The 51008-nt window shown below is 70.9% G+C and carries 45 protein-coding genes and 5 pseudogenes (1 of these 50 running past the window's edge); 17 read left to right on the top strand and 33 right to left on the bottom strand.

Annotated elements, in window-relative coordinates:
* From C6Y14_RS38710 to C6Y14_RS38700, 3 genes and pseudogenes are all read left to right on the top strand, one after another.
* A pseudogene (locus tag C6Y14_RS38710) lies at nucleotides 1–117 on the top strand (sulfate adenylyltransferase subunit CysD); the annotation flags it as partial.
* A 2-nt stretch (nucleotides 118–119) separates the two neighbouring features.
* Nucleotides 120–1376 carry a sulfate adenylyltransferase subunit 1 gene (locus C6Y14_RS38705; protein ID WP_107021582.1) on the top strand — a complete coding sequence of 419 codons (1257 nt, stop codon included), beginning with the start codon at nucleotides 120–122 and terminating at the stop codon, nucleotides 1374–1376.
* Nucleotides 1377–1658: 282 nt separating this feature from the next.
* Nucleotides 1659–2111: an ATP-binding protein gene (locus C6Y14_RS38700; protein WP_107021581.1), complete on the top strand. Its 453-nt coding sequence runs from the start codon at nucleotides 1659–1661 to the stop codon at nucleotides 2109–2111.
* 30 nt (nucleotides 2112–2141) lie between these two features.
* On the opposite strand, the gene argF is transcribed toward C6Y14_RS38700, so the two are convergent.
* Both argF and C6Y14_RS38690 read right to left on the bottom strand, forming a co-directional pair.
* A complete protein-coding gene (gene argF, locus C6Y14_RS38695; protein WP_107021580.1) occupies nucleotides 2142–3149 on the bottom strand; it encodes an ornithine carbamoyltransferase in 1008 nt (335 codons plus the stop codon).
* A 92-nt stretch (nucleotides 3150–3241) separates the two neighbouring features.
* Nucleotides 3242–4474, bottom strand: a complete 1233-nt coding sequence (locus C6Y14_RS38690) for an arginine deiminase (RefSeq protein ID WP_107021579.1) — start codon at nucleotides 4472–4474, stop codon at nucleotides 3242–3244.
* A gap of 176 nt (nucleotides 4475–4650) precedes the next feature.
* Here C6Y14_RS38690 and C6Y14_RS38685 point away from each other — a divergent pair, with 176 nt between their 5' ends.
* Together C6Y14_RS38685 and C6Y14_RS38680 are read left to right on the top strand one after the other, a co-directional pair.
* Nucleotides 4651–5787, top strand: coding sequence for an SPFH domain-containing protein (locus tag C6Y14_RS38685; protein ID WP_107021578.1), 1137 nt, complete (start codon nucleotides 4651–4653; stop codon nucleotides 5785–5787).
* Complete coding sequence (locus C6Y14_RS38680; RefSeq protein ID WP_107021577.1) at nucleotides 5784–6701, top strand: hypothetical protein; 918 nt, start codon at nucleotides 5784–5786, stop codon at nucleotides 6699–6701. Before C6Y14_RS38685 ends, C6Y14_RS38680 begins: the two co-directional genes overlap by 4 nt.
* An 8-nt stretch (nucleotides 6702–6709) precedes the next feature.
* Here C6Y14_RS38680 and C6Y14_RS38675 read toward each other — a convergent pair whose 3' ends face one another.
* The 7 genes from C6Y14_RS38675 to C6Y14_RS38645 all read right to left on the bottom strand — a co-directional run bounded on the left by C6Y14_RS38675 (nucleotide 6710) and on the right by C6Y14_RS38645 (nucleotide 14881).
* Nucleotides 6710–9289 (bottom strand): polynucleotide kinase-phosphatase, encoded by a 2580-nt coding sequence (locus C6Y14_RS38675; RefSeq protein ID WP_107021576.1) that lies wholly within the window; start codon nucleotides 9287–9289, stop codon nucleotides 6710–6712.
* The gene (locus C6Y14_RS38670; protein WP_107021575.1) at nucleotides 9286–10782 is read right to left on the bottom strand and encodes a 3' terminal RNA ribose 2'-O-methyltransferase Hen1; all 1497 of its coding nucleotides are present in this window, start codon (nucleotides 10780–10782) and stop codon (nucleotides 9286–9288) included. Before C6Y14_RS38670 ends, C6Y14_RS38675 begins: the two co-directional genes overlap by 4 nt.
* A gap of 156 nt (nucleotides 10783–10938) precedes the next feature.
* Nucleotides 10939–11859 carry an LLM class F420-dependent oxidoreductase gene (locus C6Y14_RS38665; protein WP_107021574.1) on the bottom strand — a complete coding sequence of 307 codons (921 nt, stop codon included), beginning with the start codon at nucleotides 11857–11859 and terminating at the stop codon, nucleotides 10939–10941.
* A 247-nt stretch (nucleotides 11860–12106) separates the two neighbouring features.
* A complete protein-coding gene (locus C6Y14_RS38660) occupies nucleotides 12107–12571 on the bottom strand; it encodes a DUF6099 family protein (RefSeq protein ID WP_107021573.1) in 465 nt (154 codons plus the stop codon).
* A gap of 266 nt (nucleotides 12572–12837) precedes the next feature.
* Nucleotides 12838–13164, bottom strand: a complete 327-nt coding sequence (locus C6Y14_RS38655) for a nucleotide pyrophosphohydrolase (protein ID WP_107021572.1) — start codon at nucleotides 13162–13164, stop codon at nucleotides 12838–12840.
* Nucleotides 13161–14384 carry an AAA family ATPase gene (locus tag C6Y14_RS38650; protein ID WP_225891496.1) on the bottom strand — a complete coding sequence of 408 codons (1224 nt, stop codon included), beginning with the start codon at nucleotides 14382–14384 and terminating at the stop codon, nucleotides 13161–13163. Before C6Y14_RS38650 ends, C6Y14_RS38655 begins: the two co-directional genes overlap by 4 nt.
* Before the next feature lie 107 nt (nucleotides 14385–14491).
* Nucleotides 14492–14881: a cell division protein SepF gene (locus C6Y14_RS38645; protein ID WP_107021571.1), complete on the bottom strand. Its 390-nt coding sequence runs from the start codon at nucleotides 14879–14881 to the stop codon at nucleotides 14492–14494.
* A 416-nt stretch (nucleotides 14882–15297) separates the two neighbouring features.
* On the opposite strand from C6Y14_RS38645, the gene C6Y14_RS38640 reads away from it, so the two are divergent.
* The 3 genes from C6Y14_RS38640 (at nucleotide 15298) to katG (ending at nucleotide 22365) form a co-directional block, all read left to right on the top strand.
* Nucleotides 15298–19386 (top strand): molybdopterin-dependent oxidoreductase, encoded by a 4089-nt coding sequence (locus C6Y14_RS38640; protein ID WP_404828894.1) that lies wholly within the window; start codon nucleotides 15298–15300, stop codon nucleotides 19384–19386.
* A 235-nt stretch (nucleotides 19387–19621) separates the two neighbouring features.
* The gene (locus tag C6Y14_RS38635; protein WP_107021569.1) at nucleotides 19622–20077 is read left to right on the top strand and encodes a Fur family transcriptional regulator; all 456 of its coding nucleotides are present in this window, start codon (nucleotides 19622–19624) and stop codon (nucleotides 20075–20077) included.
* Nucleotides 20078–20133: 56 nt separating this feature from the next.
* Entirely contained in the window at nucleotides 20134–22365 is a 2232-nt protein-coding gene (katG, locus tag C6Y14_RS38630) for a catalase/peroxidase HPI (RefSeq protein ID WP_107021568.1), read from the top strand.
* A 90-nt stretch (nucleotides 22366–22455) separates the two neighbouring features.
* Here katG and C6Y14_RS38625 read toward each other — a convergent pair whose 3' ends face one another.
* The 12 genes and pseudogenes from C6Y14_RS38625 to C6Y14_RS38565 all read right to left on the bottom strand — a co-directional run bounded on the left by C6Y14_RS38625 (nucleotide 22456) and on the right by C6Y14_RS38565 (nucleotide 34758).
* On the bottom strand, nucleotides 22456–22800 hold the full coding sequence (locus tag C6Y14_RS38625) for a DUF3140 domain-containing protein (protein ID WP_107021567.1): 345 nt from the start codon (nucleotides 22798–22800) through the stop codon (nucleotides 22456–22458).
* On the bottom strand, nucleotides 22797–23036 hold the full coding sequence (locus C6Y14_RS38620; protein WP_225891494.1) for a hypervirulence associated TUDOR domain-containing protein: 240 nt from the start codon (nucleotides 23034–23036) through the stop codon (nucleotides 22797–22799). Before C6Y14_RS38620 ends, C6Y14_RS38625 begins: the two co-directional genes overlap by 4 nt.
* Before the next feature lie 131 nt (nucleotides 23037–23167).
* Complete coding sequence (locus tag C6Y14_RS38615) at nucleotides 23168–24184, bottom strand: S66 peptidase family protein (protein WP_107021565.1); 1017 nt, start codon at nucleotides 24182–24184, stop codon at nucleotides 23168–23170.
* 100 nt (nucleotides 24185–24284) lie between these two features.
* Entirely contained in the window at nucleotides 24285–25298 is a 1014-nt protein-coding gene (locus tag C6Y14_RS38610) for a DNA topoisomerase IB (protein ID WP_107021564.1), read from the bottom strand.
* A 164-nt stretch (nucleotides 25299–25462) separates the two neighbouring features.
* Nucleotides 25463–26692: a spore photoproduct lyase family protein gene (locus C6Y14_RS38605; RefSeq protein WP_107021563.1), complete on the bottom strand. Its 1230-nt coding sequence runs from the start codon at nucleotides 26690–26692 to the stop codon at nucleotides 25463–25465.
* Between the two features lie 36 nt (nucleotides 26693–26728).
* Nucleotides 26729–28222 (bottom strand): annotated as a pseudogene (locus tag C6Y14_RS38600) (cryptochrome/photolyase family protein); the annotation flags it as partial.
* 492 nt (nucleotides 28223–28714) lie between these two features.
* Complete coding sequence (locus C6Y14_RS38595) at nucleotides 28715–29479, bottom strand: ANTAR domain-containing protein (protein WP_107021562.1); 765 nt, start codon at nucleotides 29477–29479, stop codon at nucleotides 28715–28717.
* Between the two features lie 61 nt (nucleotides 29480–29540).
* Nucleotides 29541–30215 (bottom strand): ANTAR domain-containing protein, encoded by a 675-nt coding sequence (locus tag C6Y14_RS38590; protein WP_159074393.1) that lies wholly within the window; start codon nucleotides 30213–30215, stop codon nucleotides 29541–29543.
* Between the two features lie 109 nt (nucleotides 30216–30324).
* A complete protein-coding gene (locus tag C6Y14_RS38585; RefSeq protein WP_107021560.1) occupies nucleotides 30325–31188 on the bottom strand; it encodes a glycosyltransferase family 2 protein in 864 nt (287 codons plus the stop codon).
* Nucleotides 31188–32573: a glycosyltransferase gene (locus tag C6Y14_RS45400; RefSeq protein WP_225891493.1), complete on the bottom strand. Its 1386-nt coding sequence runs from the start codon at nucleotides 32571–32573 to the stop codon at nucleotides 31188–31190. The genes C6Y14_RS38585 and C6Y14_RS45400 overlap by 1 nt, the downstream gene beginning before the upstream one ends.
* Entirely contained in the window at nucleotides 32570–33751 is a 1182-nt protein-coding gene (locus C6Y14_RS38570; protein ID WP_225891492.1) for a glycosyltransferase family 4 protein, read from the bottom strand. Before C6Y14_RS38570 ends, C6Y14_RS45400 begins: the two co-directional genes overlap by 4 nt.
* On the bottom strand, nucleotides 33748–34758 hold the full coding sequence (locus C6Y14_RS38565) for a glycosyltransferase family protein (protein ID WP_225891491.1): 1011 nt from the start codon (nucleotides 34756–34758) through the stop codon (nucleotides 33748–33750). Before C6Y14_RS38565 ends, C6Y14_RS38570 begins: the two co-directional genes overlap by 4 nt.
* A 464-nt stretch (nucleotides 34759–35222) precedes the next feature.
* Here C6Y14_RS38565 and C6Y14_RS38555 point away from each other — a divergent pair, with 464 nt between their 5' ends.
* A complete protein-coding gene (locus C6Y14_RS38555; protein WP_107021559.1) occupies nucleotides 35223–36755 on the top strand; it encodes an FAD-dependent oxidoreductase in 1533 nt (510 codons plus the stop codon).
* A gap of 168 nt (nucleotides 36756–36923) precedes the next feature.
* Here C6Y14_RS38555 and C6Y14_RS38550 read toward each other — a convergent pair.
* Nucleotides 36924–37124: pseudogene (locus C6Y14_RS38550) on the bottom strand (Orn/Lys/Arg family decarboxylase); the annotation flags it as partial.
* A gap of 1 nt (nucleotide 37125) precedes the next feature.
* Nucleotides 37126–37308, bottom strand: coding sequence for a hypothetical protein (locus tag C6Y14_RS44370; protein ID WP_159074392.1), 183 nt, complete (start codon nucleotides 37306–37308; stop codon nucleotides 37126–37128).
* Between the two features lie 318 nt (nucleotides 37309–37626).
* Here C6Y14_RS44370 and C6Y14_RS38540 point away from each other — a divergent pair, with 318 nt between their 5' ends.
* From C6Y14_RS38540 to C6Y14_RS38525, 4 genes are all read left to right on the top strand, one after another.
* Nucleotides 37627–37953, top strand: a complete 327-nt coding sequence (locus C6Y14_RS38540) for a plasmid stabilization protein (RefSeq protein WP_107021557.1) — start codon at nucleotides 37627–37629, stop codon at nucleotides 37951–37953.
* Nucleotides 37954–38185: 232 nt separating this feature from the next.
* The gene (locus C6Y14_RS38535; protein ID WP_107021556.1) at nucleotides 38186–38449 is read left to right on the top strand and encodes a hypothetical protein; all 264 of its coding nucleotides are present in this window, start codon (nucleotides 38186–38188) and stop codon (nucleotides 38447–38449) included.
* A gap of 68 nt (nucleotides 38450–38517) precedes the next feature.
* Nucleotides 38518–39249: a cytochrome P450 family protein gene (locus tag C6Y14_RS38530; protein WP_107021555.1), complete on the top strand. Its 732-nt coding sequence runs from the start codon at nucleotides 38518–38520 to the stop codon at nucleotides 39247–39249.
* 22 nt (nucleotides 39250–39271) lie between these two features.
* A complete protein-coding gene (locus tag C6Y14_RS38525) occupies nucleotides 39272–39556 on the top strand; it encodes an ANTAR domain-containing protein (protein ID WP_107021554.1) in 285 nt (94 codons plus the stop codon).
* Between the two features lie 209 nt (nucleotides 39557–39765).
* Here the strand turns inward: C6Y14_RS38525 and C6Y14_RS38515 are convergent, their stop codons facing one another.
* Nucleotides 39766–40302, bottom strand: coding sequence for an isochorismatase family cysteine hydrolase (locus tag C6Y14_RS38515; protein WP_107021553.1), 537 nt, complete (start codon nucleotides 40300–40302; stop codon nucleotides 39766–39768).
* A 59-nt stretch (nucleotides 40303–40361) separates the two neighbouring features.
* A complete protein-coding gene (locus C6Y14_RS38510; RefSeq protein ID WP_404828895.1) occupies nucleotides 40362–40496 on the bottom strand; it encodes a hypothetical protein in 135 nt (44 codons plus the stop codon).
* On the opposite strand from C6Y14_RS38510, the gene C6Y14_RS38505 reads away from it, so the two are divergent.
* Nucleotides 40448–40870, top strand: coding sequence for a hypothetical protein (locus C6Y14_RS38505; protein WP_107021597.1), 423 nt, complete (start codon nucleotides 40448–40450; stop codon nucleotides 40868–40870). The two genes, C6Y14_RS38510 and C6Y14_RS38505, sit on opposite strands and share 49 nt — an antisense overlap.
* A gap of 5 nt (nucleotides 40871–40875) precedes the next feature.
* Nucleotides 40876–41455, top strand: a pseudogene (locus tag C6Y14_RS38500) (hypothetical protein).
* Nucleotides 41456–41572: 117 nt separating this feature from the next.
* Here the strand turns inward: C6Y14_RS38500 and C6Y14_RS38495 are convergent.
* Together C6Y14_RS38495 and C6Y14_RS38490 are read right to left on the bottom strand one after the other, a co-directional pair.
* Nucleotides 41573–43159, bottom strand: a complete 1587-nt coding sequence (locus C6Y14_RS38495; RefSeq protein WP_107021552.1) for a hypothetical protein — start codon at nucleotides 43157–43159, stop codon at nucleotides 41573–41575.
* Nucleotides 43160–44448: 1289 nt separating this feature from the next.
* Nucleotides 44449–45054 (bottom strand): hypothetical protein, encoded by a 606-nt coding sequence (locus tag C6Y14_RS38490; protein ID WP_107021551.1) that lies wholly within the window; start codon nucleotides 45052–45054, stop codon nucleotides 44449–44451.
* Between the two features lie 166 nt (nucleotides 45055–45220).
* Between C6Y14_RS38490 and C6Y14_RS38485 the strand changes: the two genes are divergently transcribed.
* Nucleotides 45221–46366 (top strand): transcriptional regulator, encoded by a 1146-nt coding sequence (locus C6Y14_RS38485; RefSeq protein ID WP_107021550.1) that lies wholly within the window; start codon nucleotides 45221–45223, stop codon nucleotides 46364–46366.
* 727 nt (nucleotides 46367–47093) lie between these two features.
* Nucleotides 47094–47468, top strand: a complete 375-nt coding sequence (locus C6Y14_RS45385) for a helix-turn-helix domain-containing protein (protein ID WP_225891490.1) — start codon at nucleotides 47094–47096, stop codon at nucleotides 47466–47468.
* Between the two features lie 243 nt (nucleotides 47469–47711).
* Here C6Y14_RS45385 and C6Y14_RS38475 read toward each other — a convergent pair.
* From C6Y14_RS38475 to C6Y14_RS38445, 6 genes and pseudogenes are all read right to left on the bottom strand, one after another.
* A pseudogene (locus C6Y14_RS38475) lies at nucleotides 47712–47939 on the bottom strand (helix-turn-helix domain-containing protein); the annotation flags it as partial.
* A 42-nt stretch (nucleotides 47940–47981) separates the two neighbouring features.
* Nucleotides 47982–48401 (bottom strand): hypothetical protein, encoded by a 420-nt coding sequence (locus tag C6Y14_RS38470; RefSeq protein WP_225891489.1) that lies wholly within the window; start codon nucleotides 48399–48401, stop codon nucleotides 47982–47984.
* A gap of 219 nt (nucleotides 48402–48620) precedes the next feature.
* Complete coding sequence (locus tag C6Y14_RS38465; RefSeq protein WP_107021549.1) at nucleotides 48621–49013, bottom strand: type II toxin-antitoxin system death-on-curing family toxin; 393 nt, start codon at nucleotides 49011–49013, stop codon at nucleotides 48621–48623.
* Nucleotides 49010–49204: a ribbon-helix-helix protein, CopG family gene (locus C6Y14_RS38460; RefSeq protein ID WP_107021548.1), complete on the bottom strand. Its 195-nt coding sequence runs from the start codon at nucleotides 49202–49204 to the stop codon at nucleotides 49010–49012. Before C6Y14_RS38460 ends, C6Y14_RS38465 begins: the two co-directional genes overlap by 4 nt.
* Nucleotides 49205–49650: 446 nt before the next feature.
* On the bottom strand, nucleotides 49651–50283 hold the full coding sequence (locus C6Y14_RS38450) for a hypothetical protein (protein WP_107021546.1): 633 nt from the start codon (nucleotides 50281–50283) through the stop codon (nucleotides 49651–49653).
* A gap of 22 nt (nucleotides 50284–50305) precedes the next feature.
* Nucleotides 50306–51008: the 3' portion of an RHS repeat domain-containing protein gene (locus tag C6Y14_RS38445; RefSeq protein WP_225891488.1), read on the bottom strand. Its footprint extends 5825 nt past the window's final position; 703 of the gene's 6528 nt are visible here — the last part of the coding sequence; its start codon lies off the right edge, out of view; the stop codon is at nucleotides 50306–50308.

The raw sequence follows: 51008 nt of genomic DNA, 5'->3' as shown, positions 1-51008 counted from the left end.
GAGGCCGTGATCACCGAGATCGCCGCCTCCCGGCTCACCGAGCGGGGCGCCACCCGCGCCGACGACAAGATGTCCGAGGCCGCGATGGAAGACCGCAAGCGCGAGGGGTACTTCTAGCCATGACCAGCACCACCACCTCGGCGATACGCGCAGGCGTCGACACCTTGCGCTTCGCGACCGCGGGATCCGTCGACGACGGCAAGTCCACCCTCGTCGGCCGCCTCCTCCACGACTCCAAGTCGGTCCTCACCGACCAGCTGGAAGCCGTCGAGCACGCCTCCCGCAACCGCGGCCAGGACACCCCCGACCTCGCCCTCCTCACCGACGGCCTGCGCGCCGAACGCGAACAGGGCATCACCATCGACGTCGCCTACCGCTACTTCGCCACCGCGAAAAGGCGCTTCATCCTCGCCGACACCCCCGGCCACGTGCAGTACACCCGCAACATGGTCACCGGCGCCTCCACCGCCGAACTGACCGTGGTCCTGGTCGACGCGCGCAACGGAGTCGTCGAGCAGACCCGCCGCCACGCCGCGATCGCCGCCCTCCTGCGCGTCCCGCACGTCGTGCTCGCCGTCAACAAGATGGACCTCGTCGGATACGAGGCGAAAGGGTTCGACCGGATCGTCGAGGACTTCGCGGGCCACGCGGCCGAGCTGGACCTGCCGGGCTTCACCCCGATCCCCGTATCGGCGCTGGCCGGGGACAACGTGGTGGAGCGTTCCGCGCGCATGGACTGGTACGGGGGCCCCGCGCTGCTGGAGCACCTGGAGTCCGTCCCGGTCGGCGCCGACCCGACGGGCGCACCCGCCCGGTTCCCCGTCCAGTACGTGATCCGGCACGGCGAGGCCCGTCACTACGCGGGCCAGCTGGCCTCCGGCTCGCTGCGCGTCGGCGACCGCGTGACCGTCCACCCCTCCGGCGGAACGTCCACGATCGAGGGCATCGACGTACTCGGGGAGGAGGTACGGGAGGCGTACGCGCCGCAGTCGCTGGCCCTGCGTCTGACGGACCACCTCGACGTCTCGCGCGGCGACATGATCACCAGCGGTCCGGACGTGCCCGCGCTCACCAGGGACGTCCGGGCCGCCGTCTGCCATCTGGCCGACCGTCCGCTGCGCGTCGGCGACCGGGTGCTCGTCAGACATACGACCCGCATGGTGAAGGCGATCGTGACGAACCTGACCGCGAGCGGCTCGGCGGAGCTGCACGCGAACGACCTGGGCCGGATCACCCTGCGCACCGCCGAGCCGCTCGCGCTCGACGACTACGCCGACAGCCGCCGTACCGGCGCGTTCATCCTGATCGACCCGGCGGACGGATCGACGCTGACGGCGGGCATGGTCGATCTGAGCGAGACCGCTGCCGCGATCTGACCGCCGATCCGACCGCCGATCCGACCGCAGGAGCGTACGAGTACGAGTACGAGGCCGGGCACCAGCGACGAGGTGCCCGGCTTCTCGCTGTCGTGACACGCCCGGTCACCGAGTCACGACTCGTCGATAGCTCCGTAACGGCGGGAGCGGTCCGCGGTCGGCGAACCGTTCCTCTGGGTAGACAGCCCGGACCGGGCCGAACGTCCCGAAAAGAGCCCACCGACCGCCTCTGTCGGGATGCGACGTACCATTCCTAAAGTTGAAAGCAGGACATCCTGCTCCATGAACGGATCCGCCTTGCACGAGCCCCACGCCCCAGCCTCCTGGCGCATCGCCCTGCCGCACACCGTCGCGGCGGTGCCGGTCGCCCGCGCACTGGTCCGCACCGCGCTGGCGGAGATCGAGCTGTCCGCCGACTGCGACACCGCGGAGCTGCTCACCGCCGAACTGGTGGCCAACGCCGTGGAGCACACCAGGGGCGACTCACCCATAGAGCTGGTCGTGGAGCTGCTGCCCACCGGATGCCAGGTCGAGGTGCACGACCCGGACCCGTCCCCGCCGGGCGACCTCACGGTCCCCGATCCGTCGTGCGAGCCCGACCCCTGGCAGGAGCACGGCCGCGGGCTGCTGCTGATCCGCACCCTCAGCTCGTCGTGCGGTCACCGCCCGACGGAGTCCGGCAAGGCGGTCTGGTTCCGGCTGCCGGTGGTCCCCCACCAGCGGAGGTCGGCCTGAGAGCACTCCTGGCAGCAGCCGGGACACCGCTCAGGACAGCGTCGCCACCAGGACCGCCTTGATCGTGTGCAGCCGGTTCTCCGCCTCGTCGAAGACGACCGAGTGGGCCGACTCGAAGACCTCGTCGGTGACCTCCAGGCAGTCGAGCCCGTGCCGCTCGTGGATCTCGCGCCCGACCTTGGTGCCCAGGTCGTGGAAGGCGGGCAGGCAGTGCAGGAACTTGACGTCCGCGTTGCCGGTGGCCCGCAGGACGTCCATCGTCACGGCGTACGGGCCGAGGTCGGCGATGCGCTCGTCCCAGACCTCCTTGGGCTCCCCCATCGACACCCACACGTCCGTGGCGACGAAGTCGACGCCGAGGACCCCCTCGCCGACCTCCTCGGTGAGCGTGATCCGCGCCCCGCTGACCACGGCCAGCTCGCGCGCCTGCGCCACGACCTCCTCGACCGGCCAGTAGGCCTTCGGCGCGACGATCCGTACGTCCATGCCGAGCAGCGCGCCGGTGACCAGGTAGGAGTTGCCCATGTTGAGGCGGGCGTCGCCGAGGTAGGCGAAGGAGATCTCGTTCAGGGGCTTGTCGCAGTGCTCGACCATCGTGAGCACGTCCGCCAGCATCTGTGTCGGGTGCCAGTCGTCGGTCAGGCCGTTGTAGACGGGCACCCCGGCGTGGGCCGCCAGCTCCTCGACGCCCTCCTGGCTGTCCCCCCGGTACTCGATCGCGTGGAACATCCGGCCGAGCACCCGGGCGGTGTCCTTCACGGACTCCTTGTGCCCTATCTGCGAGCCGGACGGGTCGAGGTACGTGGTCGACGCGCCCTGGTCCGCGGCGGCGACCTCGAAGGCGCAGCGTGTGCGTGTCGAGGTCTTCTCGAAGATCAGCGCGATGTTCCGGCCCCGTAGCCGCTGGGTCTCCGTCCCGGCCTTCTTCGCCGCCTTCAGCTCGGCGGCGAGCTCGATCAGGCCGCGGAACTCGTCCTGCGTGAAGTCCAGCTCCTTCAGGAAGTGGCGGCCGGCGAGGGCGTACGGGACTGTCGCCATGGGGGCGCTCCAGGGTTACGTAAACAGGGACTCTTGGAATTCTATACGACGACCCACATTTCTATACAGCCCCCTGTTCGCGTCCGGGCCGGTCAGCCCAGGGTCACGGCGTCCCGCTGCACCGGGCAGCTCATGCAGCGCGGGCCGCCGCGCCCCCGGCCCAGTTCGCTGCCCGGGATCTCGATCACTTCGATGCCCTGTTTGCGCAGGTGGGTGTTGGTGGTCTGGTTGCGCTCGTAGGCGACGACGACGCCCGGTTCGACCGCGAGGACGTTGCAGCCGTCGTCCCACTGCTCGCGTTCGGCGGCGTGCACGTCCTGGGTGGCGGTCAGGACGCGGATCCGGCTCAGCCCGAGCGCGGCAGCGATCGCGCGGTGCATGTGCTCCGGCGGATGGTCGGTGACCTTGAGTTCCTTGTCGCCGACGCCCGGTTCGATGGTGTACGAGCGGAGCATGCCGAGGCCCGCGTACTGGGTGAAGGTGTCGCCGTCGACCATCGTCATCACCGTGTCGAGGTGCATGAGGGCCCGCTTCTTGGGCATGTCGAGCGCCACGATGGACTGCGCCGAACCGGTGGCGAAGAGCTTGTGGGCGAGCATCTCCACGGCCTGGGGTGTGGTCCGCTCACTCATGCCGATGAGCACGGCGCCGTTGCCGATGACGAGGACGTCGCCGCCCTCGATGGTGGACGGATAGTCGGCCTGCCCCTCGGACCACACGTTGAAGGTCTCCGCGCGGAACAGCGGGTGGTGCCGGTAGATCGCCTCGAAGTGCACGGTCTCGCGTCTGCGCGCGGGCCAGCGCATGGCGTTGATGGAGACGCCGTCGTAGATCCAGGCGGAGGTGTCGCGGGTGAAGAGGTGGTTGGGCAGCGGGCCGAGGAGGAAGTCGTCCAGGTCCATGACGTGGAAGCGCACGGAGGTCGGCTCGGGGTGCGCTTCGAGGAATTCCCGCTTGGTCATCCCGCCGACCAGCGCCTCGGCCAGCTCTGCGGCCGGCAGACCCTCGAAGGCGGCCCGTAGGTGATCGGTGGCGAGCGGCCCGTACTCCTTCTCGTCGAAGACCCGGTCCAGGACGAGCGACCGGGCCTCCGGGATGGCCATGGCCTCGGTCAGCAGGTCACCGAAGAGGTGGACGGTGACGCCGCGGTCGCGCAGGACGTCCGCGAACCCGTCGTGCTCCGCGCGCGCCCTGCGCACCCACAGCACGTCGTCGAAGAGGAGGGCGTCCTTGTTGCTGGGGGTGAGCCTTTTGAGCTCCAGATCCGGCCGGTGGAGGATGACGCGGCGCAGCCGCCCGGCTTCGGAGTCGACGTGGAATCCCATGACTCCATCCTGACCACCCGAGGGCCGCTTGACCCACCGCTCGGCACTTTCTTCGCCCACGCGTTCGCCTGGGCATCCCCACCCCTCCTCCACCTCTTTAATAGTCTCCTTGACTATTAATAGGAGAACTGGTTATCGTCGGCCAGACGACAAACGAGGGGGAACGAGGGAATCCAATGGCCGACATCACCAGGCGCCTGGGCTGGCGCCACCTGCGCGGCGCTCCGACGGCGCACATCCGGCACCACCGCGGCGCGGAACTGCTGCACGACGGTCCCGGACTCAGCTTCTGGTACCGCGCGCTGAGCGCCGCACTGTCCGAAGTACCGGTGGACGACCGCGAGTTGGCGATGACCTTCCACGCCCGTACGTCCGACTTCCAGGACGTCGCGGTACAGGCGACCGTCACCTACCGGGTCAGCGACCCGGCGCTCGCCTCGGCGCGCCTGGACTTCTCCATCGACCCCGACACCGGGGTGTGGCGGGGCGCGCCGCTGGAGCAACTGGGCACCCTGCTCACCGAGTCGGCCCAGCAGCACGCCCTGGACGTACTGGCCCGTACGACCCTGGCGTCGGCGCTGGTCGACGGCGTGGCGTCGGTACGGGAGCGGGTCGCGGCCGGACTGGCGGCGGAACCGCGGCTGCCCGCGACCGGTATCGAGGTGGTCGCCGTGCGCGTGGTGGCCCTGCGCCCGGAGCCGGAGGTGGAGCGGGCCCTGCGCACCCCGGCCCGCGAGCAGATCCAGCAGGAGGCGGACCGCGCCACGTACGAGCGGCGGGCCGTGGCCGTCGAGCGGGAGCGGGCGATCGCCGAGAACGAACTGGCGAGCCAGATCGAACTCGCGCGGCGCGAGGAGCAGTTGGTCGAGCAGCGCGGTACGAACACCCGCCGCGAGGCGGAGGAGCACGCTGCGGCGGACGCGGTACGCGCCGAGGCCGAGGCGGCCAGGACGGTGAAACTGGCCGGGGCGGAGGCCGAGCGGTCCGTGCGGCTCGCGGACGCCGAGGCCAGGCGGAACGAGCGGCTGGCCAAGGCGGAGGCCGAGCGGACGGTACGGCTCGCGGACGCCGAGGCGACCCGTGCCGTACGGCTGGCGCGGGCGGAGGCGGAGGCGGCGCGCGAGGTCGGGGAGGCGCGGGCACAGGCCCAGGCCGCCTGGCTGCGGGTGCACGCGGACGTCGACAACAGCACCCTGCACGCCCTGACCGGGACGCGGCTCGCCGAGAACCTGCCGAACATCGACAGCGTCACGATCTCGCCGGACGTACTGACCGGCCTGCTGGCCAAACTGGGCGTACGGGACGGCACATGAGCCTCGCCCCGCGGATCGTACTGGTCCACCGCACCACGGAGTACGAGGAGTTGGTGGCCCACCACGGCACGCACGGGCAGGCCGCCTTCTTCCTCTCCTCCCGCGGCCGGGACATCGAGGAGGTCGCGGAACGCCACCGCCGCACGAGGCGCGCGCTGTCGGACGTGACCGCGGCGATTCCCCTGACGTGGCGTCAGAGCCGTGTCGAACGAGCCGACCTGGACCGCTTCCTGTTCGCCCCGGAGGACGTGGTGGTCGTGGTCGGCCAGGACGGCCTGGTGGCGAACGCGGCCAAGTACCTCACCGGGCAGCCGGTGGTGGGCATCGACGCGGACCCCGGCCGCAACGCGGGCGTCCTGGTACGCCACAGCCCGGCGGACGCGGCCCGCCTGCTCCCCGCGGCGCTCGCCGCCGGGACGGGCATGGCGGAACTCACCATGGTGGAGGCCGTGGCCGACGACACCCAGCGGCTGCTCGCCCTGAACGAGATCTACCTGGGCGCGGCGGGCCACCAGACGGCCCGGTACCGCCTGGGCGTCGAGGGAGGCGGCCCCTCCACGGGTGGTGCGGGCGTCGTCGAGGCCCAGGCCTCCTCCGGGGTGCTGGTGGGCACGGGGACGGGCGCGACGGGGTGGATCAGGTCGGTGTGGCAGGAGAGGGGAAACCCCCTGCCCCTCCCCCGCCCCACGGAGGACCGCCTGGTGTGGTGCGTCCGCGAGGCCTGGCCGTCCCCGACGACCGGCACCTCACAGGTGGCGGGCCAGCTCTCCGCCACCTCCCGCCTCACCCTCACCGCCGAATCCGAACGCCTGATCGCGTTCGGCGACGGGATGGAGGGGGACGCGCTGGAACTCACGTGGGGGCAGTCGGTGCGGGTGGGGGTTTGCGGGCGGCGGCTGCGGTTGGTGGGGTGAGGAAAACCCTACAACCGAGGATCCACCGGCTCCGACTCCAGCGCCAGCACCCCGAACACCGCCTCGTGCACCCGCCACAGCGGCTCCCCGTCGGCGAGGCGGTCCAGGGATTCCAGGCCCAGGGCGTACTCGCGCAGGGCGAGGGAGCGCTTGTGGTCGAGGGAGCGTCCACGCAGGCGGTCGAGGTTCTCGGGGCGGGTGTACTCCGGACCGTAGATGATCCGCAGGTACTCCCGGCCCCGGCACTTGATGCCCGGCTGGACCAGTCGGCCCTTGGGCGTGCGTGCCACGGCCCCGACGGGCTTGACGACCATGCCTTCGCCGCCGCGGCCGGTCATCTCCAGCCACCAGTCGACGCCGGCCCGGACCGACGCCGGGTCGTCCGTGTCGACGAACAGGCGCCGGGTGGTGCTCAGGAGCCCGGACGGGTCGGCCGTCACCAGCCGGTCGATCAGGGTCAGCTGCTCGTCGTGCGGTACGGCCGCCAGGCTGCGGCCCCGGGTGGCGAGGATCTGGAAGGGGGCGAGCCGCACTCCTTCCAGACCGGACGTGGGCCAGCAGTACCGCCGGTACGCGTCGGTGAAGGCAGCCGCGTCGACGGCCCGTTCCCGCTGCTTGGTCAGCAGGTCCCCCACCTCGACGCCCCGCGCCGCCGCCCTCTCCAGCGCGGCGACCGCTCCCGGGAACACCGCGCCGGCCGCGGCGCCCACGGCGGCGTACTGCGAGCGCAGCAGTCCGGAGGCCTTGAGCGACCAGGGCAGCAGCTCGGCGTCGAGCAGCAGCCAGTCCGTGTCCAGTTCCTCCCACAGGCCGGCCTCAGTGACGGCGTCCCGCACCCGGCCGAGGATCTCCTCGGTGAGGGAGCCCCCCGCGCCCGAATCGACGGAACCGCCGGTCGGCTCCGGGAAGAAGGGGCGCCCGGTACGGGTGTACAGCGCGCCCGTGGCCCCGGTCGTCGTCCCGAACCGTTCGCGCGCGGTCTCCGCGGTGCGGCACACCAGCGCCACCGCCCGCGAGCCCATGTGCTTCTCCTCGCACACGACCCGCGCGACCCCGTCGGCCCGGTACTGCTCGAAGGCCTCGGCCGGGTGCTCCAGGTAGCCCTCCACACGGGAGGTCGCGGTGGGTGCCATGGTCGGCGGCAGGTACGGCATCAGACGGGGGTCCACGGCGAAGCGGCTCATGACCTCCAGGGCCGCGGCGGCGTTCTCCTCGCGCACGGCGACGCGGCCCGCGTGCCGGGTCTCGACGACACGGCGGCCGTGCACGTCCGCGAGGTCGAGCGGCCGTCCCTCGTGGCCGCCCGGCGCCTCGGACGCCAGCGGCCTGACCGGCTCGTACCAGACCTTCTCGGCCGGTACGTCGACGAGTTCGCGCGCCGGCCAGCGCAGCGCGGTGAGTTTGCCGCCGAACACGGCTCCGGTGTCCAGGCAGATGGTGTTGTTGAGCCAGGTGGCCTCCGGCACGGGCGTGTGGCCGTAGACGACCGCTGCCCGGCCCCGGTAGTCCTCGGCCCACGGATAGCGCACGGGCAGCCCGAACTCGTCGGTCTCGCCCGTGGTCTCGCCGTACAGCGCGTGCGAGCGCACCCGGCCCGACGTACGGCCGTGGTACTTCTCGGGCAGGCCCGCGTGGCAGACGACGAGGCCGCCGCCGTCGAGGACGTAGTGGCTGACCAGCCCGTCCACGAACTCCCGTACCTGCCGCTTGAACTCGTCGCTCTCGTTCTCCATCTGCGCGATGGTCTCGGCGAGGCCGTGGGTGGGCTGTACCTTGCGGCCCTTGAGGTGGCGGCCGTACTTGTTCTCGTGATTGCCCGGTACGCACAGGGCGTCGCCCGAGCCGACCATGGACATCACCCGGCGCAGGACGCCCGGGGAGTCGGGGCCGCGGTCGACGAGGTCGCCGACGAACACGGCCGTACGCCCCTCGGGGTGCACGCCGTCCACGTAGCCCAACTTCGCCAGCAGTGCGTCCAGTTCGGAGGCGCACCCGTGGATGTCGCCGATGATGTCGAAGGGGCCGGTGAGGTGGGTCAGGTCGTTGTACCGCTTCTCGGTACGGACCTCCGCGGTCTCGACCTCCTCGACGCCCCGCAGGACGTGCACCTTGCGGAAGCCTTCACGCTCCAACTGCCTGAGTGAGCGCCGCAGTTCGCGGATGTGCCGCTGGATGACGCGGCGCGGCATGCCGGCGCGGTCGGTGCGCGCGGCGTTGCGTTCGGCGCACACCTCCTCGGGCACGTCGAGCACGATGGCGATGGGCAGCACATCGTGCTTCCTGGCCAGCTCGATCAGCTGCCTGCGGCTGTCCGACTGCACGCTGGTCGCGTCCACGACGGTGCGCCGGCCGGCCGCGAGACGCTTGCCCGCGATGTAGTCGAGGACGTCGAAGGCGTCCTTGCTGGCGCTCTGGTCGTTCTCGTCGTCGGCGACGAGGCCCCGGCAGAAGTCCGACGAGATCACCTCGGTCGGCTTGAAGTGCCGCCGGGCGAAGGTGGACTTGCCCGAGCCGGACGCGCCGATCAGCACGACGAGGGAGAGGTCGGTGACGGGCAGCGTACGCACCCTGGTCCCGTTGTCGCTCATGCTGCCTTCTCCTCCTTCGTGTCCTGTCCGCGGGTGTGCCGTGAACGCGTGTCCTGTGCGCGCAGTGCGAAGACCGCCATCTGGGTCGGTGGTCCCACCTCGGGGTCGTCGGGGCCGACCGGTGCGAACTCCACTTCGTAGCCGTGCCGTTCGGCGACCTCGGCCGCCCACGTCCTGAACTCGGCGCGCGTCCACTCGAAGCGGTGGTCGCCGTGCCGGACATGACCGGCCGGGAGGGTGTCCCAGCGGACGTTGTACTCGACGTTCGGTGTCGTCACGATCACCGTCCCGGGGCGCGCGGAGCCGAACACCGCGTACTCCAGTGCGGGCAGCCGCGGCAGGTCGAGGTGTTCGACGACCTCGCTGAGCACCGCCGCGTCGTAGCCCTTGAGCCGCTTGTCGGTGTAGGCGAGCGAGCCCTGGACGAGCCTGACGCGCTCCGACTGGCGCTCCCCCATCCGCTCCAGGCCGAGCCGCCGCGCGGCCACGGTGAGCGCCCGCATCGACACGTCGACCCCGACGATCTCGGTGTACCGCGTGTCCTTGAGCAGTTCCTGCACCAACTGGCCCTGTCCGCAGCCGAGATCGAGCACCCTGGCGGCGCCCCTCGCCCGCAGCGCGGCGACGATCGCCTCCCGGCGCCGGACCGCGAGCGGTACGGGCGCCTCCTCGGTGTCCGTCCGCTCGTCGACGGCGTTGTCGATCTCCTCGACCGCGCTGTCGTCCGTCTCGGCGAGCCGTACGAGTTCCAGCCGCTCCCTGGCCTGCCGGGTGAGCGACGAACGGCGCGCCAGATAGCGGCTGGTGATCAGCTCCTGCTCCGGGTGGTCCGACAGCCAGCCCTCCCCCGCCCGCAGCAGCTTGTCCACCTCGTCGGAGGAGACCCAGTAGTGCTTGGCGTCGTCGAGCACCGGCAGGAGGACGTACAGGTGGCGCAAGGCGTCCGCGAGACGCTGTTCCCCTTCGAGTACGAGGCTCACGTACCGCGAGTCGCCCCACTCGGGGAACTCCGTGTCCAGCGCCACCGGCTCCGCGCTCACCGCCCACCCGAGCGGTTCGAACAGCGCGCGTACGAGACCGGCGCCGCCGCTGGCCGGCAGTGCGGGCACCTCGACGCGCAGGGGCAGCGGACGCGCGGGCAGCTCCGGCCTCGCCTGGCAGCTGCCCTTCATCGCGCTGGAGAACACACTGCTCAGTGCCACGGCGAGAAGCGAGGAGGCGGCGTACGGGCGGTCGTTGACGTACTGCGCGAGAGCCGCGTCCGGTGCTCCGCCGCGGCCCTTGCCCCTGCCGCGCCGGACCAGTGCCACCGCGTCCAGCTCCAGGAGCAGCGCCGCCGTACAGCGCTCCGGGCTCGCCTCGGGGTAGAAGACGTGCGCCTTGCCGTAGGAGGTCGAGAACGACTGTGACTTATCAGGATGCTTGTGCAGCAGATAGCCGAGGTCGGTCGCTGGGCGCTCCGGGGCGCCGGTCGCACTGATCGCAAGGAACACTGGTCTGCCTCGAAACGTCTTCTGAACTGCGGAAACCTGCCGTTTCCGCGCGCCCGCCCAACGTACAGCGAACCCTCCTGCCACACGCAGGCATTTTCGAGGGCGCGGGGCCGTCGGCGGCCCCGCGCCCCTGCGAGGCACCCGTCGCGCAAACGCTCAGAGCTGCGACTGGACCTGGGAGGAGATGAGGTCCAGGTGGTCCAGGTCGTCGAGGTCGAGGATCTGGAAGTAGATCCGCTGGGAGCCGATCTCCGCGAAACGGCCGATCCTGTCGACGACCTCGGCCGGGGAGCCCGCCAGGCCGTTGGCCTTCAGCTCCTCCACCTCACGGCCGATCGCCGCCGCCCGGCGGGCCACCTCGGCGTCGTCCTTGCCCACACAGGCGACGAGCGCGTTCGAGTAGACGAGGTCGGAGCCCTTGCGGCCGGCCTGCTCCGCGGCGGCCCGCACCCGGCCGAACTGGCGCTCACTGTCCTCGACCGACGCGAAGGGCATGTTGAACTCGTCGGCGTACCGGCCCGCGAGGCGCGGCGTACGGGACGCGCCGTGGCCGCCGATGAGCACCGGCACCTTGGACTGTGCGGGCTTGGGCAGCGCGGGCGAGTCCGTGAGCTGGTAGTGGGTGCCGTCGTAGGAGAAGGTCTCGCCGGGCTCGGTCTCCCACAGCCCCGTGACGATCGCCAGCTGCTCCTCCAGGCGGGCGAACTTCTCCTTCGGGAAGGGGATGCCGTACGCCTTGTGCTCCTCCTCGAACCAGCCCGCGCCCAGGCCCAGTTCGACCCGGCCGCCGGACATCTGGTCGACCTGGGCGACCTGGATCGCCAGGACGCCGGGCAGGCGGAACGTACCGGCCGTCATCAGGGTGCCGAGACGGATCCGCTTGGTCTCGCGGGCGAGTCCCGCGAGGGTGATCCAGGCGTCCGTCGGGCCGGGGAGGCCGTCCACGGAGCCCATGCGCAGGTAATGGTCCGAGCGGAAGAAGGCATCGAAGCCGAGGTCTTCGGTGGCCTTCGCCACGGCGAGCAGGGTGTCGTAGGTCGCCCCTTGCTGGGGCTCGGTGAAGATTCGAAGATCCATGCCTCCATCCTGCACGGTCGTGGCCCGGTCGGCGCCATCGGTACCGCCGGTCGCCGGCGTCTGATCTCCTTCGCCCCCGCCGCCCCTACCCTTCCCGTCACTGACTCGGGGGCGCTGCCCCCGAACCCCCGGTCCTCAAACGCCGGACGGGCTGGAGGTGTCCGCCGGTCCGGGGACACCTCCAGCCCGTCCGGCGTTTGAGGACGAGCGCGCAGCGCGATACGGGGGGCGAGGGAAAGCCACCCGCTCACGACCCCGCCGCCGCCCCCTGATCCCGCGCCGCGAGTCTTCGCAGCATTTCGAGGACCCGGTCCCGCGACTCGTCCGCCGCGTCGATCGCCTCCATGCACTGCCAGTACGTCCCCTCGTCCGCAGCCCCGCAGGCTATCCCCACCAGCGCGATCCCCACCTCCCCCAGCAACCCACCGAGTTCGAGAAGCGCCCCCCGCGCATCACCCAGCTCGGTCAGCTGCGCCGCCCGTAAGCTGCTGACATCGAGCGCCGGAGCACCCAGCACTCCGCACCCGCGACCGGCCAGCTCCGTCAACCCCAGTGCCTCGCCCCGTAGTTCGGGGGGCCCGGACACCGCCAGCCGGCTGCCTATCGCCTGGGCGAGGGCTTGGGCCTGCCAGGCCTCGGCCATGGTCTCGGAGGCGTCGCCGCTCCTCATCAGGGCACACCTGCTCGCACCGATGAGCCGCACCGCTTCCATCCGCTGTCCCCGTCTGTCCCGACGCGTTGTGCACACGCCTGCCCGAACTCCGCCTGCCACTACCCAGAGTGAGCTGTCTCGGGACGAAAAGCCAGAGGAAGTCTGAAATCTGCGGACACGGAATCGAATATGAACAGATCAACAGCAACGGAGAGTGACAATCGGAATTGTTGGTCCGTTTTTCCGCCCACAGCGCGGGAGTTGGCGCAGTTGGTGACAGTTGGCGGCAGTCGGCAGCGGGCCGGCAGCACATCGGCCGGGGTGCGTCACTCCGGCACCGGGAACCTCCCCTCGTTCCGGTCGATCTTCGCGTCCAGCGCCGCGAGCACATCGACCCCGAGGACGTCGCAGAGCTGGAGCAAGTACGCGAGCACATCCGCGACTTCGTCCCGTACGCGCGGCGCTCTCTTCGGGTCGTCCATCACCCGGGCCGACTCCTCGGGCGTCAACCACTGGAAGATCTCGACGAGTTCGGAGGCCTCCACGCTGAGCGCGGCGACGAGGTTCTTGGGCGTGTGGTAGGGCTCCCAGTTGCGCGCCGCGGCGAACGCGACGAGTCGGCGCTGCAGGGTCGCCACATCAAGTTCGGTCACGGTCCAAGGTCTACCACCGTCACCCCGTCCAGCCCCGCCGCCCAGGACGCGTCACTCACGGCTCCCACCAGCCGGATGTGTCCTCGTTCGCACATGCGGGCCGCCAGCCGTACGAGCCCTTCCCGCTGCCGGGCGTCCAGATCGCGGTCGAACCCGTCGACGAGCACGGTGAGTGTCTGCAGCGCCGCGGGCACCTCGCCCGCCGGGTCGACCGCCAGGACACCGGGCCCGGTGAGCAGCACCAGGGCCAGCGCCAGGTAGCGCAGTTCCCCGTTCCCCAGGCGGCCGAGGGGTGTCCGCAGTCCGTCGCCCCGGTCGAGGAGTGCCCGGACCGTGCCGCCCGCGCCCGCTCCGTCGGGGCCGGGCTCCGCGAGTACGTCGTACACCGGGCCCGCGCATCCCGCCCGCGCCGCGTCGACCAGCAGTCCGTGCCGCCGCCCGCATTCGGAGCGGGTACGCCACAGCACTTCGGCGAGGTTGTCGCAGCCGCGCAGCAGCCGTCCCGCGCCGAGCGGCACGTCGGTGCGCATACCTCGGGGCAGCGGGTCGCAGACGAAGACCGACCGCAGCGCGACCACCATCTGCTCTGCGGCGGCGAGGACTTGACGCTGGCCGTCCGTCCGGCCCGCGACCCGCAGTGGCAGGAGCGCGGTGCCGAGCCGGTCGTCGGGAAGCGGGGCCCTCGTCACGAGGGACGAGCCCGCGGTGTGCCAGGCCGCCTGCACCGCCCGGCGGGCCGGGTCCCGCAGGGCCGTCTGCAGCAGGGTGCGTCCTCCGGCGGTCAACCGCTCGCCCACGATACGGAGGTGGGGCTCAGCCTGTACGGCCACATCGAGTCGTACGGGGCCCTCGGGGCCGTCCGCCGTGCAGCCGATACGGAACCCGCGGCGCCGCTGGGCGTCGGGGCGGGCCCGCTCGGGTACGCAGTCGGCCGGGGCCGGGAACACCTCGCCGAGTTCGGCGCCCCCGCCGAGCCGGGCCAGTGCCTCGTACGCCCTCAGGGCACTGGACTTGCCGCTACCGCTGGGCCCGCACAACAAACTGAGCGGCCCGAGCGGGAATCCGGCCCCGCGGTGCACGCCGAACGCGGACAACCGCAACTCGGTGACACACGGCCGGCCGGGACGAGATGTGCTGGCGTCCGCGCGCCCCGACCCGCTCAGGGGCGCGGGGAACTGCGCAGTCTTTGCGTCTTCGGGGACGCGGGGCGACACGGTCATGTCCGGACCGTAGGACTCCGCCCGGAGGCGGAACCGTTTCGTCCGCGGACCTTCCTACGATCGGGGTAGCCGGTCGCGGAGGTTGCCGGAAGCCCCGCGTCGCGGCGTCACACGCCGGGAATCCCGGCCCCCTGCATCAGCCCCGCCACCTCGGTGCCCGGCGGCGTCAGCAGGAAGACGTTCTTGTCGACCCGGTGCATCCCGCTCGCCAGGCCGAAGACCACACCCGTACTGAAGTCGAGCACCCGCTTGGCGACATCCGTCTCGGCGCTGGTGAGATCCAGCAGGACCGGAATCCCGGCCATCAGGGTCTCGGCGACCTCGCGGGCGTCCGCGAAGATGTTGATGCGCAGCACCACGAAGCGGCGCCGCGTCTCGGTCTCCGCCTCCGGCAGCGCCCGATGGCCCACCGCCGACGGCCAGGCATCGCGCCCGCGCAGAGGAACTACCTGGGCGAGCCCTTCCCACTGTTCATCGGTGACGTCGTGGCTGTTCACCGGCTCCCCCCGCCCTGTCGTGCGTGACTGCGTCCTGATCAGTGCCCGGAATCGTGCTGATTGCCTGCACGGGTCACTGTCGGGCCATTGTTGCGCATGGTCACCCGTTCGGCCGAATGCGACACGGTCCGCAGCCGAGCGCCGTAGGCTTCGAAACCCTCACAACTCTCACAGCGACGCTCCCGACGGCCTCCCAGCAGCCTCACAGCGACCCTCGCACCCGCCCCCCTCACACCGGGCCGGCCGCCGCTGTGTGACGGGCGTAACTCCTGATGATCACGCCACGTGACACTGGCGTAACGGGCAATTCGTACACTTGGAGCCCCGAGCAGGCCGGCGAAAGGCAGCGTGTGAGCACGACCTCTCCCACGTCCCAGGTACGCACGGTCTGCTCGTACTGCGGCGTCGGCTGCGGCATGGTCCTCGACATCGGCATGGGCCCCGACGGACGGCGTACGGTCCTGAAGGCGACCGGCGACAAGGCGCACCCGGCGAATCGCGGCCGGCTCTGCACCAAGGGGGCCACCACCGCGGACATGCTCGCGGCGCCGGGACGGCTCTCCACCGCGCTCGTCCGCCAGGACCGCGGGGCCGGACCCGCACCGATGTCCGTGGACGCGGCGATCGCCGAGACCGCGCGGCGGCTGCGCGCGGTCATCGACGAGCACGGCCCGGACGCCTTCGCCTTCTACGTCTCGGGTCAGCTGAGCCTGGAGGCCCAGTACCTGGCGAACAAGCTGGCCAAGGGCTTCGTACGGACGAATCAGATCGAGTCCAACTCGCGGCTGTGCATGGCGAGCGCGGGCGCCGGTTACAAGCTGTCGCTGGGGGCCGACGGGCCGCCCGGCTCGTACCAGGACTTCGAGTCGGCGGACGTCTTCCTCGTCATCGGCTCGAACATGGCGGACTGCCATCCGGTCCTGTTCCTGCGGATGATGGACCGGGTGAAGTCGGCGGGCGCGAAGGTGATCGTCGTCGACCCGCGGCGCACCGCGACCGCCGACAAGGCCGATCTGTATCTGCAAATCAGGCCGGGTACGGATCTCGCCCTGCTGAACGGGCTGCTGCATCTGCTCCACGAGAACGGGCACACCGACCCCGCCTTCATCGCGGCCCGCACCGAGGGCTGGGAGGCCATGCCCGGCTTCCTCGCCGACTACCCGCCCGCCGCGGTCGCCGGGATCACCGGCATACCGGAGGCCGACATCCGGGAGGCCGCGCGGCTGATCGGCGAGGCGGGCGAGTGGATGAGCCTGTGGACCATGGGTCTCAACCAGTCCACGCACGGCACCTGGAACACCAACGCCCTGGTCAACCTGCATCTCGCCACCGGCGCGATCTGCCGCCCCGGGTCCGGGCCCTTCTCCCTCACCGGGCAGCCCAATGCCATGGGAGGGCGCGAGATGGGGTACATGGGGCCCGGTCTGCCGGGGCAGCGGTCCGTGCTCGTCGACGACGAGCGTGCCTTCGTCGAGGAGCTGTGGGAGCTGCCGCCCGACACCCTCCGCAAGGACGGGGTCGGCAGGGGTACGGTCGAGATGTTCCGGAAGATGGCCGACGGCGAGATCAAGGCCTGCTGGATCATCTGCACCAATCCGGTCGCCTCGGTGGCCAACCGGCGGACGGTCATCGAGGGCCTCGAAGCCGCAGAATTCGTCGTCACGCAGGACGTGTTCGCCGAGACCGAGACCAACGCGTACGCCGATGTCGTGCTCCCCGCCGCGATGTGGACCGAGACCGAGGGCGTGCTCATCAACAGCGAGCGCAACCTCACGCTCGCGCGGCCCGCCGTCGACCCGCCCGGTGAGGCGCTCGCGGACTGGCGGCTCATCGCGCGGGTGGCCTGCGAGATGGGGTACGAGAAGGGGTTCTCGTACGCGAGCGCGGAGGAGGTCTTCGAGGAGATCAAGCGGGCGTGGAATCCGGTGACGGGGTGGGATCTGCGGGGGGTCACGTACGAGCGGTTGCGGAAGACGTCCGTGCAGTGGCCCGCCTCGGACGCGGACGGGCCCGACCGGAATCCGATTCGGTACGTCGGGTCCGGGCCCGGGTCCGAGTCGGGGTCGGGGTCCGGGTCCGGTGGGCCGGTCTTTCCGACGGCCAGTGGGCGGGCCGTGTTCCATGCCCGGCCGCACCTGCCCGCCGCCGAACTGCCCGACGACGACTTTCCGTTCGTGCTGAACACCGGGCGGTTGCCGCATCAGTGGCACACGTTGACCAAGACGGGGCGGGTGGCCCGGCTCAACAGGCTTGACTCCGGGCCGTTCGTGGAGGTGCATCCGGAGGACGCGGCGGCACTGGGGGTCGCCGAGGGGGACCGGGTCGAGGTGGCGTCCCGGCGGGGGCGGGCCGTGCTGCCTGCGGTGGTTTCCGACCGGGTGCGGGTGGGGGCGCTGTTCGCGCCGTTCCACTGGAACGACCTGTTCGGGGAGTACCTGAGTGTCAACGCCGTCACCAGTGACGCCGTTGATCCTGTGTCGTTCCAGCCGGAGTTGAAGGTGTGTGCGGTGGCTTTGGCTCGGGTTTCCTCCCCCACCCCGCCCCTTCCCGTAACAGGGGCGCTGCCCCGGACCCCGTCGGGGGCGCTGCCCCCGGGCCCCCGCTCCTCAACCGCCGGAGGGGCTACACATACTGGGGCTGCAGGGATCTTCGGGCTGGAGCCCGGTCCCCCTCCCCTCCTCTCCGCCTACGAGCGCCAGTACCTCACCGGCTTTCTCGCCGGGCTGCCCGCCGGATCGCCCGGTGTGCCCGTGCTTCCGGTGGACGCGCCCTTCGATCCGGGGCACGCGCTCTGGGTGAACGGCGTTCTCGCCGGCATGTACTCCCGTGCCGCCGACACCCCGCGGGTCGCCGAAGCCGCCGGTCCCCTCCGTGAAGTCGTCGTCCTCTGGGCCTCGCAGACCGGGAACGCCGAAAACGTAGCCGGCGCGGCTGCCGAACAGCTTGTCGCCGGCGGGTACAGGGCCACGGTCCTCGGGATGGACGACGCCGACCCGCGTGCCCTGCCGCCGGGGGCGGACCTGCTGCTCATCACCAGTACGTTCGGCGACGGGGACGCGCCCGACAACGGCTCCGGGTTCTGGGCGGCCCTGGCCCAGGAGTCGCCGGAGCCGCCCCGCATGGACGGCGTGCGCTACTCCGTCCTCGCCCTCGGCGACTCCTCGTACGACGACTTCTGTGCGCACGGGCGGCGGCTCGACCAGCGGCTGGACGAGCTGGGCGGGGTGCGGCTCGCTCCGCGTGCCGACTGCGAGCCGGACTACGAGGCGCCCGCGCGGGCCTGGCTCGACGAGGTGGTCGGCGCGCTCGCGACCGAGAAGGAACCCGCACCGGCCCCCGCGTCGCCCGCCTCGACCGTCTCGACCGCCGCGACCGTCTCGCGGAAGCCCGCCTCCGTCACCGCCCGGCTCGTCGGGAACCGGCTGCTCAGCCTGCCGGGCGCGGGCAAGGAAGTGCGCCGGTTCACCTTCGACACCCGGGACGGCGACATCCCGCTGACGTACGAGGCCGGGGACGCGCTCGGTGTACGGCCGCTCAACTCGCCCGAGCTGGTCGACGAATGGCTCACCGTCGCCGGGCTCGACCCCGCAACCGGCGTCGAGATCGACGGAGTGGGGCACACCTCCGTCACCGACGCCCTCGTACGCCATCTCGACATCACCCGGATCTCCCCGGACCTGCTGCGCTTCGTCGCCGAACGGACCGGTGACAGCCGGGAGTTGAAGGGGCTGCTGCGGCCCGACAACAAGGACGGGCTGGCCCAGTGGAGTTGGGGGCGGCAGGTCGTCGACGTCATCGCCGAGCATCCGGTGCGGGCGAGCGCCCAGGAGTGGGCCGACGTCCTGAAGCGGCTCCAGCCCCGCCTGTACTCCATATCGTCCAGCCCGCTCACCGACCCGCACCACGTGTCCCTCACGGTCTCCGTCGTGCGGTACGAGAATCTCGGCGGGCTGGCTCGCGGCGGGGTCTGCTCGCCCTTTCTCGCCGATGCCGAGGCGGGGACACCGGTACCCGTGTTCGTACAGCGCTCCCCGCATTTCAGGCCGCCGGCCGATCCGGCGACCCCGATGGTGATGGTCGGGCCCGGCACCGGCGTCGCCCCCTTCGTCGGCTTCCTGGAGGAGCGGCGGGCCCTCGGGCACCGGGCACCGAACTGGCTGTTCTTCGGCGAGCAGCACCGGGCGACCGACTTCTACTACGAGGAGGAGCTGGACGGTTTCCTCGCCGACGGCACCCTCACTCGGCTGGACACGGCCTTCTCCCGCGACCAGCGCGCCAAGGTCTACGTCCAGGACCGGCTGCGCGAACACGGACCCGAGCTGTGGTCCTGGCTCCAGGGCGGCGCCCGCTTCTACGTCTGCGGCGACGCCTCCCGCATGGCCAAGGACGTCGACCGGACCCTGCGGGACATCGCGGTCGCCCACGGTGGCCTGAGCGAGACGGAGGCCACCGCGTACCTCAAGCAGCTGGCGGCGGAGAAGCGCTACGTCCGGGACGTGTACTGACCCGGGCTCGCAGAGCGCCCCGCCAGGGGCGCGGGGAACGGCGCGACCAGCCCCCACCGAACCCGCACCCGAATCACCGCCGCCTCCCACAGGGCACACCCCTTGCGGGACAAGGCCCCCACTGACCTGCACCGACACCCCCACCAGCAGGTGAACCCCACCCCAACCCGCCGCACCCAAACCTGTACCGTTCATTTACTTGAACTGTTCGTGTTTATGTCAGTAGGTTGGCTCCATGACCCCACCCGGCACACCGACGACCGCCGAAGAGCTGCGCGGCGCCGGCCTGCGGGTGACGGCAGCCCGTGTCGCGCTGCTCGAAACCGTCCGGGCGGGTGATCATCTCGGTGTGGAGGCCATCGCCACCGAGGTACGGGCCCGTGTGGGCCACATCTCGCTGCAAGCCGTGTACGAGGCACTTCACGCGCTGACCACGGTGAAGCTCGTCCGTCGCATCGAGCCGCCCGGCAGCCCGGCCCTCTTCGAGGGACGTGTCGGCGACAACCACCATCACCTCGTGTGCCGGTCGTGCGGAGTCGTGGCCGACGTCGACTGCGCGACCGGTCACGCCCCCTGCCTCACCGCGTCCCAGGACCACGGCTTCTCGGTCGACGAGGCCGAGGTCATCTACTGGGGCCTGTGCCCCGCCTGTGCCACCGAGTCCCCCAGCCCCACCAGCCTCAGTTCCTGAGCAAGTGATCCACCCGTTGAGCACGTGATCCACCCCGTTGTTCGGAAGGATTTCCCATGACCGAGAACCATGACGCGATCGTCACGGACCCGAAGCCCGAGGAGACCGGCGGCTGCCCGGTCGCGCACGGTCGCGCCCCGCACCCGACCCAGGGCGGTGGCAACCGTCAGTGGTGGCCCGAGCGCCTCAACCTGAAGATCCTTGCCAAGAATCCCGCCGTGTCGAACCCGCTCGGTGAGGAGTTCGACTACGCCGAGGCGTTCCAGGGCCTCGACCTCCCCGCGGTCAAACGTGACATCGCCGAGGTCCTGACCACCTCGCAGGACTGGTGGCCCGCGGACTTCGGCAACTACGGCCCGCTCATGATCCGTATGGCCTGGCACAGCGCCGGCACGTACCGCATCAGCGACGGCCGCGGTGGCGGCGGCGCCGGTCAGCAGCGGTTCGCGCCGCTGAACAGCTGGCCGGACAACGTCAACCTCGACAAGGCCCGCCGTCTGCTGTGGCCCGTGAAGAAGAAGTACGGCCAGAGCCTGTCCTGGGCCGACCTGCTGATCCTCACCGGCAACGTCGCCCTGGAGACCATGGGCTTCGAGACCTTCGGCTTCGCCGGTGGCCGCGCCGACGTGTGGGAGCCCGACGAGGACGTCTACTGGGGTCCCGAGACCACCTGGCTCGACGACCAGCGCTACACCGGCGACCGTGAGCTGGAGAACCCGCTCGGCGCCGTCCAGATGGGCCTCATCTACGTCAACCCCGAGGGCCCCAACGGCAACCCGGACCCGGTGGCCTCGGCCCGCGACATCCGTGAGACGTTCCGCCGGATGGCGATGAACGACGAGGAGACGGTCGCCCTGATCGCGGGCGGTCACACCTTCGGCAAGACCCACGGCGCGGGCCCCTCGGAGAGCGTCGGCGACGACCCCGAGGCCGCCTCGTTCGAGGAGCAGGGCCTGGGCTGGAAGAGCACGTACGGCACCGGCAAGGGCGGCGACACCATCACCAGTGGCCTTGAGGTCACCTGGACGAGCACGCCCACGCAGTGGAGCAACGGCTTCTTCAAGAACCTGTTCGAGTACGAGTGGGAGCTGACGCAGAGCCCCGCCGGTGCCAACCAGTGGGTCGCGAAGGACGGCGCGGGCGCCGGTACGATCCCGGACGCGCACGACCCGTCGAAGAGCCACGCCCCGAAGATGCTGACGGCCGACCTGGCGCTGCGCTTCGACCCGGCGTACGAGGAGATCTCGCGCCGCTTCTACGAGAACCCCGACCAGTTCGCGGACGCCTTCGCCCGTGCCTGGTACAAGCTCACCCACCGTGACCTGGGCCCGAAGTCCCTCTACCTCGGCCCGGAGGTCCCGGAGGAGACCCTGCTGTGGCAGGACCCGGTCCCGGCGGTCACGCACGAGCTGGTCGACGCGGCGGACATCGCCGAGCTGAAGAGCCAGATCCTCGCCTCGGGCCTCACGGTCTCCGAGCTGGTCTCCACGGCGTGGGCCTCGGCCTCGACCTTCCGTGGCAGCGACAAGCGCGGCGGCGCCAACGGCGCGCGCATCCGCCTTCAGCCGCAGAGCGGCTGGGAGGTCAACAACCCGGACCAGCTCGCCTCGGTGCTGCGGACCCTCGAAGGCGTCCAGTCGTCCTTCAACTCCGCTCACACCGGCGGCAAGCAGATCTCCCTCGCCGACCTGATCGTCCTCGCCGGTGCGGCGGGCGTCGAGAAGGCCGCGAAGGACGGCGGCGTCGAGGTCGAGGTGCCCTTCACCCCGGGCCGTACCGACGCGACGCAGGAGCAGACGGACGTGGAGTCGTTCGCCGCTCTGGAGCCGACCGCGGACGGGTTCCGGAACTACCTCGGCAAGGGCAACCGCCTGCCGGCCGAGTTCCTGCTGATCGACAAGGCGAACCTGCTCAAGCTGAGCGCTCCCGAGCTGACCGTCCTCGTCGGCGGCCTGCGCGTCCTGGGCACCAACCACGACCAGTCGGCGCACGGCGTCCTCACCGACAAGCCGGGAACCCTGACGAACGACTTCTTCGTCAACCTCCTGGACCTCGGTACGACGTGGAGCTCCACCTCGTCCGACCAGACCGCCTTCGAGGGCCGCGACGCGTCCACGGGCGAGGTCAAGTGGACCGGCACCCGTGCCGACCTGGTCTTCGGCTCGAACTCCGAGCTGCGCGCGCTCGCGGAGGTCTACGCGAGCGACGACGCGAAGGAGAAGTTCGTGAAGGACTTCGTCGAGGCGTGGGTCAAGGTCTCGAACGCGGACCGCTTCGACCTGGTCTGAGCCCAGTGGTCATCTAGCGGTTGACACCCGGGTCGGTCCGTTCGGACCGGCCCGGGTTTCGCGTTCAGCGGCGGTGTGGAACGCGCGTGATCACGCCTTCGGGTCGTGACCCCAGTTCATCAGCGAGTACCGCCACCGCGTGTCCGTGACGTCGCCCGAAGGGCGCTGCTTGAGGTGGCGGTGCACATAGCCGACGACCTTGCGCATGTGGGCGACGTCGTCGTCGGTCAGGTCGGCCTTCTTCTTCTCCAGCAGGCGGACGATTCGGCGTCCGGACGCGTGGCCCACGCTCTCGCCGCCGCCGTCCGACTGGCCCACGCTCTTCGAATCGTCCGTGTCCAGCCACTTCTTGAGGGCAGCGGGCGTCATGTTGACGGCGTCACCGAACTCCTTGACCGTGTCCGCACGATCGGTGTCGGTCTTGCCGCCACTCATGAGCCGCCGCTCTTCTTGCGCAGCGAGCCGGGCTTGTGGACGGCGTTGCGGCCGGACTTGTCGCTCTCGACCTCGTACTGCGGCTCGTCCTTCGAGGCCTTGACGGTACGGCCCGCCACCTCGGCGTGGCCCGTGATCTTCTTCTTCACCTTGCCGGGGACGGTCTGCCCATGACTGCTCCAGGAGACCTTGTCCCCCTTGCTGAGCTTCTTGTCCTTGTCCTTGTCCTTCGCCACGATCCGCACGCTCCCTCGACCTCGGCCTCCGCGATGAAGGGCCCTTCCCACTGTCCGGCTGTTCGGGGCAGGGCGCATGTCGGCGGTGTCCGGGTGGTCGGCGATGCTCCCGGTGCCGCCGGTGCCGCCGGTCAGCGGTCCTCAGCCGGCGCGGCCGGCCCGGCCGCCTCGACCGCCGGTTCGAGCAGGGACAGCGTCCGGTTGTCCGCGTCCACTTCCGCGCGTACGCCGAGGGGCAGCGGCAGGTTCGGCGAGGTGTGGCCGAAGTCGACCTGGGCGAGGACGGGGATGTCACGCTCCCCCAGGACGTCGAGCACCACCTCGCGCAGACCGACCTCCTCCCCGCCGTCCTCCCAGGGCGTGACCTCGTGCGGGATGCCGACCACCATGCCGGCGATGCGGTCCAGCACACCGGACAGCCGCAGGGTGTGCAGGTCGTACCAGATCCGGGTGACCGGCCGTTGCAGCTCCTCCCAGAACAGGATCGCGCCGTCGAACCCTTCGGCGGGCAGGGCGAAAGGGGTCGCCTGCACGTGGACCAGGCGGTTCAGCAGGCCGCCGAGCAGCGGTCCCTGCGCGCGGCCCGGCCGCCAGGTCTCCCACGTACCCCCTGCCGGCAGCGCACCGGGCGCCTCGGCCCGGGTGAGCACACGGGTGTAGAGGTCGACCAGTTCGGACCGGCGGGCCTCGTCGCCCAGCGTGTACCAGTCGCTGCCGAACCCGTGGGTGACGATGTCGGCGTGGAAGCCGACGAGGCCCGTCCTGGCGTACAGGGCCATGTGCAGCACGGAGATGTCGCTGTAGCCGAGGATCGGCTTGGGGTCGGCCCGGATCGCGTCCAGGTCGATCAGATCGAGATAGCCGATCGTCGCCTGGCCCCCGGTGTGCGCGACGACGGCCCGCACCTCGGGGTCCCGGAGCAGCGCGTTCAGCTCGGCGGCCTGTTCCGCCGGGACGCCCGCCGCCCACCAGCGGCTCCGCGCGGTGTCGACCGTCGGGCTGACCCGCACCCGGAAACCCATCCGCTCCAGGATCGCCACTCCGCGGGCGAGCAGCGGCTCGTCCCCGGGCTCCAGCCGGTCCGAGGGCGCGGTGACGGCCACGAGGTCGCCGGGACGCAGCGCACGGGGACGACGGATCGTGGGCATGGGGCCTCCTTGTTGATCGACAAGGGCGGACAACCACGCGCGGTCCGCCGGTATTCCGGCCGTCGCGGTCCGCGGTGTTCCGGCCGTCGGGGTGCGGCTTCTAGGTGCTGAGCAGGCTCAGCACGGCCTCTTCCACCGGCTGCGTGGCGAGTGCGCCCGCCACCGGGACGGAGCCCAGGGATGTGAGGGCGGGGGCGATCGTCCTTCCCTCGTCGAAGAGCTCGAACAGGCGCGGGTTGATGTAGGAGGCCCGGCACACGGACGGTGTGTTGCCGAGGTACCCGGCGACCTCGCGGACCGCCCGTGCGGCGGCCCGCTTCCGGGCGGTCGGGGAGGTGTCCGCCACCTCGGCCGACACCGCGAGCGCGACGGCGGCGAGCACCGTGGCGTGCCAGGTACGGAAGTCCTTGCTGGAGATGTCCAGGCCCGCGAGGTCACGCAGGTGCCTGTTCAGGTCGGTCGCGTCGATGGTGTGCCAGCTGCGCGACTCGTAGTACGCGAAGAGGTGCTCGTCGTCGTCGCGGCGGCGGAGCAGGGCCCGGACGCCGCTGTAGACCTGTTCGTCGACGATCTCGCGGCAGTAGCGGCGCCCGCTCTTGGCCGCGTAGTCGAAGCCGACCGCGCCCTTGCTGCAGGTGACCTGGTGGCGCCGTACGGTCGTCAGGCCGTAGGACTCGTTCGTCTTCGCGTACCGGTCGTCGCCGACGCGGAAGAAGCCGAGGTCGAGCAGGCGGACGGCGAGCGAGAGCACCCTCTCGCGGCTCAGGCCCGAGCCTTCGAGGCCCTTGCCGACCTGCCGTCTCACCTCCGGCAGGGCGGCGCCCACCTCCAGGATGCGGGTGTGCTTGGCGGCTTCCTGCTTCTCGCGGAAGAGGGGGTGGTAGAGGTACTGGCGGCGGTCGGCCTCGTCCGTGCCGACCGCCTGGATGTGGCCGTTCGGGTGCGGGGAGATCCACACGTTCTGCCAGGCCGGCGGGATGACGAGATCACGTACGCGCCGCGTCTCCGGGCCGTTCGGCAGGGCCTTGCCCTTGGTGTCGAGGTAGCGGAAGCCACTGCCGTGGCGGCGCCGGCCGTAGCCGGGGCCCGTGAGATCACTCGTCCGGAACCGCATCGCGCTCCTCCTCCGTGCACCTACGCGCTGCGGGACCGCGACCCGCACGGAACGTGGTTCCCTTTCCCACCCGTCTCAAAAGGCCCACCAGCCGCAAAAGGCGTACCTGTCTCAGCAGGCGCACTCGTCCCGCAAGGTGCACTCGTCCCGGAGACGTAACCGCCTCAGAAGGCGTATCTGATACGCAGCCACGGCGCATGCGCTGCCAGCAGTTCCCGCAGTCGCGCGAGAGCCCGCTGCTTGGTCTCCAGGGCGTAGCGGACGTTGAGCGCCCCGTTCTGCGAACGCTTGGTCTCCTGGATCTCCGGCTGCCACAGCAGGTCCTCGGCGCGCGGGTGCCAGCCGAGGTTGACCTCGTGGAGTGCCTGGTTGTGGGTCAGCATGATGATTTCGGCCGCCGCCTGCTCCTTCACCCGGGCGGGCAGGACGTCGTCGAGGTGGCGGAGCAGGTCGGCCCAGTCCCGCTCCCACCCCGGGCGCAGCACCACGGGCGAGAGGTTGAAGTGGACCTCGTACCCGGCGTCGAGGAAGTCGGCCGCCGCCGCGATCCGCTCGGGGACCGGGCTCGTACGGATGTCGAGGAGCCGGGCGTCGTCGGCCGGCATGACGGAGAAGCGCACGCGGGTGCGGCCCTGCGGGTCGAGCGCGAGCAGGTCGGGGTTGACGAACTTGGTCGCGAAGGACGCCTTCGCGGTCGGCAGGCGGCGGAACGCGGCGACGAGATCCGCGGTGTTGTCGCAGACCAGGGCGTCGACGGAGCAGTCACCGTTCTCGCCGATGTCGTAGACCCAGGCCTCGGGGTCGCACTGGTTGGGTTCCGGTTTGGGGCCCTGGGCGCGGACGTGCCGCTGTACGTGGGCCACGATCGCCTCGATATTGGTGAACAGGGTGATGGGGTTGGCGAACCCCTTGCGGCGGGGGACGTAGCAGTACGCGCAGGCCATCGCGCAGCCGTTGGAGGGGCCGGGGGCGATCCAGTCGGCCGACCTGCCGTTGGGGCGCGTGCTGAGGCTGTGCTTGACGCCGAGGACGAGCGTGTCGGTCTTGATGCGGACCCAGCGGGCGATGTTGCCGTCGTTGCCGTGCAGGGAGGGGATGCGCCAGTGGCCGTCGACCTCGGTCACCCGCACGCCCGGCAGCCGGGCCATGATCTGCTGCCCGCGCGGGGAGTCGAGGGCCGCCGGTTCGGCGTACACCTCCCGTACGTCGAGCATCCGGCGGGCCTGGGGGCTGTCCCGGAACGCGTACAGCCCGTGCGCGGTCCCGCCGGTGCTCTCGCTCCCGCCGGTACTTTCGCTCCCGCCCGTGCTCGCGCTCCGGCCCGTGCTCGCGGGCCGCGCGGGTGCCGGTGCGGTGTCCGACCACTCGAAGAGCGGTGGTTGTTCGGGCTCCACGTGCTGTTCCTCTCCGGGCGGGGGTGGGCCGGGGGATCAGTCCCTGCGGTCGCGCTCCTGCTCCAGCAGCTCTTCGAGATCGGTGAGGCGGTCGAGCCCCCGTACAGCCTGCGTCATCCGCGGGTTGTGCTCGAACCGGGCGCGGTGGCGGTGCAGGAGGTTCCAGTACCCGGCGGTGAAGGGGCAGGCGTCCTCGCCCACCCGCACGGTCGGCTTGTAGCGGCAGGGGCCGCAGAAGTCGCTCATGCGGTTGATGTACGCGCCCCCGGACGTGTACGGCTTCGTGGTCATGCGGCCCCCGTCGGCGTACTGCGACATGCCGACCACGTTCGGGACCATCACCCAGTCGTAGCCGTCGACGAAGCTGCGGTGGAACCAGTCGGTGACGGCGCCGGGCTCCCACCCGCGTTGCAGGGCGAGACTCCCGAGGATCATCAGCCGGGGGATGTGATGCGTCCAGCCGGTCTCCCTGACCTGCGCGAGGACGTGGGAGAGGCAGTTCGCGTCGGTCGCCTCCGGGGACAGGTCCGTGAACCAGTCGGGCAGCGGCTCGTGGTGCCCCAGGGCGTTGCTCTCGCGGTACCGCGTGCCGAAGTGCCAGTAGACGTGCCAGACGTACTCGCGCCAGCCGGTGATCTGCCGGACGAACCCCTCGGCGCTGTTGAGCGGCACGTCTCCCGACCGCCAGGCCGCCTCCGCCCGCTCGGCGCATTCGGCGGGGTCGAGCAGGCCGAGGTTGAGCGAGGAGGAGAGCAGGCTGTGGCTCATCGTCGTGTCCTCGATGAGCACCGCGTCCTCGTACGCCCCGAAGGTCGCGAGCCGGTGTTCGACGAAGCGGTGCAGCGCGGCCAGTGCCTCCCGGCGGGTGGCCGGGAACCCGCGCGGCCCGTCCTCGCCGACGAACTCGACGTCCCCGTCGCGCGACCAGCGGTCGAGGTCGGCCCGCACCTCGTCGTCGATCTCGCTCTCGCGGGGGTGGTACGGGGCGGGCACGCCCAGGTCGGTGGCGCCGCGCGGCGGGGGCTGCCGGTTGTCGTGGTCCAGGTTCCAGCGCCCGCCGGCCGGCTGGTCGCCCTCCATCAGCAGGTCGTGCGTCTGGCGGACCCAGCGGTAGAAGTCCTCCTGGCGCAGCTGCTTCGTACCGCGGCCGTCCGCCCAGCGCCCGAACTCGTCGTGCGTGACGAGGAAACCGCGGGCCGGCAGGACACGTACGGAGGGCAGGGAGCGTACGAAGGCGAGGGCCGCGTGGGACGTGGGGTGGTGGACGGTCACCGGGGCGTCCCCCACGGCCTCGCGCAGCCCCTGGCGGTAGGTGTCCGCCTTGACGTACCGCACGCGGTCACCGAGTTCGGCGGCGCGGTGGCGCATCGCCGACAGGATCAGATGGGCCTTGGCGCGGTGGAACCGCCGTCGGCGCAGGACGCTGCGGGCCTCGATCATCAGCAGGGGCACGTCCCGGCGCGGGCCGCCGCGGGCGGGATCGACGAAATGGGGGCCGAGCTGGTCGCCGAAGAGCCAGTGGTGGGTGCCGGGCTCTTCTTCGTCGTTTCCGGTTCGGGTCCCGGTCCCGGTTCGGGTTCCGGTCCCGGTTCGGGTTCCGGTCCCGGTTCGGGTTCCGGTCCCGGCCCCGGCCCCGGTCCGGGCAACTTTCCCGGTCCCGGCAGCTTTCCCGGTTCTGGCAGCTTTTGCGTTTCCGGCAGCTTTTGCGGTTTCGGCAGCTTTCGCGGCCGCGTGCTTCGTCATGCCGTGTGCTCCGTCGACGAGTCGTCGCCTCGTCGGCGCCCTGCGCGGCGCGACGCTTTCCTCCGCAGATCAAAGCGCACGACGGCGCGGGCGGTACGCGGCACACGCCGGGGTGATCCCGCTTCTCGCGAAGCCCCCGGCACCACGACCGACCCGCGCCCGGACGTCGTTGCACGGCCCCGTCCGGCCACACTCGGCGGCCGCGGTCGCCACACAGGGGCACACGGGGGCACATGAGGTCACACGGGGCCACCTGGGGGGCACATGTGGCCCCATGGTTCACTCGGTGTCCGCCGTGTTCGCCCGCGGCAGTACGGCCGAACTGCGCAGCGTGGAGCCGGTGTCGATGATGTCCCGGGCGACACCGCTGAGCAGCAGCCGGTGCTGCCGGGCGTGGCGGCGCATGATCTCGAACGCCTGGTTGAGGCTGATGTTGCGGCGGGCGGCGAGCAGCCCTTTCGCCTGTTCGATGATGATGCGGCTCTGCAGGGCCGTGTGCAGTTGTTCGTTGACGGTGTCCTGCTGCCGGATGGTGCGGGCGTGCAGCAGACCGATGGTGGCGGCGTCGGTGAGGGTCTGGGCGAGGGCCAGGTCGTCGGCGTCCAGGGGCCGGTCGGCGGAGCGCAGGAGCAGCAGGCTGCCGATGGTCTCCTGGCGCAGCCGCATCGGCAGGGCGGTGGCGAGGGAGTAGCCGGCCTGCCGCAGGTGAACGGTGAACTGCGGCCAGCGGGAGTCCGCTTCGCCGGGACGCGCGTCGCCCCGCCCGTACGCGTCGACCGCGCGGGCGGTGCGGTGGGCGTCCACCGCCGGGCCCTCGCCGCAGGCGAACTCCAGTACGCGCTCCAGGGCGGGACTGGGATCGCAGGGCGCGGGGCTGTACAGCCGGGGGCCCGTGTGCGACAGGAAGACCGCGGCATCCGTGACGTCGAGGAGTTCCTGGCAGCGGACCGTCATCTGCTGCAGGAAGCCGATGACGTCGAAGTCCTCCACCAGCGTGTCGGCGAGTTCCACGAAAGTGCGGGCGATGTGCTGCTCCCTGCTCATGGGCAAGCTCCTTGTCCCCCGCACAGGGTTTCCCCTGCGTGGTCGACCAAGTCTGGTCGTGTCATCGCGGTAGCTCCCGCTGGATGATGTCCCGGGCGGTGTCCGTCAGGGTCCGTCCGGAGGTGTAGGCCTGGCTCCGCAGCCGGTCCAGGGCCTCGGCCAGCGATACGCCGAGTCGCGCGCTGAGGACGCCGGTGGCCTGGTGCACCTCGGCGCGGTGCAGGTCCACCATGCCCGTGTGGCCGCGGCCGTTGCGTGCGGCGGAGGTGGACGGCCAGTTCTGGAGCACCTGCTCGGCGAGTGCGTCGGCGACCAGCCAGCCCTCGGTCAGCTGCTGCCGGGTGAGCGGGCCCGGCGTACGCCGGTATCCGGTCATCGTCCCGGTGCGGACGGCGCCGATGTGCACGGGCCAGACGAAGAGCGCCGCGATGCCGAGCTCCTCCGCCTCGGCGGCGAACTGCGGCCACTGCCGTGCCAGCAGCCGTCCGACGTCGGGCACCTGCCGTACCTCTGTCTCGTCCTCGATCAGCAGACCGGGGCCCTGCCCCAGGACGAACTGCATGTCCTCCAGCCGTGCGCTGGTGCTGTCGCTGAACCACACCAGCTCCCGTCCCAGAGAGACCGCGATCCCACCGAGGCCGAGAGCGTGTGCGCAGGCGACAGCCCACTCACGGCGCTCCTCCTCGTCCGCCGTTGGAGACAGACTGTCCAGCAGTCCCCTGACAGTGGCACCCATGTCGCCGCGCACCGCCTTCCTGACGCTTCCTGTGCGGGGTCGGCCGCACCGGGACAAGCGTAGCGACCCACACACCGTGCGTGACAGCGCTTGGGTCAACCGCTTCGGATCAGGAGGACCGCGGAGGTCCGCCGGGGGCCGGGGTGCGCTCCCAGCGCAGTGCGGAGCGGTCCCAGCGGATCAGGCCGCGCTCGGCGAACTCGTCGAGCCAGCCGCGCATCGGCCACCAGCCCCAGCGGCGGTGGAAGATCTCGCTGTTGCGCAGGATGTCGTGCAGGTGTCCCACCGGCGGGCTGGAGGTCGGGTGGTACTGGTGGAAGGCCGGGGCGCCGCCGACCCAGGTGAGCCGGACACCGGCCGCGCGGGCCCGCTGGCCGAAGTCGGTGTCCTCGCCGCCGTATCCCTCGTACTCCTCGCAGAAGCCCCCGACCGAGTGCCAGGTGTCGGCGGTCAGCGCGAAGGACAGCGACCAGAACAGGGTGTGGTCGGCGCCGTCCCACGTCTCGCCGGCGCCGGGGGCGGGCCGGGCGGGGTGCGGTTCGGCGAGCGCGGGGAGGTCGGCGAGCCGGTAGCCGCCGACCGGGTCCGGCGGGGGCGGGAGATACCCGACGGTGCCGCAGAGCAGGGAGCGGGGGCGGGCGGACTCGCGGGCCACCTCGGCGTACCGCTCCAGGAGCCTGGCACCGGGCACGCAGTCCACGTCCAGGAAGACCAGCAGTTCGGCGCCGCGGGCGAGGGCGTGGACGGCGCCGAGGTTGCGGGCTCGGGCGAGCGGCAGCTTCCCGTCCCGCACCGGGCAGCCGACGACCGCGGCGAGGGGCCGCCGCCCGGCGACGACGGCACCCAGTCCCGGGTCCCCCATCGCGACGACGACGTACTGCTCGGGCACCCACGTCCCGCCGCCGAGCCCGGCCTGCTGCAGAGCGAGATGCCCGTGCCGCCCGGCGGCGAGGGTGATCACGGCGGTACGCATCAGGGGGCGCCCGGGGTTCGCGGGGCGGCGGGGTGGTCGGGAGCGCCGGGAGTTCGCGGGGCGGTCGGGTGGTCGAGAGCGCCGGGAGTTCGCGGGGCGGTCGGGTCGTCGGGGCCGCCGAGGTCTCGTGCAGGGGCGGTGAACCCCGCCGCCTCGGCCAGGGCGGTAGCCGCCCGGATCGCGCCGTCGCCCGGGGCCCAGCGGGACCAGCGGTCCCCGCCCTGCTCGTAGGCCTGTTCCAGGAGGGCGGGCCAGGCGTCGGGCGCAGGCCAACGGGGAGTGACGACCGCGAGGTCGCCGCGGGTCAGGGCGCGGCCCGTGGCGGCCTGTTCGCCGAAGGGGCGTTCCTGGGGGACGACCACCGCGGGGCGGCGCGCGGCGGCGCACTCGGCGAGCGCGTTCTGGCCCGCGTGGGTGACCACGACGTCCGCCGCGCACAGGGCGGGCCACGGGTCGGCCGACCAGCCGCCCTCAGGACCGCCGAGCGTCGTCCACTCCCAGCCGGGCGTGGCCGCCCGCGCGGCCTTCACCTCGCCGGGTGAGACGTCGGTCCCGCCCGCACCCATCAGGAGCAGCACCTTCCGGGGCGTACGCGCCGAGTCCGCGGGCGACAGGTCCGTACGCGACAAGTCCGTGGGCGACAGGTTCATGGGCGACGGGTCCGTGGGCAACGGGTCCGTGGGCAACGGGTCCGTGGGCAACAACTCCGTACGTGACCGGTCCGTACGTGACCGGTCCGTACGTGGCCGGTCCGTACGTGGCCGGTCCGTACGTGGCCGGTCCGCGCGTGACAGGTCCGTACGTGGCCGGTCCGCGCGTGACAGGTCCGCGCGCCCCGGGCCCGGGGCGCGCACGGCGCGCGGGCGGCCGTCGAAGCGGGAGAAGGCGCCGGTGTGGACGGTCCTTGCCGCCCAGTGCGCGGGCCAGCCCGGTTCGGGCAGCGCGGCCGGCCAGGGGGCGAGAAGGAGTTCGGCCAGGTCGTACGCCATCCGGTGCGGCGGGTCGGTACGGTCGCCCCGCATCGCCGCCACCGCGACGGGTGTCCCCAACAGCCGTGCCAGCAGCGCCACTTCGACGGACACGTCGGACATCAGGAGCCGGGGCGAGGCCGCCTCGATCCACCGCGCGACCAGCGCCATGCGGCCACGGAGCCCGGCGTGCCCGACGGGCGCCCAGTGCAGCCGTCCGCCCGCCGTCACGTCACCGAAGCCGGCGGGGTCGCCGTCGTCGTCGCGGGGCAGCCGCACCCACTGCCCCGGCCAGGGCCAGTCCTGGGGCTCGGGCAGCGTGGACAGACCCGTCACCGGGACGGGGCAGTGCGCGGCGACGGTCCGGGCGCGGTTCAGATGGCCGCTGCCCTGGTGGTGGACGTAGTAGCCGATCACGCCGACACCGAGCGGTAGAAGCGCTCGTAGCTGCGGGTCATGACCTCCATGGAGCAGAACTCCTCCGCGTGACGCCGCGCGTCGGCCCGGGAGAGGGCGGTCGTCGGCTCGACGGCCGCCGCCAGCGCCGTACGGTCGCCGGGCTCGACCAGCCGGGCGCAGTCGTCCGTGACGATCTCCGGCAGCGCGCCGCGCGCGAACCCGCACACCGGCGTACCGCACGCCAGCGCCTCCGCGATCACCAGTCCGTACGGCTCGTCCCAGCAGGGCGAGACGACGGCGGCGGCCGAGGAGCCGACCAGTTCGCACAGTTCCGGCTGGGAGAGGTGGCCCGCGTACGTGATCGTGCGGTCCAGGCGCGGACGGATGCACGCCTCGAAGTACTCCGTGTCCCCCACCGGTCCGGCGAGCCGCAGCCCCCGCCCCGCCAGACGCGCGGCCTCGATCGCGAAGTGCGCGCCCTTCTCGGGCACGATCCGGCCCGACCAGACCAGTTCCTCACCGCCGGGTCCCGGGTGCCAGCGCTCGGTGTCGATGCCGTTGCGCACCACGGTCGCGGCGGGCACGACGTGCCGCCAGGCCGCGGCGGTGTGGTCGCTGACCGCGCTGAACCGCATGGGGCAGTACGGCGGCGCCTGGATGGCCGACTCCAGCCACGGCGTGGGCGGGGTGTGCAGGGTGGTGACGACCGGCACGGAGAGCACGGCGGCCATCGCCACCGGCAGGTAGTGCAGGCTGTTGTTGTGCACGATGTCGTAGCGCGCCGGCGCACGGGAGAGGTCGAGCATCAGCTGCAGGTAGGCGTGGTGCTCGGCCAGCCAGTGCGCCGCCACCATGCTGGTGTCCCGGCAGGCGGCCTCGCTGATCCGGGGCGGCCGGAACGGCATCTCCACCACCCCGAGACCGGGGTCCGAGCCGGGCCCCGCGAAGATCGTGACCTCGTGACCGCGGGCGCGCAGGGCCTTGGACAGCGTCCAGGTGTGCGCTTCGAGGCCGCCGGCGAACGGATCGCGGATCGGATGCCGGGCGGAGGCGATCAGGGCGATCCGCAGCGGCGTCCCCGCGGACGTCCATGAGGACGACCACGAGGACGACCGCGAGGACGACCGCGGGGGCGTCCACGAGGGCGTGGCGGGGCCGGGTGGTCGCGGGGGTGGCCGCTCGGCGGACGGCGTCACAGCAGGTCCGCGTAGAGCGTTTCGTGTTCGCGGGCGAGCATGAGGCGTTCGGCCCGCCGGTCGGCCGGGTCGGCCCGCCACAGGGGCCGCTCCTCGTAGGCGGTGCGCACCGCGTCCCGCAGCGACGCCTCGTCGAGCCCGTCCCGGTCGTGGCCGTAACTGAGACAGGGCCGCTGCTCCGCGTAGAACCCGCAGGTCGGCGCGAGGACGGTGGTACCCAGGTCGTGGCACGCCTCCAGCCAGCCCGAGTGGGTGCCGAAGCGGTAGGGCAGCACGGACACGTCGAGGTTGATCAGATAGTCGTAGAGCGCGTCGTCGTCGAAGTAGTCGTGGACGTACAGCCGCAGCCGCTTGTTGCGGTCCATCTCGCGCAGCTCGTCGAGCACGCCGGGCGCGTGGTGGTGACTCGCGGGATCGTCGATCTCCGGGTGGCAGTCGACGCGCAGCACCGCGTCGGGCAGTTCCGCCAACGCGTCCGCGAGCACCCGGGCCACCGGGAGCGGGTCCATGTTGGCCCGGATGCTCTTGGCGTGCAGACCGACCGTGAACGTGTCGCGTACGGGCCGGGGGCGCACGAGGCCGGCCTGTCCGACCACGTGCGGGTGCGGCAGGATCAGCGCGGTACGGCCCCAGCGTTCGGCGATCTCGCGCGCGGCGCCCGGGGTGAGCGTGACGAGCCGGTCCGCGGCGGGGACGAGCACGTCCAGTTGCGCCCGGTGCTCGCCCTCGTCGCGGTGGTGGGGGTTGACGAGGTCGTGGACGGTCTGGACAAGCGGTTTGCCGTTCCGGCGCAGGGCTTCGACGAAGTCGTGCAGCGCCTGCGGGGTCTGCGCGTCGAAGCCGAAGTGAAGGTGGAAGACGTCGAAGGTGTCGGCGTGCTCGTCGACCCAGTCCGCTTCGAGCATGACCGGCGGCCACCACTGCCCGACCCTGCCGGAGGCCCCGCCGGGCCGCGGATCGACCAGCCGGACCACGCGGTCGCCCCCGGGAGGGGCCAGATGACGCACGTACACATGCCCGGCGGGGACGGAGGCAACTCGGATGACTCTTCCGGGGGTGGGCGGGGCGGGGGTACGTGTGGTGGGGGTAGGTGTGGTGGGGGTAGGTGTGGTGGGGGTAGGTGTGGTGGGGCTGGGCGTTGCGGGACCGGGCGGCGTGGGGTGGTGGCGGGTGGCCGGTTCAGGCACGGGGGGCTCCTCGTTCGGTCACGCCGGAACGCCGGGAATGCTTCGGATGCTGCGGATGCCGGGGCGGTGGGGGCCGCCCGGGGGCATCCCACCCCCGCGCATCCCACGGTCCCCCGCCGCCCGGTTCGCAGCATGCGGGACAGGACCGTCCGGGCGAGGGCGGGCCGCTCCTCCCCCGGTACTCGGCCCACCCCCTCGCCTCGCTTCCTGGTCTGCCCGGGGCCGCTCCGGGGAAGGAGCGCTCTTCGGCGTCTCCTTTCGCGCGGTGGGGGAACCCGTGGGCCATGACCACGCGATCTGAACTGCCGGGCACAGCGGAGTCGTACTGGATGGCCACGGCGCCGGGCACCCGGTGGCCGGGTCTGGAGGCCGACGTGACGGCGGACGTCGTCGTGATCGGCGCGGGCATGGCTGGTCTGTCCATCGCCTGGGAACTGACCCGCGCCGGACGCGGCGTCCTCGTGCTGGACGCGGACCGCGTCGCCGCCGGGGTGAGCGGCTACACGACGGCGAAGCTCACCGCCGCGCACTCGCTCGTGTACGAACGCCTGCGCCACACCCGCGGAAAGGAGGGCGCACGCCAGTACGCCCACTCCCAGCAGGCCGCGGTGGAGCGGGTCGCGTCCGTGGCGGCGGAACTCGGCGTCGACTGCGACTTCGAAGGCTCGTCGGCCCTGACCTTCACCGTCGACCCGCAGCAACGCGCCACGTTCGAGGCGGAGGCGGAGGCCGCCGCCGAGGCGGGGCTGGCCGCCGACCTCGTGACGGAGACGGATCTGCCGTTCCCCGTGGCAGCCGCGGTACGCGTCACGGGTCAGGCGCAGTTCCACCCGCGCACGTACCTGCTGGCCCTGGCCGACGACATCGCCGCGCGAGGCGGTGTCCTGCACGAGCGGACCCGGGTGACCGGCCTCAGCGAGGGCACCCCGTGCAGGCTCACCACCGAGCGGGGCACGACGGTCACGGCGAACGACGTCGTCGTCGCCACGCACTACCCGGTCTTCGACCGCGCCCTGCACTTCGCGCGCCTGTCACCGCGCCGCGAACTGGTGGTCGCCGCTCCGCTCCCCGCCCCGGCGGCACCGGAGCACATGTACATCACGGACGACCTGGGCAAACGGTCCGTACGCACCGCCCCGCTCGACGAGGGCCGACGGCTCCTCATCGTCACCGGGGAGAGTTTCACTCCCGGCACCGGCGACGGCAACGAGCGCTTCCTGCGGCTGGACGCGTGGATGCACGAGCACTTCCCGGTCGGCGACACGGCGTACCGGTGGGCGGCCCAGGACAACGACGTGAGCGACGGCGTGCCGCTGGTCGGCCCGTTCCATCCAGGCGCACGGCACGTGTACGTGGCGACCGGCTTCGGCGGCTGGGGCATGAGCGGGGGCGCCATGGCCGGACAGTTGCTGGCGTCGACACTCACCGGCGCGGAACCGGAGTGGGCGGGGCTGTACGACCCGCGCCGCCTGTGGAGCACCGTCCGGGAGGGCGCCACTCTGCTGAAGCAGCAGGCGGACGTGGCCAAGCACTTCGTGGGCGACCGGCTGAGGACCACCCACGTCGACTCCGTCGCCGAGATCGCCCCCGGTTCGGGCGCGGTCGTACGCGTCGAGGGGCGCCGCTGTGCCGTCTACCGCGACGAGGCCGGCACGGCCCACGCCGTGTCGGCACGCTGCACGCATCTCGGCTGCCTGGTCGCGTTCAACGAGGCGGAGACGGCGTGGGAGTGCCCGTGCCACGGTTCGCGCTTCGGCGTCGACGGCGGGGTCCTCCAGGGACCGGCCGTACGCCCGCTGCCGCGACGCACGGTCTGACGCCGCGACGCACGGTCTGACGCCGCGACGGACGGTCTGACGCCGCCGAGGACGGTCTGAGCGCCGGAGTCCGGGCGCGGTCCCACCAACTGGTCCAGCGCGTCCGGCCGGTCCAACCCGTCCAGCCCGTCCCACCGGTCCAACCCGTCCACGCCCGGACTCCGTCCGTCAGTCCGCGTCGACGTCGTGCACGGACACGCGGATTGAGTCGGCGCTGCCGTCGGCGGCGTCAGGGATGAGCATGCCCGCGTCCGCACCGCTGCGCAGGTAGTCCACCACGGCCTGGTCGAGCATCTCGCCCGGGAGCACCGCGGGGATCCCGGGCGGATAGGGCGTGAGCATCTCGGCGCAGATCCGCCCGACCGCGCTGTCAGCTGCCGCCCGCTCTCGACATCCGCGTCCCGGACCCGGCGAGTCTGCGCCCGCGCCCGCGCCTGCGCCTGCGCCTGCGCCAGGTGACGCTGCCGCGTGACGCCTTCTTCGGCGAGGTCGAGCAGGTGCCCGCGGTCAGCGGGTACGCCGCCGCCTGGTGGATGCGGCGGCACCACCGCATCAACCTGCACACCTCCGACCACCGGCGCCTCAACGCCCAGCTCACCCACGCCGACGACGAGACGACAACGGAACGGCCCCTCGACGGGCTGCGCGATCTGGTCGCCCACACCGACGAACTTGACCCCGCTCAGGTCGATGAAGACCTGCACGCTGAGGTCGTCATCCGTTCGGTCACGGTCCGCTCGCACACCCGGTGGGGTACCACGTCAGATGGGACACGCGTGTTCCGGGTGAGAAGCCGACCGAGGGGTACGCGGGAGATCGTCGAAACGCGGGTCCGGCCGAGCCGCCGCCCCCGGTCCGGAAGGAGTTCGTCATGCCGCAGGGTTCCAACGCGAAGCGTGAGCGTCAGTACGAGCACATCAAGGAGAGCGCCGAGAAGCGCGGCACCTCCACGGGGCGTGCGAAGGAGATCGCGGCACGCACCGTGAACAAGGAGAGGGCCCGCGCCGGCGAGTCGAAGACGGCCAGCAGGACGTCCACCCAGGACAAGAAGTCCGCCTCGCAACGCGGTGGCGAGCGCTCGCACAGTGGCGCCCAGGGGCCGACGAAGGACCAGCTGTACGCGGAGGCGAAGAAGCGCGGTATCGACGGCCGTTCGTCGATGAACAAACAGCAGCTGACGAAGGCCCTCGGCCGCTGACCGACGCTCGGCGCACGGCGCACGGGGCACGGGGCACGGCGCTCGGCGCACGGGGCACGGGGCACGGTCAGCGGTTCGCCGACCGCCGACCGCCGACCGCCCGCAGCCATCCGCCCATCACCGATCACCGATCACCCCGGGGACGCACGCAGGCACGCACGTAGGCACACAGGCACGCAGGCGAGCCCCCCGCCCCCGGCGACGGACGCGCCGTCAGAGAGGAGCCGCCGTCATGACCACCCGTGACCGCGGGCCCGGACACCGGCCCGCGCACCGGCCCGCGCGCGACGAGCGCAAGAAGCACGCCGAGCACCCAGAGTACCCAGAGCACCCCGAAACGGCGGCGGGCGAGGTCCTCCACGCGGCGGAGGAAGCCGAGACGGCCGTGGTGGACGACGGAGAGCGGCGCGGCACGGACCGCGAGGCGGCCGACGCACTGACCCCGAACGAGGACGCCCAGGACGACGTCCAGCGGCGCGACCGGCGCGACTCCTGACGATCGCGACTGCGGCTGCGGCTGCGGCTGCGGCTGCGGCTGCGGCTGCGGCTGCGGAAAGGCTCCACGTGTTCGACAGCACCACGGCCCTGCTGGTCCAGGGGTACACGTGGTTGCCCGACCGCCGCCGTCGCAGCCGCGGCAGGCCGGACCAAACCCGCCTCATGGGCAAGGAGCCCGTGGTGCCCCACGCCCCCGATGCGGTGCGCTTCTTCTGCGACGAGACCGAGACCGAGACCCACATCAAACGTCAGAAAGCCCTGCCGAGACCTCTCCCTCTCCCTCTCCCTCTCCTGGACACGCTGTTCGAACGCGGGGCCGTGCACACACTGGACGGCCCGCAACACCGGGTGCGCAAGGCGATGTTCATGTCCCTGCTCATGGACCGCGACGGCCTCGGCTCACTGGCCGATCACCTCGGAGCCGAGTGGGACCGCGCCCGCGAGCGGTGGGCCGGCGGCGACCGGGCGGCGCTCTTCGACGAGGCGAGCGTGCTGCTCACCCGCGCGGTCTGCGCCTGGTCCGGCATCCCCCGTACCGACGGCGAGGCCCGGGAGACGGCCCGCGATCTCATCGCGATGGTCGACGGCCTCGCCGCACGGGGCCCCCGCCACCTGCGGGCACGCCGTGCGCGCAGCCGCCCAGGCCCCACAACCGGACTGCCGATACATCGATGTGTCGATGTATCGACGACCAACGGACGGGAAGGCTCCAGACATGCGCCCTTCTCAGCGCCCCGGCCCGCGGCGCGACCTCGCCGAACGACTCCCGCACGGCGCGCAGCGCGAGACCGTTCGTGAAGTCGGCTGCACCGAGGGCAGAATGCCGACCGGGGAACAGTTGCTGGCGGAGACGGAGCAGCTCAAGAAGGCCCTGGAGCGCCGGCCGATCGTCGACATGGCACGCGGGGTGCTGATGGCGGCCTGGTCGTGCACCGCCGAGGAGGGCTGGCAGATCCTGGTCCATGTGTCCCAGCACTCCAACACCAAGGTGCACGAGGTGGCCAAGGCCCTCATCGCGACGACGCAGAACGAGCCGCTGCCCGCCCATATAGAGGAGCATCTGCCCGCCGCGCTGGCCCGGTGGCGGGCGTCACGGGATGAGTGAGCCGCCGGCGACGGCCCACCCGACGCCCGAGTCACCGCCGGTCAGCACCACTTTGCGGTCCTGAAGCCGGCCGAAGCCCCGGTGGGGGTCCTCCCCGGGTCCCGAGCAGTTCCCCCGGCTGTCAGCTCGCCCGGCTACCGACGCACCCGGCCGCCGGCTCCCCCGTCTGCCGGCTCACCCGGCCACCACCACACACCCCGCCTACCGGCTCACCACTCCACGTCCGCGGCCCGCGTGATCTCCGCGCGCATGTTCCGCCGCATCATGCTGAGCGCGGCGTCCGCGAGTTCCGGGTGGATGGCGGCCACGGCGTCCGCGGGCACGACGACGTCGAGATGCCGGATGTGCGCGTCGAGCGCCGAGTACAGCACGCACTGCTCGGTCACCTGGCCGGTCAGGACCACGCGGTCGACGCCGAGTTCCGCCAGCAGATACGTCAGCGGTGTCTCGTAGAAGATGGAGTGCCGGGCCTTCACGATGAACAAGGACTCGTTGTCAGGACGCAAGGGCTCCACCAGAGCGGCATGCGGCGTCGCCAGGGCTTCATCGAGCAGTTCGCCGTGGTGGGAACGCCACTGTCCCCAGTTGTCGTTGGCGTAGATCACCGGGATTCCGGCCGCACGCGCCCGGCGGAGCAGCGACACGATCCCGGGCAGCGCCGCCTCGGCGGCGGGCAGCAGGAGTTCCGCGTCCTTGTGCTCGTACGTGTTGATCATGTCGATGACGATGAGTGCGGAGCCGGTCATGCCACCACCATCCCCCGTCCGTGCCGTCCTGGCACATCAACGCGAGCCGGTCACAGCCCTCATGCCCGGCCCAACCGCAGATCGAGCGCAGCACCCACGTCGGGGCAGTTACGGCGGACGGTGTCCAGGAAGGCGCCGAGTGCCGGTGAGCGGTCCCGGTCGGCGAAGGACAGGATCAGGTCGGGCAGCGCCACATCCGGCACCCACGCCGAGCGACCTCTCGGGTACGGTCGCCGAGGACCTCGCGCTGTACCGGGAGAAGTTCCGCCGCCGCCTGCCTGAGTCGCTGGACGAGCTGCGCGGGCCGACCCACGGTGTCGTGGAGTTGCCGCTCCACATGGCCTGGTCCGGGATGACCTCATACGACCTGGGCAAGCCGCGTCAGCGTATGGGCCTATACCGGACCGTCCTGCACGAGGGCCTGCACGAGGACCTGCCCCGCTACCTCAACCGGGACCTACTCCTCCAGCTGTGGCCGGTACTGCGCACCCTCGCCGGCCGCACCGTGCGCACCGTATGGGAAGACGCCTTCCCCCAGCTCGCCTCCCGCACCCGGGCCGCCGCGTGACGGACATGCCGGAGCTGCACACGCGGCTCCTGGCGGATGTGATCGCACTCGGCTCTCCGTATCCCCTGGTCCTCACCGGTGGATACGCCGTGCGGGCACACCGCCTCGTGAACCGCCCCAGCCAGGACCTCGACGTCGCCACCGAGAACCCGGCGCCCATGGCCGACATCGCGTCCACGCTCCGCGCCGGCCTGGAAGCCTGCGGCTGGAAGGTGCACGCGCTGGAGACCGCCCCGCTTTCCGCCCGCTTCACCGTGGCCGACCCCGCCACCGGGCAAGAATGCCAAGGTCCGCGCCCTCGCCGACCGCGGAGCGCCCCGCGACTTGATCGACGTGTTCGCAGCCTCCCGGCGGTGGACCAACACCGAGCTCGAAGAGTTCGGCCGCCGACACGCCCGTGGCCGCTTCGAGCGCGAAGACCTGCAGTCGAACCTCACGGGCGCCGAGTGGACCGACGACGAAGCCTTCCTCGCCTACGGGCTCGATGAAGCCACCATCACCGCGCTTCGCGCTTGGGCTGTGGAGTGGGCCGACGACCTCGCGGCTCGCCTCCTCGAGGAGTCCGATGATCCGCATGTCGACTGATCACGTCCGGATGAGGGATCGCGGTGAGAGGGCTTGCACGCTGAAATCCGCCGTACCGTACAGTGCCATGGTGGTCACCATGAGGGCCCATGGATATAAGGTGCCCGCCGGGGCCGGCTACAGGTGCAGTCCCACATGGTTCACGATGAACCGCTTCTCCTCTGAGTCGAGGGCGAAGTAGATGCGTCCGACCTCGTTGGGCGAGACGGCGTCCCGGACCTTAATGTGCGGCAGTCCGTCCCAGCGCTTCCCGTTGAACGTGAAGTAGCGCTTGTCCTTGTCCTTGCTGAGTTTCTCGTCATTGGGCGCGAATTTCAGTCCGTGGTTGTCGTAAAACCACTGGGCGAGCCTGGGCATCCTGCCGGAATTGGAGTACAGGTCCGTCGCAGCCTGCGCGAGGGCGGTCAGCCGGTCGGTCATCTCCTGAGGGTACGGGTAGCGGGAGTCCTTCCAGGCACGCGCCGCTCTCGCCGTGAACACGATGTGCTCCTCCGACGCCTTGGCGAGAGCTCCGAAAGTGGGCACGGCGTCCGTTCCCAGAGGTGGGATCTCGCTCCAGGCGTCAAATGTGGCCGCCTGCCCGCTCCCAATCTTCGACAGGTTTAGGTACTCAGTCTTCCAGTAGTCCCGGTCCTGACGCACGGCCTCAGCAGTGGCGGCATCGTCTCGTGCCTTGTCGCGCTCCTCCATGCAGCTCTGTGCCATGTCCTCCCAGGATGTGGCGTCCTCTTCGAGCTGCCGGACACGTATCTGCAGTGCTTCGAGCTCGGCAGTCGTGTCTCCGGCGGCCTGGGCGCGCGACAACTGCTCCGCCGCCCTGCGGGCTCCCGCACGGTACGACGCCTGTCGCGCACGCTCCCACGCCGTGTCACTGCCGCGGGCTATGACAGAGAGATGGGCGAGCGACGGCATTAGCCGCCGTTCCACGAAGGACGCCTGAGACACCTCCTCACGTGAGTAGGCGAGGTGTTCCAGGCCGAGGTCGGGCCAGACCAACCGGGCGCCACCGCTGGGTACGGCCACCTGCTCGTGGGCGCGACGGACGGCCTGTGCGGTCACGTAGTTCAGGGTCACCACCTGGGCCAGGCCCGCGAGTTGTCCCGACGCGTCGGCCGCCGCGCTCCATCCCGCCTGGTCCCTGGGGTGCATCAGGAGAATGGGGAGGCGCGTGCGCAGCGCCAGGACGTCGAGGAGTACGTCAGCGTGACTCTCCTCCCGGATCCTCTCGTATCGCCCCGTGGCGAGCTGGCTCAGCACCCGCACTTCGAGTTGCTCGTCACCGAGCACCGCCCGCAGCAGGTTGGGGCGCTTGAGCGGCGGATCCTGCACCGGTGCTATCCAGCCGTCGGGGATCTCCCTGCCCATGACGATCCTGAGCCCGCCGCCTTCCCCCGACTGAGAGACCGTGACCCGGGTGACAAACTGGGCCGGCCCCGTAGACAGCGGCTGGTGGATGGTCATGCGCAGGGCGCGGGTGAGTTCGTCGCCCGCCACGGTCCAGCTCACTGTGCGGTCACCATGGCCGGAAATCTTGCCGGCGAGCACCGCCCGGCCGTCTCTGTCGAGTTCGGTCACGGACGGTGCCAGTACACGTCCGTGGTGGCCGAGCCAGTCGGCGAGATGGCCTCGAAGGCTCTCGTAGACGTGGCCCGGCTGCTCCTGGGCGGACCGGACGTCGAAACTGACGGCATACAGCGCCTGCACGGCGGCTCCCCTCACCCCCGATGCCCTGCACGACGACCGTTTCCCCCTCGAAAACGCTCAGGGCATCGCTCGGAGAGTAACCGTAATACCGCCACGCCCAGGTCCGTAATGCCCTGAGCCGGGCTTCGGGGCCGACCGTCCTGTCCCCGAACGCCATAGCTGCTGGCCCCGACGGGCCGGATGAGATGGGGAGCCGTCGTGCACTCCGTCCGCCCAGACCGTCTTGCCGGGCTGGGACGGTCGGGTACGCCCCAGTCGGCGGCGAGCGCATCGACCAGGAGCAGTCTGTGGCATCCGCCCTCGCCCGGATCGGAGCCGGTCGCGCCAGCCGGGTGGGGTGAATGTCGGTCAAGTCGATTCGGACGACGCCCAGAGTCTCGTCGTGGGAAAGGGACGGGGCGAAGCCACGCCCGGTGACGCGGCCGTGGAGGACGGCGTTCGCAGCGAGTTCGGCTACGACCAGGACAACCATGTCGTGTGCCTCGGTGGCGTGCGGGTGGCCCCAGTAACGCCCAGAGCTTCAAAGTGAGCGTCAAGATTCCTCGAAAGAACCCCTGAATGCGCCGAAGCGAACGTCTCCCTCAAAAGTCGCAGGTCAGGCAACCTTCAAGATTGATCCATCTATTCGGCCCCCTGCGTGGAGGGAAACGGGTCGGTCGACCCGCCTGCGCCACAAAGCCGCAGATAAAGCGCCCCTCCGGCAGGCTCGAAAATCGCTACGCACTCCACATACGAGGTCATCGAAAAGCTGTCAGCTTGAGCGGATCACGGAAAAGTCCAGGTCAGAGCTAGTTTCTCAGCTCGCCGTCCTGCGTGTGAGTGCCTGGAGCGTCAAACGAGCGTCACGGTCGACAAGTAGCGATGGTCCTCTCCTGCTGGCCGGGCAGGTACGGGTGGGGGCGGCGATGGATCTGTGCAGTGCCGTGCTCGCCGCCGTTCTGCCTTGTTCGCAGGCTGGTCGGAGTCGGTGCGTTCGCCGACGCGGCCATCGGCGAGTGTGTGGCATGCGGATGGTGATCGTCTTCAGCAGCCCGCACATCGCAACGACATCGTCGCCTTCTTCGGTGTCGGCTGTTCGGCATAGCGGCTCCAGGAAGCGCGGCTACGTTCCTGACGCTGAGAGACCATCTCACTTGGCGAGTCTGCGGCAACAGAAGAGGGTGCAGGCGATGCTGGTGAAGGGCAGGAAGTGGTCGCAGCCGGCGGAGCAAATGGGCACGACAGCGGCGCGCCCGGGTCCCGGCCGCGCCGCTGTCGAGCTGTGGTCATCCCTCGGGGGAGCCCCCGGCTCAGTGGAGCTTGTTGACGGCGGTCTTCGTCGTGGTGCGGAAGGCGGTCAGCGGGGCGTCCTTGAGGTCGCCCATCTGGCCCCAGCGGACGAGGGTGACGGTGCGGCCGTCGCGGCCGACGGAGAACAGGTGGATGTCGGAGATGCCGATCTGCGGGTCGGCGGTGTCCAGGCTGTAGACCCAGGCGCCCTCCTCGACAGCGAGCTTGCCGTGGGAGGCGCTGACGGCCTGCAGGCCCGGGTTCTGCTGCTCCAGCAGGGGGCCGCAGTCGGCAAGGGCCCCGCGGAGGGTGTCGACCAGCTTCACGGCGTCGGCCTCGGTACGGGCGACGGTGGTGACCTGGACGCCGTTGGTGTCGAGCTCGGTGCTGAACTCGCGGTAGCGGGTGTTCTGCGCCGGGATCTTGTACGGGGCGCAGAGGACGCCGCCGTTCTCCGGGACGCCGGTGAAGACCTGGGTGGCGGTCCACGGCGTCGACGACGGCGGCATCTGGGAGGCGGCGAGGAAGGCGGGCTGGGCAGCGGCCTGCGCCGGGGCTGTGGCGAGGGCCGCGAGGCCCAGTGCGGCAGCGGCTGCGGTGGCGAGTGCGGTGCGGAGCTTGTTCATGGTGGTGGATCCCCCGTCGGGTCGTTCGTTCGGTCAGTGCTCAACCAGCGTGGGGCCGGCGCCCGCCGGCTGCAACGATCACGCGCCCACCAGCCGTCCCGGAACCATTCCACCCCCGCTGACGTGCAAGGACGTGAAGGTGGGACGCAGGGTCGAGGGGGATGGAATGCCGAAGGACGCCGCCGTCGAGGAGTTCGCGGGGCTCGTGCGCGCGCTCAAGGCGCGGGACGGGAGGAGTTACGAGGCGCTGGGCCGGCGGCTGAGCGTCAGCGCGTCCACCCTCCACCGCTACTGCTCGGGCGCGACCGTCCCACAGGAGTTCGCCGTGGTCGACCGCCTCGCCCTGCTGTGCGGGGCGGACGAGGAGGAACGGCGGGCCCTGGAGGCGGCCTGGACGGAGGCGGACGGCGCCCGCCGCCGAGCGGCCTCGCCCGCGCCCACGCCTGTGCCAGCCGTGTCGGCCGCGCCGGAATCGAACCCGGAACCGTCCGCGCCGGAGGCGGACCGCGCCCGCCCCCGTCGTGGCGCCCCCGCTCCCCTCCTCGTCGCCGCCGCCGTCGGCCTCGTCGTGCTCGCCCTCGCCGCCGCCCTGCTCGGACACCCAACCCGTACGGCTTTCGCCCCCTCTCCCGCTTCCACCGCTCCGGGGCGGACCGCGGCCGCCCTCCCCTTCACCTGGAGCATCGGTTCCCAGCTCTGGGAGGGCGGCTGCGGGCACACCTACCTCGTGGACCGGGCCCCCCGCGCGGTCGCCCCGCCGCCGGTCGCGGCCGACTCCGGGGCGTGGGCCGGGACGCACGGTGCTGTGCACGGCGGGGAGGCGCTGGTGCGGATCACGGTCCAGGGCCGGTCGCCGTCCGACGCCGTCGTCCTCCATGCCCTGCACGTGCGCGTGGTCGACCGCGCCGCGCCGCTGCCGTGGAACGCGTACCGGATGGACAACGGCTGTGGCGGCGCCGTCACCGCGCGCCACTTCGCCGTGGACCTCGACCGACCGCGCCCGCTCGCGAGGCCGGCCGACGGCCTTGACGCCTCCGGCGCAAAGGTCCGGAAGATCCCGGCCGTCTCCTTCCCGTACAAGGTCACTTCCTCCGACCCCGAGGAGCTGCTGGTCTCCGCGCGGACGGCGGGCTGCGACTGCCGCTGGCATCTGGAGCTGGAGTGGAGCGCCGGGGGCCGTACGGGGACGGTGCGGATCACGGACGGCGGGAAGCCGTTCCGCACGAGCGGGACCAGGGGGAGGCCGGCGTACGTGCACGACTCCGCCGAAGGGCGCTGGATCACAGACTCCGAGTCTGGACAGACCGGGTGACCGATGAGCAACTTCGAACGGGAAGGCCGTTGCCAAGGGCACCGACCTGGAGAACTACGCAAGCACCGACGCGCTGTCGAAGTGGCAGACCATCGACAGCCGCACTAACAAGGTCCTTCCCCTCCCGACGAACCAGCCGCGCCGCTACGTCGCGACGGCGACGAAGTGGCTGAACGGCTGGATGGTGACCGACTACGTACCGGACGGGGCACGCACGTGCTGAGGCGCGCGGCGGCCGCCGCGGTGCTCCTGGCGGGCGTCCTGGTGCCGGGGCTCGCGTACGCGGACGACGGCCACCGCACTCGGCACCGGCCCCGGCTGCCGGGGCTCGCCACTTTCGGTGACGGTGTGCGCCTCGGACACCACCGCCGCTGGCGGCTCGTCGGCTGTGCCGCGGGCCCAGCCACGTGGGCGGGGGCGCGCCGAAGACCTCCTTGTGCTTTCCTGCGGGTCATCATGCGGATCCATGGTGTCGGACGGACCGCATCTCGGCTCAGGCACCCAAGCGCCCACTCGCACTCATTACAACGAAGGCGCCCCAGCCGTCCGCCGGAAACATGAGCACCGGCCCTTGGGGAACTCAACTGCCCCGCATGAGCTTGCCGCGCCCCCGCGTCGGAGAAGGAAACGGGAAACAGCTTCGATCGCCTTCTTCATCCGGGAGTTGGTGCCGCACTCTTTCGTGCAGCACCGCCTCGACCCGGATGACCGGGTTCGGGAGGTTCCCGTGCCACATCCGTCCACATCGTTCGGCGAGGAACTGAGGAAGCGACGTCTGGAGGCCGGACTGAGCCTGACGGACCTGTCCGGTCTCGTGCACTACAGCAAGGCGCAGCTCAGCAAGGTCGAGCGGGGCATCAAGGCGCCCAGCCGTGATCTCGCGCGGCTGTGCGACGCCGCACTCGGTACCGACGGGGCACTGATCGCCCTGGGCACCCCTACCGCTGTCGACTCATCTGCCGTGTCGGCGCCAGGCCGGGTCGAGGAGGAGAACTGGATGATGCAGTTGTCACTGGAAGCCTCACGCTCCCTTTTCCCGCACTACCGCACTACCGCAGACTCGGTCAGACCGTGGATCCCGGCCTGCTTCTGCCCGTGCTGATCGCGCAGACACACGCCGCGGGAGCTGTCGGCGCAGAGCGACAGTGCCACCAGGCGTCGCCTGCTGGCGCTCGGTTCCCGGTACGCCGACTACGTGGGTTGGCTGGTGCAGGAGACCGGGGACGAGCGCGCGGCGCTGTGGTGGACACAGCGCGCGGTCGACCTGGCCGCCGCCTGCGGCGGCGATCAGGCGCTGGCCGGTTATGCGCTGGTCCGCAGGGCGTCGGTCACGCCGCACCGGGTTCGAAATGCCGAACAGTGGACCAATCTGGCGCATCGTCAAGTTCGTTCGCCAGTAGACCGTGACAAGCAGGATGCGATCCTCGAGCGGGAGCCCCCAGGGCCGCCCACGCTGGAGCTCGGTAGCGGTTTCGCGCCGCACGGCGGTCACCAGCTTGCCGAAGCAGCGCGGGCTCAGCCCGGTGAAAGGGCCTGTCCAGGACGGCCCCGACGCCGTGATCACTGCGGTCACATCAGGATCGTTCCACCTGGAGCCGACCGGGATGGACACGGGTCAAGTACGGAGCCCCAGATGCCGGTCCAGCTGACTGCGCAGACGCGCAGAAGCCCCACGCAGAGTCCCGAGTTGTCGCACTTCTGCCGCCGCCACTTCCGTCCGTCCCGCCAGCGCAAGCACAGCGGCATAGGGTCGTTCGCCTTCGGTGAGCTTCACCGCCACGGCGTCACGGACGGCTCGCAGCACGGTGTGGTCCGCGCTCGGATGTTCCGCCAGCAGGCGAAGGAGCCTGTTGTCGTTCCAGGCGCTGTCTCGGGCCGTGCTCAGTTCCAGCAGAGTGCCAGGCGCCGTGGAGGGATTGGCGGCCAGCGCCTGCCAGACGAAGGGGTACGGACACCGTGCGAGTCGATGCAGAACGACGCTGTCGTTCTCGGCATGCGCCAGTTCGAGGTAGTCGGCAGGGGTGTGCACGGACATGGCCCCTCAGGATCGTCGGGCCGATCATCCTGCCATCAGGACTCGGTCACCCGTGTGCGGGGCTCTGATCCCAACCGGCTCGAAGATCACGTACGGGACAGCCCTTTAAGGGAGCCACGCCTTCCAGTACACAGCGTCCCATTCCGGCTTGACCTGAGCAGGGCCGGATCGCACCTGAGGGCAGGGCACGCACGTGCCCTGCCCTCACGTCGTCGAACGTCACGAAACGGGGAACCAGGCCGATAGGCGCTTGGCAATGGCCGGTACATCGACGTTGTCCTGCGCGACGTCCTCGACGAACGGGCCGGCAACGGAGACGGGCGGCGGGACGCTACTGGCACTGACGCCGTTAAACCGCAGGAAGACACGCATGGCGAGCCAGGCGGTGCGTTTGTTGCCGTCGATCAGCGCGTGATTGCGGGCGACGGAGTGCAACAGCGCCGCAGCCTTCTCGTGCAGCGTGGGATACAGCTCGGCCCCGAACACATTCGTGCGGGGTCTCTCAATCGCCGACACCAGAAGACCCATGTCACGCACACTGTGCTCGGTGCCGTTGACCGTACGGGCGATGGCCAGGATCTCGTCGAGCTGGATGTAGCGCACGTCGGTCACTTCAGGTAGTCCAGGATCTCCGCATCGCTGTCCATGAGCTCGACCAAGACGTCATCGACCTTCAACTCGGCCCGGTCCTGGGCGTCACGAATGGCCTCGATGGCGAGTTCCTGCTTACTGCGGCCCTCCCGGCGAGCTCGCTCGGTGAGCTTCGCGTCAAGGTCGTCGGGGAGTCGGAGTGTCATCGCCATACGGCCATGATACCAGGGTGGTATCAACGGCGCTCTCGGCTCCGCGAACACGGAACCAAGCGGTCGCTGGCACCGCTCACGCGAAGGCTCGGTACAGACGCCATTACGAGCGTCGCCCGAGCGTCACGGTCGACGGCCGGTGAACATGGAGCCGCCCTCCAATTGACAGCACCCCGCACCCGCGCTACACCAAAAGATGTATCGCACTCGGCTCCCGTACCCCCTGGTCCTTAATGGCGGGTACGCCTTTTCCCGCCCCAGTCAGGATCCTGTACGTCCGGTCGGCGAAGTCGCCTACGAGATCGGTGGCCCGGTCGTCGGCCAGGAGCGTGCGCAAGAGGCCGGAGTTCAGCATGCGGAGGAGCTCCACGACCGCGGAACCGTGACCTGCCCGACCGAGCCCAGCCTCTTGCGTCATCGTCCCGGAATTCCGAACTCGATTACCCTCACATCGCGCGTTGCTTCAAACGCTGCCGTGCCCACGTGACGACGGACGGAGAAAGTCCGCCCTCCTCCGCTTTGTCGACCAGGGCGATGACTTCCGCGATCGGGTCGTCGTCGATGCGCAACATGATCTCGCTCTGCGCAGCACCCCTCAGCCGGACCAGCTCACCGTTGGGATTGACTCGCGTCTCCTTCAAGAAAGTCTTGCGATCGAGCAGACGCGTCACCCTCGGGAACGCCTCCTCGGCCAGGACACGGGCCAGTTCTCGTCCACATACATCCCGCGTCCCCGGTTCGGAGAAGGCCCATCGGGACCGGAACGGCATCTCCTCCTCGGGTTCGTGGGCGACCACGGCCGGCGGCACCACAGGGTAGGTCGCTAGGGCACCGCCGGCGCGGGGCTCGGACGGGGCGACGTCCTGCCGCCTCAAGAACTCCCAATGCGGCAACGGAACGATCCAGAAAGTGACGTCGAAGACATACTTCTCCGGGTCGACCTCATGGGTGTCGAAGTGCATCAGCAGGTGATCGCCATGGGCGGACACCAGACGAAAGACTCTGCCCTTCTTCGTGAAACCGGCCGCCTTGGCGACCGGAACCACATATTGCTTGATGAGGGTGTCCAGGGGGTTCATGGCTGCTGCCCGTCTCCTTCGCTCATGCCGCCAGTTCGAAAATTTTGGCTGCGACGCCCGCGCTCACCGACGCTGTGGCCGCTGCGCCGCCCGCCTCTACGGCGAAGGGCAGCCCGACGATGGCGATCGGCACCAGCAACGGCAATTGACTCACGCCGTCAGTCGACTGGGGCACGATACCCAGTCCGGGCTGATCGACCGTCCCCGGATAAGGGCCCGGTGCTGGCCCAGGAGTGGGTTGCGGCACAGGTTGGGACTGCTGCTGAGCGGCTGCGGGACTGGAGCTGAGCACGCGCTTGAACTTCCTGTTGTTGGGTTTTCCGTAGATGACAGCTCCTGACTCGGGGCCGATCACCCGGTCACCATTGACCACGTGGTATGGACCGCCGATGGTCCAACCCAATACAGCGTTCATGCTCTCCGCACGCATACGGTTCACATACCAGGCGGCTTCCGGCACAGCCTTGGAGGCCACTCCTGCGGACTTCACTTCCCAGACATAGTAAATGTCGTGGTTGGGGTCATAGCCGACTATGTCCGGCACTCCGTGACTGCATGAGGCCCCAACATTCCTGCCGGGGTGCATGCATTTCTTATTCGCTCCTTCCACTCGCATAGTGGTGAAGATCTTGAAATTTTTCACGCCGAGCTTCTTGATCTGCATCTGGATCACCTTGATCGCCCGGTCGCGGGCTTGGTCGTGCCGCGTCGTCTTGTTGCCGGTG

Source organism: Streptomyces dioscori (genome assembly GCF_003024195.1).
In the GTDB taxonomy this organism is placed as follows: domain Bacteria; phylum Actinomycetota; class Actinomycetes; order Streptomycetales; family Streptomycetaceae; genus Streptomyces; species Streptomyces dioscori.
The sequence above is the reverse complement of the archived record's forward strand: the minus strand, read 5'-3'. Positions and strand labels throughout refer to the sequence as shown.

Coding starts and splice junctions, on each gene's coding strand:
- C6Y14_RS38705 (WP_107021582.1), top strand. CDS start 120: ATGACCAGCACCACCACCTCGGCGATACGCGCAGGCGTCGACACCTTG.
- C6Y14_RS38700 (WP_107021581.1), top strand. CDS start 1,659: ATGAACGGATCCGCCTTGCACGAGCCCCACGCCCCAGCCTCCTGGCGC.
- argF (WP_107021580.1), bottom strand. CDS start 3,149: ATGGCGACAGTCCCGTACGCCCTCGCCGGCCGCCACTTCCTGAAGGAG.
- C6Y14_RS38690 (WP_107021579.1), bottom strand. CDS start 4,474: ATGGGATTCCACGTCGACTCCGAAGCCGGGCGGCTGCGCCGCGTCATC.
- C6Y14_RS38685 (WP_107021578.1), top strand. CDS start 4,651: ATGGCCGACATCACCAGGCGCCTGGGCTGGCGCCACCTGCGCGGCGCT.
- C6Y14_RS38680 (WP_107021577.1), top strand. CDS start 5,784: ATGAGCCTCGCCCCGCGGATCGTACTGGTCCACCGCACCACGGAGTAC.
- C6Y14_RS38675 (WP_107021576.1), bottom strand. CDS start 9,289: ATGAGCGACAACGGGACCAGGGTGCGTACGCTGCCCGTCACCGACCTC.
- C6Y14_RS38665 (WP_107021574.1), bottom strand. CDS start 11,859: ATGGATCTTCGAATCTTCACCGAGCCCCAGCAAGGGGCGACCTACGAC.
- C6Y14_RS38660 (WP_107021573.1), bottom strand. CDS start 12,571: ATGGAAGCGGTGCGGCTCATCGGTGCGAGCAGGTGTGCCCTGATGAGG.
- C6Y14_RS38650 (WP_225891496.1), bottom strand. CDS start 14,384: ATGACCGTGTCGCCCCGCGTCCCCGAAGACGCAAAGACTGCGCAGTTC.
- C6Y14_RS38640 (WP_404828894.1), top strand. CDS start 15,298: ATGGTCCTCGACATCGGCATGGGCCCCGACGGACGGCGTACGGTCCTG.
- C6Y14_RS38635 (WP_107021569.1), top strand. CDS start 19,622: ATGACCCCACCCGGCACACCGACGACCGCCGAAGAGCTGCGCGGCGCC.
- katG (WP_107021568.1), top strand. CDS start 20,134: ATGACCGAGAACCATGACGCGATCGTCACGGACCCGAAGCCCGAGGAG.
- C6Y14_RS38625 (WP_107021567.1), bottom strand. CDS start 22,800: ATGAGTGGCGGCAAGACCGACACCGATCGTGCGGACACGGTCAAGGAG.
- C6Y14_RS38615 (WP_107021565.1), bottom strand. CDS start 24,184: ATGCCCACGATCCGTCGTCCCCGTGCGCTGCGTCCCGGCGACCTCGTG.
- C6Y14_RS38610 (WP_107021564.1), bottom strand. CDS start 25,298: ATGCGGTTCCGGACGAGTGATCTCACGGGCCCCGGCTACGGCCGGCGC.
- C6Y14_RS38595 (WP_107021562.1), bottom strand. CDS start 29,479: ATGAGCAGGGAGCAGCACATCGCCCGCACTTTCGTGGAACTCGCCGAC.
- C6Y14_RS38590 (WP_159074393.1), bottom strand. CDS start 30,215: ATGGGTGCCACTGTCAGGGGACTGCTGGACAGTCTGTCTCCAACGGCG.
- C6Y14_RS38585 (WP_107021560.1), bottom strand. CDS start 31,188: ATGCGTACCGCCGTGATCACCCTCGCCGCCGGGCGGCACGGGCATCTC.
- C6Y14_RS38555 (WP_107021559.1), top strand. CDS start 35,223: ATGACCACGCGATCTGAACTGCCGGGCACAGCGGAGTCGTACTGGATG.
- C6Y14_RS44370 (WP_159074392.1), bottom strand. CDS start 37,308: ATGCGGTGGTGCCGCCGCATCCACCAGGCGGCGGCGTACCCGCTGACC.
- C6Y14_RS38540 (WP_107021557.1), top strand. CDS start 37,627: ATGCCGCAGGGTTCCAACGCGAAGCGTGAGCGTCAGTACGAGCACATC.
- C6Y14_RS38535 (WP_107021556.1), top strand. CDS start 38,186: ATGACCACCCGTGACCGCGGGCCCGGACACCGGCCCGCGCACCGGCCC.
- C6Y14_RS38525 (WP_107021554.1), top strand. CDS start 39,272: ATGCCGACCGGGGAACAGTTGCTGGCGGAGACGGAGCAGCTCAAGAAG.
- C6Y14_RS38515 (WP_107021553.1), bottom strand. CDS start 40,302: ATGACCGGCTCCGCACTCATCGTCATCGACATGATCAACACGTACGAG.
- C6Y14_RS38490 (WP_107021551.1), bottom strand. CDS start 45,054: ATGAACAAGCTCCGCACCGCACTCGCCACCGCAGCCGCTGCCGCACTG.
- C6Y14_RS38485 (WP_107021550.1), top strand. CDS start 45,221: ATGCCGAAGGACGCCGCCGTCGAGGAGTTCGCGGGGCTCGTGCGCGCG.
- C6Y14_RS38470 (WP_225891489.1), bottom strand. CDS start 48,401: ATGTCCGTGCACACCCCTGCCGACTACCTCGAACTGGCGCATGCCGAG.
- C6Y14_RS38460 (WP_107021548.1), bottom strand. CDS start 49,204: ATGGCGATGACACTCCGACTCCCCGACGACCTTGACGCGAAGCTCACC.
- C6Y14_RS38450 (WP_107021546.1), bottom strand. CDS start 50,283: ATGAACCCCCTGGACACCCTCATCAAGCAATATGTGGTTCCGGTCGCC.